53 protein-coding genes and 1 pseudogene (2 of these 54 only partly in view) are annotated in these 56,147 nt (G+C 63.4%); 44 read left to right on the forward strand and 10 right to left on the reverse strand.

Annotation, left to right across the window (positions count from 1 at the left end):
• Positions 1–513 carry the 5' portion of a sigma-70 family RNA polymerase sigma factor gene (locus F8237_RS24585; protein ID WP_151648709.1) on the reverse strand. 138 nt of this gene lie to the left of the window's left edge, so only the first 513 of its 651 coding nucleotides appear in the window; its start codon is at positions 511–513; the stop codon falls past the left edge of the window.
• 224 nt (positions 514–737) lie between these two features.
• On the opposite strand from F8237_RS24585, the gene F8237_RS24590 reads away from it, so the two are divergent.
• On the forward strand, positions 738–1,175 hold the full coding sequence (locus F8237_RS24590; protein ID WP_151648712.1) for a hypothetical protein: 438 nt from the start codon (positions 738–740) through the stop codon (positions 1,173–1,175).
• 22 nt (positions 1,176–1,197) lie between these two features.
• Here F8237_RS24590 and F8237_RS24595 read toward each other — a convergent pair whose 3' ends face one another.
• The 3 genes from F8237_RS24595 to F8237_RS24605 are packed head-to-tail and all read right to left on the reverse strand — an operon-like array spanning position 1,198 to position 4,561.
• Positions 1,198–1,695 carry a DUF427 domain-containing protein gene (locus F8237_RS24595; protein WP_151648714.1) on the reverse strand — a complete coding sequence of 166 codons (498 nt, stop codon included), beginning with the start codon at positions 1,693–1,695 and terminating at the stop codon, positions 1,198–1,200.
• A 38-nt stretch (positions 1,696–1,733) separates the two neighbouring features.
• Positions 1,734–3,245, reverse strand: coding sequence for an alpha/beta hydrolase (locus tag F8237_RS24600; RefSeq protein WP_151648716.1), 1,512 nt, complete (start codon positions 3,243–3,245; stop codon positions 1,734–1,736).
• Entirely contained in the window at positions 3,242–4,561 is a 1,320-nt protein-coding gene (locus tag F8237_RS24605; protein ID WP_151650649.1) for a DUF3422 family protein, read from the reverse strand. Before F8237_RS24605 ends, F8237_RS24600 begins: the two co-directional genes overlap by 4 nt.
• A 275-nt stretch (positions 4,562–4,836) precedes the next feature.
• Here F8237_RS24605 and hemC point away from each other — a divergent pair, with 275 nt between their 5' ends.
• From hemC to F8237_RS24620, 3 genes are read left to right on the forward strand one after another with little or no spacing between them, the layout of a single operon-like run.
• Positions 4,837–5,826 carry a hydroxymethylbilane synthase gene (hemC, locus tag F8237_RS24610; RefSeq protein WP_151650650.1) on the forward strand — a complete coding sequence of 330 codons (990 nt, stop codon included), beginning with the start codon at positions 4,837–4,839 and terminating at the stop codon, positions 5,824–5,826.
• A gap of 9 nt (positions 5,827–5,835) precedes the next feature.
• Positions 5,836–6,858 carry a magnesium chelatase ATPase subunit I gene (bchI, locus tag F8237_RS24615; protein ID WP_151648717.1) on the forward strand — a complete coding sequence of 341 codons (1,023 nt, stop codon included), beginning with the start codon at positions 5,836–5,838 and terminating at the stop codon, positions 6,856–6,858.
• Positions 6,855–8,612: a magnesium chelatase subunit D gene (locus tag F8237_RS24620; protein WP_151648719.1), complete on the forward strand. Its 1,758-nt coding sequence runs from the start codon at positions 6,855–6,857 to the stop codon at positions 8,610–8,612. Before bchI ends, F8237_RS24620 begins: the two co-directional genes overlap by 4 nt.
• On the opposite strand, the gene hemE is transcribed toward F8237_RS24620, so the two are convergent.
• A complete protein-coding gene (gene hemE, locus F8237_RS24625; RefSeq protein ID WP_151650651.1) occupies positions 8,609–9,700 on the reverse strand; it encodes a uroporphyrinogen decarboxylase in 1,092 nt (363 codons plus the stop codon). The genes F8237_RS24620 and hemE overlap by 4 nt on opposite strands.
• A gap of 69 nt (positions 9,701–9,769) precedes the next feature.
• Between hemE and F8237_RS24630 the strand changes: the two genes are divergently transcribed.
• From F8237_RS24630 to F8237_RS36450, 6 genes are all read left to right on the forward strand, one after another.
• Positions 9,770–10,729 carry an alpha/beta fold hydrolase gene (locus F8237_RS24630; RefSeq protein ID WP_151648721.1) on the forward strand — a complete coding sequence of 320 codons (960 nt, stop codon included), beginning with the start codon at positions 9,770–9,772 and terminating at the stop codon, positions 10,727–10,729.
• Positions 10,730–10,738: 9 nt separating this feature from the next.
• Positions 10,739–11,635, forward strand: a complete 897-nt coding sequence (bchO, locus tag F8237_RS24635; protein WP_151648724.1) for an alpha/beta fold hydrolase BchO — start codon at positions 10,739–10,741, stop codon at positions 11,633–11,635.
• 56 nt (positions 11,636–11,691) lie between these two features.
• Entirely contained in the window at positions 11,692–13,236 is a 1,545-nt protein-coding gene (locus F8237_RS24640; protein ID WP_151648726.1) for a phytoene desaturase, read from the forward strand.
• Positions 13,233–14,291 (forward strand): phytoene/squalene synthase family protein, encoded by a 1,059-nt coding sequence (locus F8237_RS24645; protein WP_151648728.1) that lies wholly within the window; start codon positions 13,233–13,235, stop codon positions 14,289–14,291. Before F8237_RS24640 ends, F8237_RS24645 begins: the two co-directional genes overlap by 4 nt.
• 10 nt (positions 14,292–14,301) lie before the next feature.
• The gene (gene hemF, locus F8237_RS24650; RefSeq protein WP_151648730.1) at positions 14,302–15,204 is read left to right on the forward strand and encodes an oxygen-dependent coproporphyrinogen oxidase; all 903 of its coding nucleotides are present in this window, start codon (positions 14,302–14,304) and stop codon (positions 15,202–15,204) included.
• A 63-nt stretch (positions 15,205–15,267) separates the two neighbouring features.
• Complete coding sequence (locus tag F8237_RS36450) at positions 15,268–15,414, forward strand: hypothetical protein (RefSeq protein WP_167527486.1); 147 nt, start codon at positions 15,268–15,270, stop codon at positions 15,412–15,414.
• Between the two features lie 12 nt (positions 15,415–15,426).
• On the opposite strand, the gene F8237_RS24655 is transcribed toward F8237_RS36450, so the two are convergent.
• Complete coding sequence (locus tag F8237_RS24655) at positions 15,427–16,239, reverse strand: hydratase (RefSeq protein WP_338025203.1); 813 nt, start codon at positions 16,237–16,239, stop codon at positions 15,427–15,429.
• 47 nt (positions 16,240–16,286) lie between these two features.
• A complete protein-coding gene (gene crtD, locus F8237_RS24660) occupies positions 16,287–17,822 on the reverse strand; it encodes a 1-hydroxycarotenoid 3,4-desaturase CrtD (protein ID WP_151648732.1) in 1,536 nt (511 codons plus the stop codon).
• A gap of 103 nt (positions 17,823–17,925) precedes the next feature.
• Here crtD and F8237_RS24665 point away from each other — a divergent pair, with 103 nt between their 5' ends.
• From F8237_RS24665 to F8237_RS24745, 17 genes are all read left to right on the forward strand, one after another.
• The gene (locus tag F8237_RS24665; RefSeq protein ID WP_151648734.1) at positions 17,926–18,792 is read left to right on the forward strand and encodes a polyprenyl synthetase family protein; all 867 of its coding nucleotides are present in this window, start codon (positions 17,926–17,928) and stop codon (positions 18,790–18,792) included.
• Between the two features lie 5 nt (positions 18,793–18,797).
• Positions 18,798–20,006, forward strand: coding sequence for a methyltransferase (locus F8237_RS24670; protein WP_420837970.1), 1,209 nt, complete (start codon positions 18,798–18,800; stop codon positions 20,004–20,006).
• Positions 20,007–20,093: 87 nt separating this feature from the next.
• Positions 20,094–21,035, forward strand: coding sequence for a chlorophyll synthesis pathway protein BchC (gene bchC / locus F8237_RS24675; protein ID WP_151648736.1), 942 nt, complete (start codon positions 20,094–20,096; stop codon positions 21,033–21,035).
• Positions 21,032–22,027 (forward strand): chlorophyllide a reductase iron protein subunit X, encoded by a 996-nt coding sequence (locus F8237_RS24680; protein WP_151648738.1) that lies wholly within the window; start codon positions 21,032–21,034, stop codon positions 22,025–22,027. Before bchC ends, F8237_RS24680 begins: the two co-directional genes overlap by 4 nt.
• 24 nt (positions 22,028–22,051) lie before the next feature.
• Positions 22,052–23,659 (forward strand): chlorophyllide a reductase subunit Y, encoded by a 1,608-nt coding sequence (gene bchY / locus F8237_RS24685; RefSeq protein ID WP_151648740.1) that lies wholly within the window; start codon positions 22,052–22,054, stop codon positions 23,657–23,659.
• Positions 23,659–25,110 (forward strand): chlorophyllide a reductase subunit Z, encoded by a 1,452-nt coding sequence (gene bchZ / locus F8237_RS24690; protein ID WP_151648742.1) that lies wholly within the window; start codon positions 23,659–23,661, stop codon positions 25,108–25,110. Before bchY ends, bchZ begins: the two co-directional genes overlap by 1 nt.
• Positions 25,107–25,421 (forward strand): hypothetical protein, encoded by a 315-nt coding sequence (locus tag F8237_RS24695; protein WP_244625958.1) that lies wholly within the window; start codon positions 25,107–25,109, stop codon positions 25,419–25,421. The genes bchZ and F8237_RS24695 overlap by 4 nt, the downstream gene beginning before the upstream one ends.
• A 119-nt stretch (positions 25,422–25,540) precedes the next feature.
• Entirely contained in the window at positions 25,541–25,759 is a 219-nt protein-coding gene (pufB, locus tag F8237_RS24700) for a light-harvesting antenna LH1, beta subunit (RefSeq protein ID WP_021076708.1), read from the forward strand.
• 12 nt (positions 25,760–25,771) lie between these two features.
• On the forward strand, positions 25,772–25,963 hold the full coding sequence (gene pufA / locus F8237_RS24705) for a light-harvesting antenna LH1, alpha subunit (protein WP_015684467.1): 192 nt from the start codon (positions 25,772–25,774) through the stop codon (positions 25,961–25,963).
• A 121-nt stretch (positions 25,964–26,084) separates the two neighbouring features.
• A complete protein-coding gene (gene pufL, locus F8237_RS24710; protein WP_151648744.1) occupies positions 26,085–26,921 on the forward strand; it encodes a photosynthetic reaction center subunit L in 837 nt (278 codons plus the stop codon).
• Between the two features lie 28 nt (positions 26,922–26,949).
• On the forward strand, positions 26,950–27,873 hold the full coding sequence (gene pufM / locus F8237_RS24715) for a photosynthetic reaction center subunit M (protein ID WP_151648746.1): 924 nt from the start codon (positions 26,950–26,952) through the stop codon (positions 27,871–27,873).
• Between the two features lie 224 nt (positions 27,874–28,097).
• Positions 28,098–29,525 carry a transcriptional regulator PpsR gene (ppsR, locus tag F8237_RS24720; RefSeq protein WP_201280146.1) on the forward strand — a complete coding sequence of 476 codons (1,428 nt, stop codon included), beginning with the start codon at positions 28,098–28,100 and terminating at the stop codon, positions 29,523–29,525.
• Entirely contained in the window at positions 29,518–30,411 is an 894-nt protein-coding gene (chlG, locus tag F8237_RS24725) for a chlorophyll synthase ChlG (RefSeq protein WP_151648750.1), read from the forward strand. The genes ppsR (F8237_RS24720) and chlG overlap by 8 nt, the downstream gene beginning before the upstream one ends.
• 2 nt (positions 30,412–30,413) lie before the next feature.
• Positions 30,414–31,769 carry a BCD family MFS transporter gene (locus F8237_RS24730; RefSeq protein ID WP_151648752.1) on the forward strand — a complete coding sequence of 452 codons (1,356 nt, stop codon included), beginning with the start codon at positions 30,414–30,416 and terminating at the stop codon, positions 31,767–31,769.
• Positions 31,766–32,962: a geranylgeranyl diphosphate reductase gene (locus tag F8237_RS24735; RefSeq protein WP_151648754.1), complete on the forward strand. Its 1,197-nt coding sequence runs from the start codon at positions 31,766–31,768 to the stop codon at positions 32,960–32,962. The genes F8237_RS24730 and F8237_RS24735 overlap by 4 nt, the downstream gene beginning before the upstream one ends.
• Positions 32,962–33,450 (forward strand): TspO/MBR family protein, encoded by a 489-nt coding sequence (locus tag F8237_RS24740; RefSeq protein WP_151648757.1) that lies wholly within the window; start codon positions 32,962–32,964, stop codon positions 33,448–33,450. Before F8237_RS24735 ends, F8237_RS24740 begins: the two co-directional genes overlap by 1 nt.
• Positions 33,451–33,491: 41 nt before the next feature.
• Positions 33,492–33,758, forward strand: a complete 267-nt coding sequence (locus F8237_RS24745) for a hypothetical protein (RefSeq protein ID WP_151648759.1) — start codon at positions 33,492–33,494, stop codon at positions 33,756–33,758.
• Positions 33,759–33,786: 28 nt separating this feature from the next.
• Here the strand turns inward: F8237_RS24745 and F8237_RS24750 are convergent, their stop codons facing one another.
• The gene (locus F8237_RS24750) at positions 33,787–34,221 is read right to left on the reverse strand and encodes a c-type cytochrome (protein WP_151648761.1); all 435 of its coding nucleotides are present in this window, start codon (positions 34,219–34,221) and stop codon (positions 33,787–33,789) included.
• Positions 34,222–34,592: 371 nt separating this feature from the next.
• Between F8237_RS24750 and ppsR (F8237_RS24755) the strand changes: the two genes are divergently transcribed.
• Together ppsR (F8237_RS24755) and F8237_RS24760 are read left to right on the forward strand one after the other, a co-directional pair.
• Positions 34,593–35,966 (forward strand): transcriptional regulator PpsR, encoded by a 1,374-nt coding sequence (gene ppsR, locus F8237_RS24755; RefSeq protein WP_151648763.1) that lies wholly within the window; start codon positions 34,593–34,595, stop codon positions 35,964–35,966.
• A gap of 1 nt (position 35,967) precedes the next feature.
• Entirely contained in the window at positions 35,968–38,148 is a 2,181-nt protein-coding gene (locus F8237_RS24760) for a GAF domain-containing protein (protein ID WP_151648765.1), read from the forward strand.
• 19 nt (positions 38,149–38,167) lie between these two features.
• Here F8237_RS24760 and F8237_RS24765 read toward each other — a convergent pair whose 3' ends face one another.
• Positions 38,168–38,932, reverse strand: coding sequence for a biliverdin-producing heme oxygenase (locus tag F8237_RS24765; RefSeq protein WP_151648767.1), 765 nt, complete (start codon positions 38,930–38,932; stop codon positions 38,168–38,170).
• Entirely contained in the window at positions 38,929–39,822 is an 894-nt protein-coding gene (locus tag F8237_RS24770; protein WP_151648769.1) for a cobalamin B12-binding domain-containing protein, read from the reverse strand. The genes F8237_RS24765 and F8237_RS24770 overlap by 4 nt, the downstream gene beginning before the upstream one ends.
• A 293-nt stretch (positions 39,823–40,115) precedes the next feature.
• Here F8237_RS24770 and bchF point away from each other — a divergent pair, with 293 nt between their 5' ends.
• The 15 genes and pseudogenes from bchF to F8237_RS24845 form a co-directional block, all read left to right on the forward strand.
• Complete coding sequence (gene bchF, locus F8237_RS24775; RefSeq protein WP_201280224.1) at positions 40,116–40,658, forward strand: 2-vinyl bacteriochlorophyllide hydratase; 543 nt, start codon at positions 40,116–40,118, stop codon at positions 40,656–40,658.
• Positions 40,655–41,938 (forward strand): ferredoxin:protochlorophyllide reductase (ATP-dependent) subunit N, encoded by a 1,284-nt coding sequence (locus F8237_RS24780; protein WP_151648771.1) that lies wholly within the window; start codon positions 40,655–40,657, stop codon positions 41,936–41,938. The genes bchF and F8237_RS24780 overlap by 4 nt, the downstream gene beginning before the upstream one ends.
• A gap of 2 nt (positions 41,939–41,940) precedes the next feature.
• Complete coding sequence (bchB, locus tag F8237_RS24785) at positions 41,941–43,506, forward strand: ferredoxin:protochlorophyllide reductase (ATP-dependent) subunit B (RefSeq protein ID WP_151648773.1); 1,566 nt, start codon at positions 41,941–41,943, stop codon at positions 43,504–43,506.
• Positions 43,481–47,208 (forward strand): annotated as a pseudogene (locus tag F8237_RS24790) (magnesium chelatase subunit H). Before bchB ends, F8237_RS24790 begins: the two are co-directional and overlap by 26 nt.
• Entirely contained in the window at positions 47,205–48,116 is a 912-nt protein-coding gene (gene bchL, locus F8237_RS24795) for a ferredoxin:protochlorophyllide reductase (ATP-dependent) iron-sulfur ATP-binding protein (RefSeq protein ID WP_151648775.1), read from the forward strand. Before F8237_RS24790 ends, bchL begins: the two are co-directional and overlap by 4 nt.
• A complete protein-coding gene (gene bchM, locus F8237_RS24800; RefSeq protein ID WP_151648777.1) occupies positions 48,116–48,817 on the forward strand; it encodes a magnesium protoporphyrin IX methyltransferase in 702 nt (233 codons plus the stop codon). The genes bchL and bchM overlap by 1 nt, the downstream gene beginning before the upstream one ends.
• Positions 48,814–50,247, forward strand: coding sequence for an MFS transporter (locus F8237_RS24805; RefSeq protein ID WP_151648779.1), 1,434 nt, complete (start codon positions 48,814–48,816; stop codon positions 50,245–50,247). Before bchM ends, F8237_RS24805 begins: the two co-directional genes overlap by 4 nt.
• A 21-nt stretch (positions 50,248–50,268) precedes the next feature.
• The gene (gene puhA, locus F8237_RS24810; protein WP_151648781.1) at positions 50,269–51,036 is read left to right on the forward strand and encodes a photosynthetic reaction center subunit H; all 768 of its coding nucleotides are present in this window, start codon (positions 50,269–50,271) and stop codon (positions 51,034–51,036) included.
• Positions 51,033–51,710 (forward strand): photosynthetic complex putative assembly protein PuhB, encoded by a 678-nt coding sequence (gene puhB / locus F8237_RS24815; protein ID WP_151648783.1) that lies wholly within the window; start codon positions 51,033–51,035, stop codon positions 51,708–51,710. The genes puhA and puhB overlap by 4 nt, the downstream gene beginning before the upstream one ends.
• Before the next feature lie 13 nt (positions 51,711–51,723).
• Complete coding sequence (gene puhC / locus F8237_RS24820) at positions 51,724–52,182, forward strand: photosynthetic complex assembly protein PuhC (protein WP_151648785.1); 459 nt, start codon at positions 51,724–51,726, stop codon at positions 52,180–52,182.
• Positions 52,179–52,484, forward strand: coding sequence for a hypothetical protein (locus F8237_RS24825; RefSeq protein WP_151648787.1), 306 nt, complete (start codon positions 52,179–52,181; stop codon positions 52,482–52,484). Before puhC ends, F8237_RS24825 begins: the two co-directional genes overlap by 4 nt.
• Positions 52,481–53,578: a magnesium-protoporphyrin IX monomethyl ester (oxidative) cyclase gene (gene acsF / locus F8237_RS24830; RefSeq protein WP_151648789.1), complete on the forward strand. Its 1,098-nt coding sequence runs from the start codon at positions 52,481–52,483 to the stop codon at positions 53,576–53,578. The genes F8237_RS24825 and acsF overlap by 4 nt, the downstream gene beginning before the upstream one ends.
• 10 nt (positions 53,579–53,588) lie before the next feature.
• A complete protein-coding gene (puhE, locus tag F8237_RS24835; protein WP_151648791.1) occupies positions 53,589–54,602 on the forward strand; it encodes a putative photosynthetic complex assembly protein PuhE in 1,014 nt (337 codons plus the stop codon).
• A complete protein-coding gene (hemA, locus tag F8237_RS24840) occupies positions 54,599–55,810 on the forward strand; it encodes a 5-aminolevulinate synthase (RefSeq protein ID WP_151648793.1) in 1,212 nt (403 codons plus the stop codon). The genes puhE and hemA overlap by 4 nt, the downstream gene beginning before the upstream one ends.
• Positions 55,811–55,895: 85 nt before the next feature.
• On the forward strand, positions 55,896–56,147 hold the 5' portion of the coding sequence (locus F8237_RS24845; protein ID WP_151648795.1) for a hypothetical protein. Its footprint extends 228 nt past the window's final position; 252 of the gene's 480 nt are visible here — the first part of the coding sequence; it begins with the start codon at positions 55,896–55,898; its stop codon lies off the right edge, out of view.

Here is a 56,147-nt window from a genome sequence, read left to right on the forward strand (position 1 = left end):
CAGCCGGTGCCGGCTTTCACCGTAGAGATAGGCCGCGATCACCAGATGACGCCGTGTCGGGTCGAGCGTCTGCAGGGCGGACAACATGCTCTGCTGGAGCCTGAAGGTGTCGCTTTCGTTTTCCCTGCTCTCCATGCTTTCCAGCGCCGTGGGCGCGTCGGCAGGAAAGTCAAGCAAGGCCGACTGGTCGCGGTAGATCTCTCGCGATGGCCTTCGCGCGGCATCGATCGCGAGATTCTTGGCGATCGTGATCATCCACATCATGGGCGAGCCCAGCGCAGGGCGATACGCGGCCGCGTTCAGCCAGATGCGAACATAGGCCTCCTGCACGATCTCCTCTGCGAGATGCCGGCGCCTGACGACCAGTAGCGCGGTCGAGAACAGCTTGCGCCGCGTGGCTGCGTGCAGCTCTTCGAAGGCCGGCTCATCGCCTCCCGCCATGCGCAGCAGGAGCTGCTCGAGCTCGGTCGGACCGGACCGTTCAGTGCGGATGCCGCTCATCATGGGCGCCATGTCATCCCCCCGGGACTGCCCCGCAATTTGGTCAGGCCAAGCTCTCCGATGTCGATGAAAGTGTCAATCAGAGTTTACATATAAACCTGACAATGTGGTGCGAAATCCGAGATAAGCTCTTTTTATTCAATCGGTTGTTCAATCCGGATCTGGCCGGGCGTCGTCCCTAGGAACCAAGTGCAATCGCTCCCATTGTCATCTTAATCATACAATGGAGGCTTCCCGTGCAAGGCGACAACCCCATCAGCTGGCTGATGTTCTTCACTCTCGCGGCAACGACATTCATCATTGCCGGCGGTTTCATCTATTTCCTGCGATCCCGCACCAATCGCGAAATCGCGGCAGACGCGCTTGAAGGCGACGGCAACAGCCGAGGCATGGCGCCGAGCGGGGCCGGACCCGAATTGATTGGGTTCGCCGTTCTTGCCTTCGCCGTGATGGGCCTGCTCACGGTCGGCTACAACGGCAAATCCCGGGTGGAAACGGCTCAGACCACCACGCCGGTCGGCGGCGCAACGACAGGCATGGCGCAGCCAGTCGGCACGCCTGAGCAGCCGAAGCGCTATCAGCCGGTCAATCCCGCACCGGACACCCGCGCCGCCCCGACATCGTCGGACACCGGCATCGGCTCCGAGAACGGTTCGACCGGACAGCCGAAGTAAGGACGACCAGGGGACTCGCGCTCTACCATCCGCGAGTCCCTGCGCCGCCCTTGAACGGTCCAACGATGCGCGAGGTGATCCAGCCGCCGTAGAAATCGCCGTCCTGCGGCTGCACGCGTTCGTCATCCACCCAGCATTCGTCGACGCGCGAGGCATAGAAAGCCAGATAACCGGCGATGTCGGAGAATTGCGGCGTCGGTGCAGGGTAGCTCCAGGCCGCTTGCTCCGACGTCTGTCCGTCGACCATGAGTGACCAGTATTTTGCGTGCCCCTTGAATTCGCACCAGGAGCCGCCCGGCGCGTCCAGCAGATAGTGTCGTACGATATCATCGGGCGGAATATAGTAGACCGGCGGGTGACTGGTCTCGAGCACGCGATAGGCCGCCGTCGTATCGGCAATCGTGTGCGCGTTGAAAATGACGCGCAATCGCGCTCCGATTTTTTCCAGCCGCGGCGGACGGGGATAATCCCAGACGGACTCTTGTCCGGGCAAGGGTTCGATGCGTTTCGGTGGCCACATGTCTCATCAACTCCAGCAGGAGATCGTGCCGCCAATACTCAGCGCACGATCATCGGAAAGGTCACCGCGATTGCCCAGGCGAATATCGCACCGTTGGCGAGCGCACCCGGAAGCGGATGCCCTGTCGCCGCGTAACTCCAGCGGCTGATCAGCCCAAAGGCCACGAACAGCAACAGGATCGCAGGCACGATGATGATCAGGAAGAACAGTTTCATCGGGTTGAGCGCCACGGCAATGCCGAGCGAGAGCAGGAAGCAGAACTTGGTGAGAACGCAAGCACCGCGCCGGGCACCCGGACCGCGCGTCAACCATTCATCGGCGATGAAATAGGGCAGCGTCCCGCAGGCGATTGCTGCGATCAGCGGCAGTCGCGCCGGGATTGGCAGGAACGAGAACACGTAGGCGTCGATGGGAAGTCCGAAGGCCAGGATGTTGTAGGCAGAGACAGCAGCTGCCGCGATCGCGACCCGTGTCCAAGCGACATTCGTGGCGGTCGGCGGTTGACCCTTGCGTAAGTACACGAGGACCGCGGTCGTCAGAGCACCATAGAGCAGAAAATGCAGTGTCAGATAATCGCCGAGCAGGATCGGCAGAAAGTCGGTCGGCATCTTCCATAGCAACAGCGGGGTCACGATCGCCGGCAGGAGCGCTGCCGTCATCAGCGCCTTCCAGCCAAGGCTTGCGCCGGCCGGACTCGGGCTCACCTCCGGCAACAATGCCGACAACGGCCAGGCCAGTGCGACAATGCCGGCAAACACCAGCGCCAGCCAGCGCCCGCGGCTGTCGACCTCTTCATGAGGCCGGTCGCCGAAGGCCGCATTCATCCAGCGCACCGTCTCGACCATGCTGTCATGACTGTAGAGCACGCCGATATGTTCGACGCCGCGCGCCAACACCAGCTTGCGCGCGGTGCCGCCGGAGAAATGTCCGTAAGTCTCGCCGGGGATAGCTGTCCCGCCGGCAGTGAGATTGACGATGCGAAGGCCCTCGTTCCTGAGCATCGCGGGCTCCAGCACGCCGACGATGACCAGCAGATTGCGCGGACTGGCCGGTGTCACAACGGGCGAGAACACGGATACCGCGACGGTCGCCTCGACGTCCGGGTGGGCTTGCGCGTACCGCACCACGATGTCGGATGCCATCGAATGTCCGAGCACCGCGAGCCGGCCATCGCTCCCGGGCAGCTTGCCTGCCGAGGCGGCAATGTCAGTCAATTGCTCCAGCAAGGCGGCGGTGATCGTCAAGCCCTCGGTGATATCGCCATGCATGGGAACGGGGTTACGGCCATGGCCGAGGAAATCGAAGGTCACGGCAACATAGCCGTTGCGGGCAAGCGTCTCGGCGAACGGCTGCATCAGTTGTTGAGAACCGGCAAAGCCGTGTGCGATCACGACGACCGGCGTGGGCGCGGCGGATTGCGGCCTGAAGATCGTCACCGGCGTTTCGCCGACGACGGTCCGCGTGACATTCAGGTTCCGGCTGCCTTCATGCAATTCAAACAGCCCGAACAGGATCGCGAAGGTCGCGATTAATCCAACCAGAAGCTTCATCGATCTTCGCCGGCCATGTGCCTCTTGCGGATCGTTCGCACCGTCCACCAGATCGCAAAGCCTGCAACCGGAACGAAGGCGGCCGTCGCGACGCTAGGCTCGACATGGAGAGTGCCGCCGTCGTGTGCCGCCTTGGCGATGTATCCGAACAGGCTCACCACGTAATAGGTGATCGCCGCGACCGACAGGCCTTCGACCGTGGCCTGCAGCCGCAGTTGCAGCCGCGTCCGCGCGTTCATCGACTTCAGAAGCTCCTGGTTCTGTTGCTCGAGCTCGACATCGACGCGGGTGCGCAGCAGGTTTGCGGCGCGTGCGAGCTTCAACGACAGGCTGGATTGGCGCGCCTCGGTGGTAACGCATGTGCGCATTGCCGGCTTCATCCGGCGTGCCAGAAACGACGACCACGTCGGGAGGCCGCCGACCTTGCGTTCGCCGATGGTCTGCAAGCGTTGCTCGACGATCTCTTCATAGGCGCGGCTGGCGCCGAAGCGAAACACGCTCGCAGCCGCCCCGGCTTCGACTTCGGCTGCCAGAGCCGTCAGCTCGTCGAGCAGCTTGTGGTTGGCGGCGAGGTCACCGGCCTGGCGCATCTGGTCGGTGACTTCGACGAGGCGGCGCTCGGCGGCTGCGATGGACGGTGACAGCCGTTGTGTTTCCGGCAGGCCGAGCAGGGCCAGCGTGCGATAGGTCTCGAGCTCGATCACGCGCTGAACCAGCGCTCCAGCGCGTTCCGGCGACATCGTGCGGTTGGCAACGAGGATGCGGACAAAGCCCGAAGGGCCCGGCTGGAAGTCGGTCGCGTAGAGCGCGGCGCCGTCGGAGTTCTCGGCGACGGCCAGACTGGCGTTGTCGAACAGTCGTTCCGGCGCGGTGCGCTGCAGATCCTCCGTCAGAAGATGCAGGTCGACTGCCACCAGCAGCGGGCCGGGCTGTGGCACCAACCGCATCGGCAGCGCCAGTGAGGCCGCGTCCGGATGGAACGGTGCGGCAGCCGGATCGGCCGGCATTTCCCAGGTGTAGGTGGTGAATTCGGAGTGCTGTTCCCATCGCAGCACGGTGGTGCCGAACGGGGCGCGATGATGCTTTTCGGCAGGTGACGGCGGTTGCAGCCCGCGCGATGTGCAGAACGCGATCAAGTTGGCGCGGTCGGCCTGTGCGCGTGGCCCCGACGTATCGAAGGCAAAATGCACGATGCGCGACGGCACCGAAATCGGGGTGAATGGGCGGGCATGAACCTCGCCGAGCACAGCTGCTCGTAGTGGATGAGGTGTCAGCCGCACCGCCTCGCCGTCGCCTATCAGGACATCCGCGCTCATCGCCATCTCGCTCGGCTGGTTGCACAGGTGGGCCGCTGCGCTACGAGTAACACTCCGTCGTGCCGGGCAGAAGCCGGAAGACGTCCGGTTCGCCTTGGCAAAAAAAATACAGCGCGCCGTGAAACGCCGGATGATTGGCTCGTATATCTGCTGCGGTACTTTGTCCGGATCGTCGGGTGTGCACCGCACGCTGGCATTGGTTTGCATTCCGGCAACGGCTGGCCTTAATCTCTGCCCGCGCCGCGGAGCGTCGCGCGGCTGCGGGTTGGAGCGTGATGGTGGCAGTCTCGATGCGGATAGGCACGCGCAAGAGCGTCATGGCGTTGGCCCAGACCGAGGATATCGCGCTGCGGCTGTCCAATGCCGCGCCCGAATTGGAAGTCGAGATCGTCAGGTTCGAGACCACCGGAGATAGCGATCAGACCAGCAAGCTCCTGGTCCATGGCGGCAAGGGCGGCGCGTTCGTGGCCGAAATCCGCGCCGCGGTGACGTCGGGCCGGCTTCACGCCGCGATGCATTCGCTCAAGGACATGCCCGGCAATGAGGATACGCCCGGGCTCGTGATCGGCGCGACACTGCCACGCGATCCGCCGACCGACGCGTTGGTGTTGCGGCCCGGTGTCTCTATCGAGGACATCAGGCGTTCGCGCGGCAAGGGCTACCGGATCGGCACCAACGCCGTGCGGCGCGCCGCCTATGCGCGGAGGTTGTTTCCGGACATCGAGGTGATCCATTTTCGCGGTGCGGCCGACACCAGAGTTCGCAAGCTGGACAATCGGGAGATGCAACGCCTGCCCGGAGGCGGTGAGGTGGGGCCGGCTGACGCTTTGATCATGGCGCGCTCTGGGCTCGAACGGGTCGGACTAGGCCATCGCATGGCTTGCGAGCTGTCGCCTTCGGAAATGTTGCCGGCGGTGGGGCAGGGGATCGTCGCGGTCGAGTGCGCAGTCAACGATTGGCCCACGCGGAGATATCTCGCCTTGATCGACGATCCAGCGGCGCATCTGAGTTGCGAGGCGGAACGGGAGGTGCTGTGGGTTCTCAACGGTCACTGCAATTCGCCGATCGCTGGATATTCGACGATCGACGGTTCACGGATGAGGCTCACTGCCTCGGTACTGGACGAAGCGCGTGGAGGTCAATTCATCGAGGTAACCCGTATTGGGGCTGCAGACCGTCCGCGCGAACTCGGGCGCGCGGTCGGCCTCGAGCTGCTTCACAAGGGGGCGGCCGATATCATCGCGCGAACGCGTCCGGCGCATTGAAGGCATAGCATGGCAACAGCGTTTCCATTCTCCGCGATTGTCGGGCAGGACGAGATGAAGCTCGCGCTGCTGATTGTCGCGGTCGATCCCAAGGTCGGCGGCGTGCTGGCCTTTGGCGATCGCGGCTCCGGCAAGTCCACGGCGGTCCGCGCGCTTGCGGCGTTGCTGCCGAAGATGAAGGTCGTTGTCGGCTGCCGCTATAATTGCGATCCGGACCGGCCGGCGGAATTTTGCGAGGAGTGTCGTGTTCGCGCAGCTAGCGGCGCGCTGAAATCTGCGCAAGTGCCTGTTCCGGTAGTCGATCTGCCGCTGGGCGCGACAGAGGATCGCGTCGTCGGTGCGCTCGATCTCGAACGGGCGTTGGCGCGCGGAGAGAAAGCGTTCGAGCCGGGACTGCTGGCCCGCGCGCATCGCGGGTTCCTGTACATCGACGAAGCCAATCTGCTGGAGGATCACCTCGTCGACCTCCTGCTCGATGTCGCCGCCTCCGGTGAAAATGTCGTCGAGCGAGAGGGCTTGAGCATACGCCATCCGGCGCGGTTCGTGCTGGTCGGGACGGGAAACCCCGAGGAAGGCGAGTTGCGCCCGCAATTGCTGGATCGCTTCGGCATGTCGGTGGAGGTGAAGACACCCGACAATCTCGCGGACCGGATCGAGGTCGTGCGGCGCCGGGACGCCTTTGAGACCGATAGCGCGGCCTTTGTCACGAAATGGGCCAAGGATGAGGCCAGGCTTCGCAAGAAGATCATCGGAGCGCGGGAGAAATTCTCCTCAGTCTCGGTGCCCGATGTGACGCTCGAGCGCGCCGCAAAGCTCTGCATGGCGCTCGGCACCGACGGCTTGCGCGGCGAACTGACCTTGATGCGCGCGGCCCGTGCGCTCGCGGCACTCGACTCCGCCAAGACCGTGACCGACGATCACCTGCGCCGGATCGCGCCTTCGGCCCTGCGGCATCGTTTGCGGCGCAATCCGCTCGATGATGCCGGCTCCTCGGTACGGGTCGATCGCGCGATATCGGAGGTGTTGGGATGACCGGCGCCGCCGTCTGGTCCGACGCGGTGACCGCGGCGCGTTTGTTCGCCGTGGACCCGCCGGGGACCGGCGGCGTGTTGTTGAGATCCCGCGCGAGCCCGGTGCGTGATCGTTGGCTCGCTGTGCTTCGTGCGGCACTGCCGCGATCCGAAAATGTGAAGCAGGTGCCGCTGAATATCGCCGAAGGCCGGCTGCTCGGTGGGCTGGACCTCAACGCGACGCTGCTGGCGGGTCGGCCCGTTGCCGAACGCGGCCTTCTGGCGGAATCCGACGGCGGCGTGATCATGCTGGCTATGGCCGAACGGCTGTCCGCAGCAATGACGGTGCATGTCACGGCCGCGATGGACGCCGGGGAGACGATTGTCGAGCGCGACGGCCTGTCGCTTCGGATGCCTGCGCGTTTCGGTGTCATCGCCATCGACGAAGGCCTCGAGGATGAATTCGCGCCGGCGTCGCTGTGCGATCGTCTGGCGCTTCACCTCGATCTCAATGCAATCGGCATCCGTGACGCCGAGGAATTCGCTCCTTATGCCGGAGAAACAGCGGCGGCACGCGCGAAGCTGCCATCCCTCAAGGCCACGGCGGCCCAGATCGAGGCACTCTGTGCCGCGGCCATAGCGCTTGGGATCACCTCGTTGCGTGCGCCAATGCTGGCGCTGCGTATCGCCTGCGCAAGTGCCGCGCTCGCGCGTCATTCCAGAGTCGAACAGGAGGATCTCACTCTGGCTGCGCGGTTGGTGCTGGCGCCCCGCGCGCTGGTGTTTCCGCCAGCGGGTGAAGAGGCCCAACCGGAGCAGCCACCGCCGCCGATCGAAGACGAGGCTGATGAGTCCGGTGGCGAAGATCAAACCTCCGACATCGATCGCGCGCTCGACGAGGTCATTCTTGCCGCAGTGCAGGCGGCAATCCCACCGGATGTGCTGGCAACGCTTCGTGCGGGGGCTGCGGGACGATCGCGCAGTCGTTCCTCCGGCAAGGCCGGCGCATTGCAAAAATCCGGCAAGCGTGGCCGGCCGGCCGGTGTGCTGCGCGGCGCGTTGCGTGCCGGCGCCAGGCTCAACGTGATCGAAACCCTGCGCGCGGCGGCGCCATGGCAACCTTTGCGGCACCGTGAGGCAGCGGGATCGGCTGCGGAATCCCGGCCCCGCATTCTGATCCGCAAGGATGACTTCCGCATCTCGCGGTTCAAGCAGCGCACGGAAACGGTCACGATCTTCGTGGTCGATGCGTCGGGGTCTGCGGCATTGCATCGGCTGGCGGAAGCCAAGGGTGCGGTCGAATTGCTGCTGGCGGATTGCTATATCCGGCGCGACCAGGTGGCGTTGATTGCGTTTCGCGGGAGTACCGCGGAAATGCTGCTGCCGCCGACCCGTTCGTTGGCGCGCGCCAAGCGCAGCCTTGCAGGATTGCCGGGCGGTGGCGGCACGCCGCTGGCCGCAGGACTCGATGCGGCTTTCATGCTGTCGGATTCGATCCGCCGCAAGGGACAGACGCCTACAGTGATCGTCCTGACCGACGGCCGCGCCAACATTGCGCGCGATGGCGGACAGGGGCGTCCGCGTGCCGAGGACGACGCGATGAACGCGGCGCGGCAGTTGCGCGGCGCCGGTATTGCAGTTGTCCTGGTCGATACGTCGCCGCGTCCCGGCATTTCAGGAGAGGCTATCGCCAAGGAGATGGGCGCGCGCTATCTGCCGCTGCCGCACGCGGACGCCGCGACCTTGTCAAAGGCCGTGCTCGCGAGCGTCGGCTAAAGCGATGCCTTATAGGCCCGGACCCGCTTCACCATCTGCTCGACATGCGCGATCGGGGTTTCCGGCTGGATGCCGTGGCCAAGGTTGAAGATCAGCCGGCCCCCCGCGAAATTCACGAGCACATCATCAACTCCGCGATCCAGCGCGTCACCGCCCGTGATCAGGACCAGTGGATCAAGATTGCCCTGCACCGCGACGCGGCTCTGAACCTTTTCACGGATCAGCGACGGTTCCGCCGTCCAGTCGATGCTGACCGCGTCGACGCCGGTTGCCTCGACATAGCCAGGCAGCAACGCGCCAGCGCCGCGTGGAAAGCCGATGATCTTTGCGTCCGGCACCTGCCTGCGGACACCCTGGACGATGCGCCTGGTCGGCTCAACCGACCAGCGCTGGAATTCACACGGCGGAAGCACACCGGCCCAGGTGTCGAAGATCTGCAGCACGTCGGCGCCTGCCGCGAGCTGTCCGAGCAGGTAGTGAATAGAGTTACCGACGATTGTGTCGATGATCTGCGCAAACGCTTCGGGATGGCGATAGGCCATCATCCGCGCTGGCGCCTGATCTGGCGTGCCGTGTCCCGCGACCATGTAGGTCGCGACCGTCCACGGTGCGCCGCAAAATCCGATCAGCGCGATCTTGGGATCGAGCTCGTGGCGCACACGACGGAGCGCTTCGAACACCGGCTCGAGTTTTGTGAAATCACCGGTCGAGGCCAGTGTGCCGACCTTGTCCGGTGTGTCCAGGGGATCGAGCCGCGGTCCTTCGCCGACTTCGAACCTGACATCGCGCCCGAGCGCATAGGGGACAACGAGAATATCCGAGAAGATGATCGCGGCATCGAAGTTGAAGCGGCGTATCGGCTGCAGCGTCACTTCGGCGGCGAGCTCAGGCGTGAAGCAGAGATCGAGGAAGCCGCCGGCCTTGGCGCGAACCTCGCGGTATTCCGGCAGATAGCGGCCGGCCTGTCGCATCATCCAGAGCGGTGGAACTGGCTGCCGCCGGCCGGAAAGCACTTCGAGAAAGGGTTTGACGGGCGGGGTCTGTGTCAAGCGGCGTTTCCGATATTGATCGACAACTATGATTGTCATTTCTGATACACTGCTGTTACGGTCTTGGCCACGGCGAGATGCGATCCGCTTTGAAGAAGGAGACTTGCGATGAGCGCAGCCGCCCCGGCGATGAATCGCGCCGCGTCGCGTGGCGCGGGCGAATTGCCCGCGCCGGTCTCCGGCCAGCGTCACGAGATCGGCAGTTCGGTTGGGAGGCTGACCTACTATTCGGCCAGTCCGGAAACTCCTGGCAAATTCCCACCGCTCTTGCTCATTCACAGCATCAATGCCGCGGGCTCTGCCTATGAGATCAAGCCGCTCTACGAACACTACCGCAGAAGCCGGACGGTCTACGCTCTGGAGCTCCCGGGCTTCGGTCATTCGGACCGGGGGAAACGCGAATACACCGTCCGCATGATGACGGACGCGATTCTGATCGCGGTGCGAGAAATCCAGAGCGATCACGGCCGCGACCCGATTGATGCATTGGCGGTGTCGCTGTCGTCGGAATTTCTCGCCCGTGCCGTAACCGAGGAGCCGCTGGCGTTTCGCAGCGCAGCCCTGGTCAGTCCCACCGGCTTCAGGAGCAGCGACAAGAGCACGAAATGGCGCGACGGTACGCGCGGCAAGCCTTGGCTGCATGCGCTGTTCGAGTTTCCCTTGTGGAGCGAAGGTTTCTTCAGGCTGCTGACCAGCCGGACCGGAATTCGCTACTTCCTGAACAAGACCTGGGGCTCGCGCGATATCGACGAGGGCTTGCTGGAATACGACTATCTGACGACACGCCAGCCCGGCGCACAGCATGCGCCCTACTATTTCGTGTCGGGATTCCTGTTCAGCGAGGACATCACCCGCATCTATCACTCGCTGACCCTGCCGGTCTGGATGAGCCACGGCGTGCGCGGCGATTTCGTCGACTATGCCAACAAGACGCAGGTCGAAGGTCGTCCGAACTGGACTATCCAGGTTTTTCAGACCGGTGCGATGCCGCACTTCGAAGCCGAGGCCGAGTTCATTGCGGCCTACGATGCGTTCCTTGCTGGCGTGCCGTCGGCATCGCGCGCATAGGGGTCTGTCGTGTCCGGTCTCGTGTGGAGCCGCGATGGTACGGACTGGCCCAATCGGAATGCCAGTGTGTTCGTCGAAGCGGCCGGGATCCGCTGGCATGTGCAGCGAATGGGCGAGGGGCCATCGCTGCTCCTGATCCACGGCACCGGGGCCGCAACGCATTCCTGGCGCGAATTGTTGCCGCTGCTGGCCGAGCATTTCTCGGTGGTCGCCCCGGATTTGCCGGGACACGGATTTACGCAACCGCCGCCGTCACACCGGTTGTCGCTGCCGGGCATGGCGGCGGATCTCGGCGCGCTGTTGCGCAAGCTGGAGGTCAAGCCGGAGATCACGGTCGGTCATTCCGCAGGGGCGGCGATCGCGGCGCGCATGTGTCTTGCCGGCCTCATGGCGCCGCGCCTGCTGATCGCCCTGAACGGCGCCTTCATGCCGTTCGGCGGCATCGCCAACCATCTGTTCTCGCCCCTGGCGAATCTGCTGGTGATGAATCCGCTGGTGCCGCGCGTGTTCGCCTGGCAGGCCTCCCATGCCGGCGCGGTCGAGCGGTTGATTGCCAACACCGGTTCGACAATCGATCAGGATGGTATTGCGCTCTATCGCAAGCTGGTGCGGAACCCCGCGCATGTCGCGGCCGCACTGCGGATGATGGCGAACTGGAAACTCGAACCGCTGCTGCACGATCTGCCACGCCTGAAGACGGCGTTGGTGTTGGTGGCCGCCACCAATGATCGATCGATATCGCCGGAGGTCGCGCGACAGGTTCGCGAGATTCTTCCAAACGCCGTGATCGAGCGACTGCCCAGCCTCGGCCATCTCGCGCACGAGGAGCAGCCGCAACTGATCGCGCAGCTCATCTTGAAATATGCGCAAGCTAACGCGGCCGGCAAAGCGGCTCAAGAAATGTAAATTAGAATATACACTTTCAGGCTAGGCAACTGTCAATAAATAATTACAGTAGCCTCATGCTGGATTCAACCTCCGTCCAACCGGCTCTGAGAACACCGCATCGCCAGCCGCATGCGGTGGTGATCGGCAGCGGCTTTGGCGGGTTGGCAGCCGCGATCCGGCTCGGCGCCAAGGGTTATCGCGTCACGGTTCTCGAAAAACTCGATGCGCCCGGCGGCCGCGCCTACGTCTACCGGCAGGACGGCTTCACCTTCGATGCTGGACCAACCATCGTCACAGCGCCGTTTCTGTTCGAGGAATTGTGGAAGCTGTGCGGACGAAAGATGTCCGACGACGTGACGCTGGTGCCGGTGTCGCCCTTCTACCGGATCCGCTTCCAGGACGGATCGCATTTCGACTATTCCGGCGAAGCCGGTGCGATGCGTGGCGAGATCGCGCGATTTTCGCCAGGTGATGTCGATGGCTACGACGCCTACATGAAAGCCAGCGAAGAGATCTTCAAGGTCGGCTTCGAGCGGCTCGGCGACGTGCCATTCAGCAAATGGACGGATATGGCGAAGATCGCGCCTGAGATGCTGCGGCTGTCGAGCTATCGTAGTGTCTACTCGCTGGTTTCGAAATTCTTCCGCGACCCGCGCCTGCGTGTCGTGTTCAGCTTTCATCCGTTGTTGATCGGCGGCAACCCCCTCACGGCGAGCTCGATCTATTGCCTGATCGCATTTCTGGAGCGGCGCTGGGGCGTGCATTTTGCGCTTGGGGGCACCGGGCGGCTGGTCGATGGCCTGGTCAGGCTGATCGAGGGGCAGGGTGGCAGTCTCCGCTGCAACCAGGAGGTCAGCGAGATCGTTGTGAACAACGGCGTTGCGCGCGGCGTACAGCTGGCTTCGGGCGGGACCATTGCCGCCGATGTTGTGGTGTCAAACGCCGATTCCGCATGGACTTACCGGCATCTGGTGCCTGCATCGGCGCGATCGCGCTGGACCGACAGGCGCATCGAACGCGCGCGTTATTCGATGAGCCTGTTCGTCTGGTACTTCGGCACACGCCGCAGATACGATGAGGTGCCGCACCACACGATCCTGCTGGGGCCGCGTTACAAGCGATTGCTGACCGACATCTTCGAACGCAAGGTTCTTGCCGACGATTTCAGCCTGTATCTGCATCGCCCGACAGCGACGGATACCTCCCTCGCGCCCGACGGCTGCGACGCGTTCTACGTGCTCTCACCCGTCCCGCATCTGCAAAGCGGGACCGACTGGAGCGTGGTGTCCGAAGATTATCGCCAGGCGATTGCTGGCGAGCTTTCGAGGACCATGCTGCCCGGTCTCGAGAATGAGATCGTCAGTTCGCGGATGCTGACGCCGCAGGATTTTCAGGACCGGCTCTCCTCGTTTCGCGGCGCGGCCTTCGGGCTGGAGCCGATCTTGACGCAAAGCGCGTGGTTTCGTCCGCACAACAAGAGCGAAGATATCGAAAATTTGTATCTGGTGGGCGCCGGCACGCATCCCGGAGCGGGCCTGCCCGGCGTGCTCTCCTCGGCGCGCGTTCTGGATTCCCTGGTGCCCGATGCCTCACACCTTGCAAGCCTGGTGACCGCATGACGATACGACTCGATCCCGTCGATATGGCTGCCTGCCGCGCACTGCTCAGAGGTGGCTCGCGGACCTTCAATGCCGCCTCGAAGGTGCTGCCGCGCCGGGTCGCCGATCCCGCCATCGCGCTCTACGCTTTCTGTCGCTTGGCCGATGATGCTGTCGATCTCGGCAACGACCGCGCCGCGGCAGTGGCGCGGCTGCGGGAGCGGTTGGATCGGGCCTATCGACACCAGCCGATGGACCTTGCTGCGGATCGCCTGTTCGCCGATGTCGTCACCAAGTTCTGTATTCCCCGCGAACTGCCGGAAGCCCTGCTCGAAGGGCTGGCTTGGGATGCGGAGGTTCGCCGCTATGAGACGTTGCAGGATCTCACGGCCTACGCCGCACGGGTTGCGGGCGCCGTCGGAGCGATGATGACGCTGGTCATGGGGCAGCGTGCTCCCGAGATCGTTGCACGCGCCTGCGATCTCGGCGTCGCGATGCAGTTCACCAATATCGCCCGCGATGTCGGCGAAGATGCCCGTGCCGGCCGGCTCTATCTGCCGCAGTCGTGGCTTCGCGAGGGGGGAATCGATCCGGACACGTGGCTGCGAAATCCGTCCTTCACATCGGAGATCGCGGCCATCGTACGGCGCCTGCTGGATGCGGCTGACGCTTTCTATTCCCGCGCAACCCTCGGGATTGCCAATTTGCCGCTTAGCTGCCGCCCAGGCATTTACGCCGCCCGCGCGCTTTATGCGGAGATCGGCCGCGAAGTGGAGCGCGGTGGGTTGGATTCGGTGTCGCGGCGTGCGGTCGTTTCGACCAATCGCAAGCTCGCGGTTCTGGCGCGAACGCTGCTGTTACAGCAAACGGAATGGGCGCCTGCGCAAAATCCCGTTGTCCAAACCGCAACTGTTGAAGAGACCCGTTTCCTGGTCGAGGCCGTGGCGGCAACGCCGCTGCGCGAAAACGCACAGCCACGGCGGCGGCCGATCGAGGACCGCGTGGTCTGGGTGATCGACCTGTTCGAGCGGCTCGAACGCCGCGATCAGCTGCAACGTACGGCCTCCTACCGGTAGAGCAGACCAGATGCACGGGACCGAGCCCATCCGGGACGACGGCAACGGTCTCGCCGAACGGCAGCGGGCCGAAGCCAGAGTCTGGTTCGAATCGCTGCGCGACAAGATCTGTGCGGAGGTCGAGCTCCTGGAGCGCGAGGCGCCGGCCGAGCTGTTTCCGGGGGAGCCCGCCACCTTCACTTACAAGCCGTGGCAGCGCGCGACCGGCAGTGGCGGTGGCACCGGCGGCTTTCTCAGCGGCGGGAGACTGTTCGAGAAGATAGGTATTCATACCTCATCGGCCAACGGGACGCTCACGCCTGAGATGGCCAAAACGCTCCCGGGCGACGGCATTCAACTTGATTACGTCTCCACCAGCATCAGCTTGATCATGCACCCGCGCAGTCCGCGGGTGCCGACCGTGCACATGAACACGCGGTTTCTGTCGACAGCACAGGGCTGGTTTGGCGGTGGTGCGGATCTCACGCCGATGCTGCCGGAACAGCGAGCTCCGGACGCGCCGGACGCCGTGACGTTTCACGCCGCGATGAAGTGCGCCTGCGACACTCACGACCTCAGCTATTACGGCAAGTTCAAGCCGTGGGCTGATACCTACTTCTTCCTCCCGCACCGCGGTCAGGCGCGCGGCGTCGGCGGTATCTTCTACGATCATCTCAACACCGGCGACTTCGAGAAGGATTTTGCCTTCACGCGCGCCGTTGGACTTGCTTTGCTTGACGTCTATCCGCGGATCGTACGCCGGCGGATGATGGAGCCGTGGACGGAAGCCGAGCGGGCGCAGCAGCTCGCCTGCCGTGGACTCTATGTCGAGTTCAATCTGCTGTACGACCGTGGCACGATGTTCGGACTTCAAACCGGCGGTAACATCGAGACCATTTTGAGCTCGATGCCGCCGCTGGTGAGCTGGGCGTAGCCATCGACTGAGATCAATTCTGCGTTGGAGCAGCAGCTCCGAAGAGCTGCGCGTGGCGACATCATGGACAGCTATCTTGGTTTCATCGAGTTCTTCGTGGTGCTCATGTTCGCTTTGGCCTGGGGCATCCTCGAACTGGTTTGCCGACGGCTCGACAGACAGAAGGCAGCCGAACGCGCGAAGCAGCACAACGGGACGCAGTCGCCTTGACACGATCCCTTGCTACCGCAATGCGCGAGGCATACGGAATGGCAGCATGGCCTGCACGACCGGCATCTTGAAGCGATCGAGCGCGAGGCTTTCGTGCATCAAAGTCACGGGCTCGCCGAACAACTTTGCCGAGATTACCGAGCGGGCATAGAACGGAGCATCTTCCAGCGTTTTGACGAGCTTGGCGGCGCCATCGCTGTGGATGCTGCGGCGGACGCGCCAGCCCGTGCGTCTCAGGTCAACCGTCGGCGGCGGCTCGAAGGCCTGCATCCGACCATTGGGATCGAAGGTCATGGCGAGGTCGACCCTGCTGCCGTCGCGGCGCTTCGCTTCGTAAAGGATCGCCGTGCCGTCTTGCATCGTGCCACGCGACCATTGCCAGTCGGCAAAACCCTGCTCCAGCGGTGCGTCGCCATGGTTCATGTCGAAATAGCCGTCACCCTGCCAGCTCAGGCGCGGATGATCGAGTCGCACCTGGACGCGTGCGCATGGCGCTATCGGCCACCATTGATGATTGCCTTCCCCATTCAGCAAGAAGGCCTGCTGAGTGATCGCGGTTGGAACTAACCGGATGGTGCCGCGCAGGCGTCCGGGAATCGGAACCGAAATTTCGTTGACGTTGATCGTCAGCGATTTGCCGTCCCAGGACAGATGGCTTGGGCCCACTGTGAACGTGTCCGTCGTGCGGCTGACCGCCCCGCGCGGCCGCTCCGTCATAGCCCAACGATTGCCGCCGCTTCGATAGACCGCGATATTGACGGCGCAGTGATTGAGCGGATCGGCCGGTCCGTTGCGCCGTGCGAACGCGTAATACGGTGAAAACACGCTGCCGATGAAAGCGATGATGGTGATGCCGTTTTGTCCGTCGTCGCTCAGCGCGTCGACGTACCACCACGCATAGCCGTTTGGCGGAACGATCCGCGAGAAGTCAGGTCCGCGAGCAGGCTGGCTGCTGCCGATCGGCCCGACAAGGCCGCCATCGGCACGCCCGGGCCCGGATGCGTGCTGCCTCCCGCCAGGTACACGCCCGGAATTCTGGTTCGTGCACCCGGACGCTGGAAAGAGGCCGTCCATCCGTGCGAGCTGCGGCCGTAAAGCGCGCCGCCGGTGGCCGGAAACATCCGGTTGAAATCCGCTGGCGTCGTTACTTGCATCGCCTCCGCTTGCGGCTGGATTCGCAGACCGCGGCGCTCCAGCATGCCAAATGTCCGCTGCGCGCATTGTGCCACCTCCGTTGCCTCGTAGACATGCCGGTCGCCATTTGCGGGCGCATTGACCAGGACCAGAAATCGCTCGGGACCGGTCGGCGCGATATCGTTGCCGTCGCGGTCCTGGGCGCCGACATAGACCGTCGGCTCACGCGGCAGCCGGTCGTGGGCGAAAATGTCGTCGAACTCGGCTGCATAGGCGCTCGAGAAAAAGACGTTGTGCCGGTGCAGCGGGAAGCCATCCGGCTTTGCGATGACGCTCCATGTCATGGCTGACAGCGAGCGGGCGCGAAGCGGGATCGCCGCTGCAGCGCGACGGGCGGGCGCGCCGAACGCTCCGTCCGCGACGGCGCCGACATCTGCATTCACGATCACGGCGTCCGCCGCAATGTGCTCGCCGCTTGCGAGCCTGACGCCACTTGCGCGTCCACCGGAGATCAGAACTTCGCTGACGTCCTCACCGTAGCGGATCGCGGCGCCAAAGGAGCTTGCGCAATCCGCCAGCGTTTTCGCGAGCGCTTGCATGCCGCCGTCGATGGACCAAACGCCCTCGCGCTCGACATGCGCGACCAGCATCAGCGTCGCAGGCGCCAGATACGGCGACGATCCGCAATAGGTCGCGTACCGTCCGAACGATTGTCGCAGCCTTGGATCGGCGAAGTATCGCCCCAGCGCCGACCACATCGACGAGAACGGCTTGATCTGAGGCAGGCGTATCAGCCCGCGAAGGCCGTCGGCACCGATCAGTCCGCCCATGCTCGGCTGCGAAGCGCGCAGGAAAGGCTTTTCGAGAGTCTCGTAGATGCGCTTAGTATCTCGACAGAAGGCCCGATATCCCTCAGCTTCACTTGCGCCCGCAAAATCCCCGATCGCGTCGACCGTGCGTTCCTGATCGGCAAACAGATCGAGCCGGGCATGCTCCCAAGCGTGTCTTGCCAGAATATCCAGCGGGCGCAGGCGGACATGGTTCGCGAAATTGCGGCCGGCCGCCGCGAACAGTTCATCGAACACCCAGCGCATCGTGAAGACGGTCGGACCGCTGTCGATCAGCGAGGCGCCGATCGCGATCTGCCGCATCTTGCCGCCTGGCGTGGCGGCGCGTTCGAGAACAGTGACGTCCAGTCCGCGTGCCGCGAGCGCGAAGGCGGAAACCAGCCCCGCGACGCCGCTGCCGACGACGACAACACGATCTCTGGGCATATTGGCACCGCTCCCGGTTGTCGATTGACATGTGTCTATATTTATTTACACTCAGATAGACAAGTAAAATTGACATTCCTTGTGTCAAGCACGGGAGCCTGCCATGGACGTCACCAGCCGGATCGAACGGGCACTCAACGACGCGATTGGCCAGGCCGAGCTTCCCGGCTGTCCGCCCCGGCTGGCGGCGGCGATGCGCTACGCGGTGTTTCCCCGCGGTGCGCGCGTGCGGCCAAGGCTCTGCCACAGCGTTGCAGCGGCCTGCGGCGAGGACCATCCCGCCGCCACCGAGGCTGCCGGCGCAGCGCTCGAACTTCTGCATTGTGCCTCACTCGTTCACGATGACCTGCCGTGCTTCGACGCGGCGGAGACGCGGCGCGGCCGTTCCTCCGTGCACAAGGCGTTCGGCGAGCCGCTCGCGGTTCTCACTGGAGATGCGTTGATTGTGCTCGCATTCCAGACGCTGGCGCGTCTTCAATGCACGCCGGAGCGGCTGGCGACGCTCACCCTGACGGTGGCCAGATCTGTGGGCGTTCCCTCGGGCATCGTCGCGGGGCAAGCCTGGGAATGCGAAGACAAGATCGATCTTGTGCATTATCACCGCGCCAAGACTGGCGCATTGTTCGCCGCGGCAACGGTCGCAGGCGCCGCGTCGGCCGGCGCCGATTGCGAGCCGTGGCGGATGGTCGGGGAGAAGCTCGGCGAGGCCTATCAGGTCGCCGACGATATTCGTGACGCGGCCTCCGAGGAAGATGAGATCGGCAAGCCCGTCGGCCGCGATCTCGCGCTCGGGCGTCCGAGCGCGGTGATCGAGCTCGGCCTCGATGGCGCGCTCTACCGGTTGCATGACCTGGTGCGCGGCGCGATCGATGCGATCCCGCCGTGTCCCAACGGCGCCGAATTGCGTTCGCTCATGCTCTCGGAAGCCAGGCGCCTGGTGCCAGCCAAGCTTGCCCAGTTCGCTGCGTAGCCGCCATGGCCGCGATCACGCATCGTGATGGCGGCAGCGAGACACCCGAGGTGTCGCGCGCTGTGAATGTCGTAGTTCCGGGTCCCGGTGTGTCGCGACCGTCTTTGTATGATCGCCTGCTGGGCTGGCGGGATTCGATCCTCGCCAATCCGGGATTCCAGCGATTTGCAGGGAGTTTTGCTCTGACGCGGCCGATCGCGCGGCGTCGGGCAAGCGCGTTGTTCGATCTCTGTGCCGGCTTCGTCTATTCGCAGGTCTTGTTCGCGTGCGTCCGTTTGAAGCTGTTCGATCAACTGGCGGATGGCCCGCTGGATGCGGCAGAGTTGGCTCTGCTTGTGCCGTTGCCGGCCGATGCAATGTTGATGCTGCTCGATGCGGCGGCCTCGTTGCAATTGCTGCAGCGTCGCAGCGACGGCCGTTACGGTCTCGGGTCGCTCGGCGCAGCCCTGCGGGGCAATCCCGGCGTCGTCGCCATGATCGAGCATCATGCGATGTTGTACGACGACCTGAAGGATCCGATCGCGCTGCTGCGCGGCGACGTCGGGGCGGGGCAGCTCGCCGCTTACTGGCCTTATGCAAGCAATCGCAAGGCCGCCAATCTGTCGCGTGACGCGATCGCGCCATACACCGCATTGATGGCGACGTCGCAGCCGATGATCTCGCAGCAGGTGCTGTCGGCTTATTCCTTCCGCGGACATCGCTGCCTGCTCGACATAGGCGGCGGCGACGGCTCCTTCATCGTCGCCGTCGCGGCACAGGCACCAAAACTGCGCTGCGTGCTGTTGGATTTGCCCGCAGTGGCCGACCAGGCCAGCGAACGTTTTCGTGCGGAGGGGCTGTCATCACGCGCGGTCGCAATTGGCGGGAGCTTCCTTGCGAACCGTCTGCCCGAAGGCGCCGATATCGTTTCGCTGGTGCGGGTGATCCACGATCACGACGACGCCGACATCATGACCCTGCTGCGCGCGGTTCACTCTTCCCTGCCGATGGACGGCACGCTTCTGATCGCCGAGCCCATTTCCGGCGTCCGCGGCGCCGAGCCGATCGGGGACGCCTATTTCGCCTTCTATCTGCTGGCGATGGGCAGCGGCCGCCCCCGGACCTTCGTGCGGCTGCGCGACATGCTCACCGAGGCCGGCTTTATCGATATTGCGCTGCGGCCGGTCGCGATGCCGATGTTGGCGAGCGTGATCACCGCGAAAAAGCGAAATTGACGTTAATCAAACTTGACAGTCAAAAATGTAAGTCTAGCATGACAGTCACGGAGTCCTCTCGGCTTCCGCCAAGATCGGAGTGGGGCGATGGAGACCATCGCGGTAGTTCTCAAGCAGCCGGAGCAGATCGAGCTCAATCGGCTGGCTTTGACTCCTCCGACCGCCGACGACGTCGTCGTCGATGTCGACTGGAGCGGCGTCAGCACCGGCACAGAAAGGCTGCTCTGGTCGGGCCGGATGCCTTCGTTCCCGGGCATGGGATATCCGCTGGTGCCCGGCTACGAGTCGGTCGGGCATGTCGTCGAAGCGGGATCTGCCACGGACCTGCATCCTGGCCAGCGGGTCTTCGTTCCCGGCGCGAAATGTTTCGGCGAGGTCCGCGGCCTGTTCGGCGCCTCCGCTTCGCGACTGGTGGTGCCGGCGAAGCGTGCGGTCCCGCTCGATCAACATCTCGGCGAACGTGGAATCCTGCTGGCGCTGGCGGCGACGGCCTATCATGCCATCGCGGCGCGGGGAGCCTCGGCACCGGACTGCATCGTCGGTCACGGCGTGCTGGGGCGGCTGCTGGCGCGCATCTCACTTGCGGTTCGCAACGAGCCGCCGACCGTGTGGGAGAAAAATCCGGCGCGCGTCGGCGGTGCCGTCGACTACGGTGTGATCGATCCCGAGCATGATACGCGGCGCGACTACAAGAGCATCTATGATGTCAGCGGCGATGCCAGCCTGCTCGATTCCCTGATTGGCCGTATCGCGCCCGGCGGCGAGATCGTGCTGGCCGGATTCTACAGCGAGCGACTGTCCTTTGCGTTTCCGCCCGCATTCATGCGTGAGGCGCGGCTTCGCGTTGTCGCCGAGTGGCAGCCATCCGATCTCGTCGCGATCAAGACGCTGATCGAATCGGGGCGCCTCTCGCTCGACGGCCTGATCACCCACCACCACGACGCCCGGGATGCCTCGAACGCTTATCGCGTCGCGTTCGAGGATCCGGCGTGCCTGAAAATGGTCCTGAACTGGAGTTCGCTCTCATGAATGTCGTGCCAACCATCAACATGAAGGACGCTCTGCGGGCGGAGGCATCGATCGAGCCGGACGCGCCGGTGACGACGCCGGCGACCAAGGAAACCCAGATCATCGCGATCTATGGCAAGGGCGGGATCGGGAAGAGTTTTACGCTCGCCAATCTGTCTTACATGATGGCCCAGCAGGGCAAGAAAGTGCTGCTGATCGGCTGCGACCCGAAGAGCGACACCACCTCGCTGCTGTTCGGCGGCCGCGCCTGTCCGACCATCATCGAGACGTCGTCGAAGAAGAAACTCGCCGGCGAGGAAGTGAAGATTGGCGACGTCTGCTTCAAGCGCGACGGCGTGTTCGCGATGGAGCTCGGCGGCCCCGAAGTCGGCAGGGGCTGCGGCGGCCGCGGCATCATCCACGGCTTCGAATTGCTGGAGAAGCTCGGCTTCCACGAGTGGGGGTTCGACTACGTGCTGCTCGACTTCCTGGGCGACGTGGTCTGCGGCGGCTTCGGCCTGCCGATCGCGCGCGACATGTGCCAGAAAGTCATCGTCGTCGGCTCCAACGATTTGCAGTCGCTCTACGTCGCCAACAACGTCTGCTCGGCGGTCGAATATTTCCGCAAGCTCGGCGGCAATGTCGGCGTCGCTGGAATGGTCATCAACAAGGACGACGGCACCGGCGAGGCGGCCGCATTCGCCAAGACCGTCGGCATTCCCGTCCTTGCGGCGATCCCGGCCGACGACGACATCCGCAAGAAGAGCGCGAATTACGAGATCATCGGTCTGCCGGGAGGGCAATGGAGTTCTCTTTTCGAGCAGCTCGCCACCAATGTCGGCCTGGCGCCGCCGGTGCGCCCCGCGCCGCTGACACAGGATGGTCTGCTCGGCCTGTTCAAGGGCGAAGTCGTCGGCCGCGGCGTGGTGCTCGAGCCCGCGACCATGGAGGATATGTGCGGCAAGTCGGTCGTCGACAAGCCGTCCCTCGAAGTCGTCTACGACGCGGCATGATCGCAGCACGATGCGGAGCGCAACATGAACGTCATTCTGCCGCGATATGCCGGGGCGATAGCCGAATCCGTCGTGAACGAGCCGGTCGAACTCGACGCGGCCGCGACGGATGCTGTCGTTGCACCGCCCGCCGTCAACGCCGCGGCGACGAAGAGCGACGGCCTGGGCTGTCATGCCGGTGCTGCCGAACTCAAGGCGGCCGCCAGCGCTGCGGGAAAGAGTGATATCCTTGATCGCTATGCGACCGACTATCCCAAGGGCCCGCACGACCAGCCACAAAGCATGTGCCCTGCATTCGGTTCTCTCCGCGTCGGCCTGCGAATGCGGCGAACTGCGACGGTCCTGTCGGGCTCTGCCTGTTGCGTTTACGGCCTGACCTTCACCTCGCATTTCTACGGCGCGCGGCGCACGGTTGGCTACGTGCCCTTCAACTCCGAAACGCTGGTTACCGGCAAGCTGTTCGAGGACATTCGCGAAGCCGTCTTCAAGCTCGCTGACCCTGCGCTGTACGACACCATCATCATTACCAATCTCTGCGTGCCGACGGCGTCCGGCGTTCCCCTCGATCTGCTGCCGAACGAAATCAACGGCGTGCGCATCATCGGCATCGACGTGCCGGGCTTTGGTGTGCCGACCCATGCCGAGGCCAAGGACGTGCTGGCGGCGGCGATGCTGGAATATGCCCGCAAGGAAGTCGAGCAGGGGCCGGTTCAGGCGCCTCGCGGCGGCAAGAGCGAACGGCCGACAGTCACCCTGGTCGGCGAAATGTTTCCCGCCGATCCGGTCGGCATCGGCATGATGCTGGAGCCGCTTGGTCTCGCGGCCGGTCCGGTGGTGCCGACGCGGGAGTGGCGTGAACTCTATGCCGCGCTCGATGGCTCCGTCATCGCCGCGATCCATCCGTTCTACACGGCGAGCTTCCGCCAGTTCGAACTGGCCGGCCGCAAGATCGTCGGCTCCGCGCCGGTCGGTCACGATGGCACCGAGGCCTGGCTCGAATCCATTGGCGCTGCCTGCAACGTCGCGCGCGACAAGATCGACACCGCCAAGAACCGCTTCCTGCCGATGATCAAGGCTGCGCTGGCGGCGAAGCCGATCGACGCGCGTATTACTGTATCTGGCTACGAAGGTTCCGAACTGCTCGTCGCGAGGCTCCTCATCGAGAGCGGCGCGCGCGTGCCCTATGTCGGCACGGCCTGCCCGAAGACGCAATGGTCGGACGCTGATCGTGAGTGGCTGGAAGCCAGGGGCACGCGGGTTCAGTACCGCGCATCGCTGGAGATGGATCTGGCTGCTGTCGGTGAGTTCAAGCCCGATCTGGCCATCGGCACCACGCCGATCGTCCAGAAGGCAAAGCAGCTCGCGATCCCGGCGCTGTATTTCACCAATCTGATTTCGGCGCGTCCGTTGTTCGGCGTTGCTGGTGCCGGATCTCTCGCGCAGGTCGTCAACGCCGCGCTAGCCAACCAGAGCCGCTTCGACGAGATGAAAGAATTCTTCGGCGATGTCGGCGAAGGCCACGCCGCCGGCGTCTGGGAAGATACGCCGAAGGACAATGTAGCGTTTCGGGAGAAATACAAGAAGCAGATCGAAGCCCAGGCCAAGAAGCGCAAAGCCGAGGAGATGATCTGATGCTGGTCCTGGATCATGATCGCGCGGGTGGTTACTGGGGTGCTGTCTATGCCTTCACGGCGGTGAAGGGCATGCAGGTCATCATCGACGGACCTGTCGGCTGCGAGAATTTGCCGGTCACGTCTGTGCTGCACTATACCGACGCGCTTCCGCCGCACGAGTTGCCGATCGTGGTGACGGGGCTCGGCGAGGAAGAGCTCGGCCAGACCGGTACCGAAGGCGCTATGAAGCGCGCGCACCGGGTGCTCGATCCCTACCTGCCTGCTGTTGTGGTCACCGGCTCGATTGCCGAAATGATCGGCGGCGGCGTGACGCCGGAGGGAACCAACATCAAGCGCTTCCTGCCGCGCACTATCGACGAAGACCAGTGGCAGAGCGCTGACCGCGCCATCGTCTGGCTCTGGAAGGAATACGGCGTCAAGAAGATTCCCGAGCGTAAGCCGCGTGCCGAGGGTATCAAACCCCGGGTCAATATCATCGGGCCGATCTACGGCACCTTCAATATGCCCTCCGACCTCGCCGAGATCCGCCGGCTGATCGAAGGCATCGGCGCCGACGTCAACATGGTGTTCCCGCTCGGAAGCCACCTCGCCGACATTCCGAAGCTGATGAACGCCGACGTCAACGTCTGCATGTACCGGGAGTTTGGCCGCATGCTGTGCGAGGCGCTGGAGCGGCCGTATCTGCAGGCGCCGATCGGCCTTCACTCCACCACCAGATTCCTGCGCAAGCTTGGCGAAATGCTGGGCCTTGATCCCGAGCCATTCATCGCGCGGGAGAAGCACACCACCATCAAGCCGCTTTGGGATCTGTGGCGATCGGTGACCCAGGACTTTTTCGGCACGGCCAGCTTCGCCATCGTCGCCAATGAGACCTATGCACGCGGCGTCAGGAATTTCCTGGAAAGGGAGATGGGCCTGCCATGCACTTTCTCCTTCTCGCGGAAAGCGGGCGTCAAGCCGGACAACGATGCCGTACGATCTGCGGTGCGCGAGAAGCCGCCGCTGATCCTGTTCGGCAGCTACAACGAGCGCATGTACCTGGCCGAGGCCGGTGGCCGGGCGATCTATGTGCCGGCGTCCTTCCCGGGCGCGGTGATCCGCCGTCACACCGGCACGCCGTTCATGGGCTATTCGGGCGCGACCTATCTCGTTCAGGAAGTCTGCAACGCGCTGTTCGACGCGCTGTTTAATATCCTGCCGTTGGCGGCCGATCTCGATCGCGTCGAGCCGACGCCGGCCCGGCTGCACGAGGAAATTCTCTGGAGCGACGAGGCGAAGGCGCTGCTCGATGAGGTGCTTGAAGCCCATCCGGTGCTGGTGCGCATCTCAGCGGCCAAGCGCCTGCGCGATGCCGCCGAGAGCAGCGCGCGCCAGGCTGGCGAAGCGCGGGTCACCACGGATTTCGTGACCAGGGCCAGGGCGTCACTCATGAGTGGAGCGCCAGCATGAGAATGACCGAAGCCGGCTTGTTTTCGATGATTCCGTCTTTGCACCTGAAGGACGATAAGCGGGAGGTGATGTCGATGTCCGATTATGCCTATGGCGTTCGAACGAAAGCGCACGGCGAGAATAGGACCAGCGAATCCCAAGTGGTGTTTGGCGCCTGCTACGTGGCCTTTCTGTTGCGGGCTGCGCTCTCACGGCTGACACCCTGGCGTAAACGAGCGGCCTTCGACCATTCCAGGGATCGCGAGTCGATCTTCGCGGAGGCCCGCAGTGCCGCCGGCACGATCGTGACGTCATCGTTCATGGGGCTGTAACCGGGATCCCGTCCGGCTGGTTGCCGGACGGATAACTGCCGTATCGGTGGATTCGGCAATCGCTGTCGCCCACGCTCGGGCGGCGAACGGCCGCAAGGCCATCACTAGGAGGATACCAAATGAAGGACGGTTCCTTATCGGGGCTATCCGAAGCTGAAGCCAAGGAATTCCACTCGATTTTCATGACGAGCTTCCTGCTCTTCACGGCGGTCGCGGTGGTTGCCCATATCCTCGCCTGGATGTGGCGTCCCTGGTTGCCCGGCCCGGGCGGCTACAAGACGACGGCGCTGGACAGCATCCAGCACGTTGCCAGCGTCGCCCTTTCGTACCTGACATAGAGGGAGGCAATCATGTGGCGAATTTGGCTTCTGTTCGATCCGCGCCGTGCCTTGGTCGCGCTCTTCACGTTCCTGTTCGGACTGGCGATCGTGATCCACTTCATCCTGCTCTCGACCGACCGGTTCAACTGGTTGGACGGGCCCCGCAAGGCGAAGACGTCAGAGATCACTCTGCCGTACACACCACCAAGCATGCCGTCCTGATGGCATGACGAAATGCGTACCGGAACGGACGAGACAGGATCGAGCGGCCCGTCTCGTCCGCTTCCGGTAGCGACCCCGGAGATGATGGTTACGCTGATTTTCGCAGGTGGAGGAACGAACGATGGCAATGCTCAGCTTTGAAAGAAAATATCGCGTTCGCGGCGGAACGCTCATCGGCGGCGATCTGTTCGACTTCTGGGTCGGCCCGTTCTACGTCGGGTTCTTCGGCGTGACGACGGTGTTCTTCTCGTTCGTCGGCATTGCGATGATCCTCTGGAACACCGCGCTCGGTCCCACCTGGAATCTCTGGCAGATCAGCGTGAATCCGCCGGACGTCAAATACGGATTGTCTTTCGCCCCGCTGCAGGAAGGCGGCATCTGGCAAATCGTCACGATCTGCGCGCTCGGAGCCTTCGTCTCCTGGGCGTTGCGTGAGGTCGAGATCTGCCGGAAACTCGGGATCGGCTATCACGTGCCGTTCGCCTTCGGCTTTGCCATCTTCGCCTATTTCACCCTGGTGGTGATCCGGCCGGTTCTGATGGGCTCGTGGAGCTACGGCTTCCCCTATGGCATCATCACCCATCTCGATTGGGTTTCGAACACCGGATACCAATACGGCAACTTCCACTACAATCCCGCGCACATGATCGCCATCACGTTCTTCTTCACGACGTGCCTGGCTTTGGCGCTGCACGGCGGCCTGATCCTGTCATCGACCAATCCCGACAAGGGCGAATCGGTGAAAACGCCCGAGCACGAGAACACGATGTTCCGGGATCTGATCGGCTATTCGGTCGGTACCATCGGCATCCATCGCCTCGGACTTTTCATTGCGCTATCCGCGGTGTTCTTCAGCGCGGTATGCATCGTGATCAGCGGTCCGCTATGGGCGGAGGGTGACGCCTGGTCGGAGTGGTGGAACTGGTGGCGCAACCTTCCGATCTGGTCCTCCAACTAATTCCGGTCATCAGAGAGAGTCCTGAGCCATGGCCCAATATCAGAACTTCTTCACGCAGGTGCAGGTACGTAGCACCATCTACCCGGGAATTCCGATCCAGGCAGGAATATGGGTTCGTTCCAGCGAAGGCCGGTTCAACTATTGGCTCGGAAAGATCGGCGACGCCCAGGTCGGCCCGGTCTATCTCGGATTTCTCGGATTGGCCTCGATCGCCTGCGGCATCGTTGCGATCGAGATCATCGGCCTCAACATGCTGGCATCGGTGAACTGGAGCCCGATCGAATTCGTCAGGCAGCTGCCCTGGCTTTCGCTGGAGCCGCCGAAGCCCGAATACGGCATCAGCTTTCCGCCCTTGCAGGAGGGTGGATGGTGGCTGATGGCCGGCTTCTTCCTGACCACCTCGATTCTGCTGTGGTGGGGACGAACGTACCGGAGAGCGCGGGCGCTCGGCATGGGTACGCATGTATCATGGGCCTTCGCGTCCGCGATCTGGCTCTATCTGGTCCTCGGCTTCATCCGGCCGCTGCTGATGGGGCATTTCAGCGAAGCCGTTCCCTTTGGCATCTTCCCGCATCTAGACTGGACCAACAATTTCTCGATCACGCACGGTAACCTCTTCTACAATCCGTTCCACATGCTCTCGATCGCGTTCCTGTATGGCTCGGCCCTGCTGTTCGCCATGCACGGTGCGACGATCCTGGCGGTCAGCCGCTATGGCGGCGAGCGCGAGATCGAGCAGATCATCGACCGCGGCACGGCACTGGAGCGGGCAGCCCTGTTCTGGCGCTGGACCATGGGCTTCAACGCGACGGCGGAATCGATCCATCGCTGGGCCTGGTGGTTTGCCGTGCTCTGCCCGCTTTGTGGCGGCATCGGAATCCTTCTTTCCGGTACTGTTGTCGACAACTGGTTCGACTGGGGCGTCAAGCACGGTTTGGCGCTGCCGCGATAATTCATACGTGACGTTAGGCGCGCCGCGAATTGCAACATACCGCCGCGGCGCGCGTACGCTTCCATCGTCTTGTCGGCTCGGCAAACCCATCTATGTCCGGGACTAAGCGGCGGCGTGCGGCCCACTTTCCGGCTTCGTGCGACAAGCGTCCGCTAACAAAAACGGGTTCGAGGAACGCTAGGTGAGAGATCACGGGTTGTTGGAGGATATTTGCCCTGGTTCAGGTGTTCAAATCTCCGAAGGAGTCGCTGGGGAATCTCGGCGCATTGCCGGCCGCGAACCTGATCGCGGCAGCCAGCGACGTCGCCGTGATCGTCGACGGCGAGGGCGTCATTCGAGATGTCGCCTTCAACAAGGAAGACCTTTCGCTCGAGCTCGATGCCCACGGCCGCTGGCTCGGTTCGAAGTTCACCGACATCGTGACCTCCGAAACCAGTCCAAAAGTCAGGGAATTGCTCCAGGACGCGGTGAGCCGAAGACCATCGATCTGGCGTCAGGTCAATCATCCATCGCCCGGAGGCGCGGATATTCCGGTGCTGTATTCGGCCGTCAACATCGGACGCGACGATCGGTTTGTCGTGGTCGGTCGCGATCTGCGTCCGCTTGCAGCGATGCAACAACGGCTCGTCAATGCCCAGCAATCGATGGAGCGCGATTATGTCCGGCTGCGTCATGCCGAAACGCGCTATCGTTTGCTGTTCCAGGTGTCGTCGGAAGCGGTCATGATCGTTGATGCCTCCAACAATGCCATTCTCGAGATCAATCCGGCTGCGCTGGCGCTGCTAGACGAGAGCGCGCCCCAGGTTCTGAAATCGAATCTTTCCTCGTATTTCGATGCTGCGGATGCCGAACCGGTGCAAACCCTGCTGTCCACTGTTCGCGCCACGGGTCGGGATGGCAGCGTCCGTGCCCGGCTGGCGAAGGGGGACAGGGAGTGCTTCGTCGCCGTATCGCAGTTCCGGCAGGAGAATGCGACCTTGTTTCTGGTCCGCCTGTCGTCGCGGCAGGATCCTCCGCAAGCCGGCGCGTTGAAGGTGACATCGAGCTTGCTGGAGTATTTCGACGCCGCGCCCGACGCGTTGGTCATCACCGGGCATGACGGCCGCATCGTCAAGGCGAATGCGGCTTTCACCGAGATGGCGCAGCTCGGCAGCGCTGAGCAGTCGCGCGGCGAACCGCTGGACCGCTGGCTCGGCCGTGCCGGTGTCGACTTTGCCGTGGCGTTCGCCAATCTTCGCCAGACCGGCTCGATCAAGCTGTTCTCGACCTCCCTGCGCGGTGAACATGGCGCCACCACGGATGTCGAGGTCTCGGCAGCATCCCTCGTCCACGACGACCGCAAGCAGGGGTTCGGCTTCACAATCCGCAATGTCGAGAAGCGTCTTTCGGCATCGCCGTCTTCGGCCCGCGAACTCCCGCGCTCCGTTGCCCAACTCACCGAACGGATCGGTCGTGTTCCGCTGCGCGATCTTGTGCGCGAGGCGACCGATGTCATCGAGAAGCTGTCGATCGAGGCAGCACTGGAGTTGACCGGCGACAACCGCGCATCGGCCGCGGAGATGCTCGGACTCAGCCGTCAGAGCCTGTACGTCAAGCTCCGGCGCTTCGGGCTTGCCGAGCACGCGGGTGAAGGGGAGGCTGAAGATGACTAGTGCCGTTGTCAGTCACCCGGCGCCGTCGGTCGTTCTCGAACTGCTGAAGCCGATCACCTGGTTTCCGCCGATGTGGGCCCTGGGGTGCGGAATCGTGTCATCGGGCGTGTCGCCGGGGCAGCGCTGGCCGATGATCATCGCCGGGGTGCTGTTGGCCGGACCAATGGTCTGTGGCACCAGCCAGGCGGTGAACGACTGGTATGACCGGCACGTCGATGCCATCAACGAGCCCGGCCGGCCGATTCCGTCGGGACGAATACCCGGCCGCTGGGGTCTCTACATCGCAATCCTTTGGACGGCGCTGTCCCTGTTGCTTGCGACCGTGCTCGGCACCTGGGGCTTTGCCGCCGCAATCATCGGCCTGGTGCTGGCCTGGGCTTACAGCGCGCCGCCGATCCGCCTCAAGCAGAACGGCTGGTGGGGCAATGCGGCGTGTGGACTCTGCTATGAAGGCCTGCCTTGGTTCACGGGCGCCGCCGTGATGAGCGCATCTGCGCCCGATTGGCGCATCGTCGTGATCGCGCTGCTCTACAGCATCGGTGCTCACGGCATCATGACGCTCAACGATTTCAAGTCGGTCGAGGGCGACAAGCGGATGGGGATCGATTCGCTCCCTGTGCTGCTCGGCGTTGGCAATGCTGCACGCTTTGCCTGTGTTGTGATGGCAGTGCCCCAGGTGGCTGTCGTGACACTTCTGTCGACATGGCAGCGTCCGCTTTATGCGGCGGCAGTCGGTGCGTTACTTTTTACGCAGTTGTTCCTGATGGCCCATTTCCTCGGGAGTCCTCGCGAGCGAGCCCCCTGGTACAGCGGAACCGGGATCAGCTGCTATGTCGTCGGCATGCTCATCACCGCCTTTGCGTTGGCGGCACTGAAAGTGAGTTGACCATGAACAACCCCGTGCTCTCATGGTTGGGCATCATCAGGCTGGGCCTCGTTCAGACCGGCCTCGGCGCGATCGTGGTCTTGACGACATCGACGCTGAACAGGGTCATGGTGGTCGAGCTGGCGATGCCGGCGATGCTGCCGGGCGCTCTCGTTGCCATTCACTATGCGCTTCAGATCTTCCGGCCGGCCTGGGGCCATGGCTCGGATCTCGGCGCCCGCCGAACGCCGTGGATCATCGGCGGAATGGCCTTGCTCGCAACCGGCGGACTGATGGCCGCAGTGGCGACGGCCTGGATGACGACGCAGCCGCTGTTCGGTATCGCGCTTGCTGTCATCGCCTTCTCCCTGATCGGCGTGGGCGTTGGCGCCGCTGGTACGTCGCTGCTAGTGCTGCTTGCGAAGCGCACCGACGACAATCGCCGCGCTGCAGCAGCGACCATCGTTTGGGTGATGATGATCGCGGGCTTTATCGTGACCACGGGTATGGCGGGCCATTTGCTCGATCCGTTTTCCCCGGCGAGACTGATCGTCGTATCGGGATCGGTATCTGTGGCGGCGATGGTCCTGACCATCATCGGCGTATGGGGCGTCGAAGGAGGGCAGGCTACCGGCGTACAACCCGTTTCGGAGCGGCCACAGCGCCGGGCATCGTTCCGCGAGGCCTTCCTGGAAGTCTGGACGGAGCCAAGATCGCGGCGGTTCGCGATCTTCGTCTTTGTCTCGATGCTTGCCTATAGCGCGCAGGACCTGATAATCGAACCGTTTGCCGGCGCGGTGTTCGGCTTCACGCCGGGCGAGACGACGAAGCTTTCGGGCGTCCAGCATGCTGGCACGTTGATTGGCATGGCAATGGTGCCGTTGATCGGCGCACTCTATCCGCGATCACGCGGCAATCTTCAGATATGGACCATCGGTGGGTGCCTCGCTTCGGCGATCGCGCTGTTGTGTTTAGCGGCAGCGGCTATCGTTGGACCGTCCTGGCCATTGCGCGAGACCGTGTTCATGCTCGGTGTCACCAATGGGGCTTATGCCGTGGCGGCGATCGGCTCGATGATGGCGCTGGTCGGCGCGGGCGGCCAGAAGCGTGAAGGCGTGCGCATGGGTCTGTGGGGCGCGGCACAGGCGTTCGCATTTGGAACTGGTGGATTCCTGGGAACGCTGGCCAGCGACATTGCGCACTATATCCTGACATCGGCGGCGTTGTCTTATTCCGCGGTGTTTGCATCCGAGGCAGGATTGTTCGTCGTTTCCGCCGTGATGGCCGTTTGGGTTCATCGCGCCCCGGCAACGGACGCGATGCAGCAGCGCTTTTTCGATTCGCCGGTTGCTGCTATCGCAGAAGGAGCGCGGTCATGACCAGTTCTGAGATTTTCGATGTCGTGGTGGTTGGCGGAGGGCCGTCCGGCGCGACGGCCGCGCACGATCTTGCAAGGCTCGGGCGAAGCGTGTTGTTGCTCGACCGTGCCGGGCGCATCAAGCCGTGCGGCGGCGCGATCCCGCCGCGGCTGATCCGCGACTTCGACATTCCCGATCATCTGCTGGTCGCGCACGTCAACTCCGCGCGGATGGTATCGCCATCGGACAAGCAGGTTGACATGCCCATCGACGGCGGCTTTGTCGGCATGGTCGACCGCGATGTGTTCGACGAATGGTTACGGACCCGCGCCGCCGAGGCCGGTGCGCGGCGGCGGACCGGCCTGTTCAAGCGTTTCGAACGCGACGAAACAGGCGCCACCGTCGTCCATTATGAGGAACGCTCGGCCGATGGGACTTCGATGGAAAGCACGGTTCGAGCCCGCGCGCTGATCGGCGCCGATGGCGCCTTGTCGGCCGTGGCGCGGCAGTGCCTGCCCGGTGCGGACCGGCTGCCTTACGTGTTCGCCTACCATGAGATCGTTCGCGCTCCGCCGGCGGCGTCCAGCTTCGACGACACGCGTTGCGACGTCTATTACCGCGGCAGCGTGTCTCCCGATTTCTATGGCTGGGTCTTCCCGCATGGCGACACCGTCAGCGTCGGAACGGGCTCCGCCCGCAAGGGATTTTCATTGCGGGAGTCCGTCGGCGGTCTGCGTGACGCCGCGGGGCTTGCAACATCCGAGACGATTCGCCGTGAAGGCGCCCCGATCCCGTTGCACCCGCTGCCGCGGTGGGATGATGGGCACAATGTGCTGCTCGCCGGCGACGCGGCGGGCGTCGTTGCTCCCGCGTCGGGCGAGGGCATTTACTACGCGATGATCGGCGGACGCTTGTCGGCGGAAGCCGTCGACGAGTTCCTGGAGACCGGGGACGCCAAGGCCCTGCGCAACGCGCGTAAGCGCTTCATGCGGCTGCACGGTGTCGTGTTCTGGATTCTCGGCGTGATGCAGTGGTACTGGTACTCCAACGATCGCCGCCGCGAGCGCTTCGTCAGCATCTGCCGCGACCGCGACGTCCAGAAGCTGACGTGGGATGCCTACATGAACAAGGAACTTGTTCGCGCCAAGCCGGTCGCCCATGTGCGCATCTTCTTCAAGAACCTTGCGCACATGGCGGGGTTGGCATCGGCGTAATGGCCCCGCGCGGCAGTTTCTGGAAGCCCGTGCTGATCGCGGCTTCCGTTGCGATCTTCATTGCGGTGCTCGGCGGCACGCTGACCGACACCGGGGTCTGGTATCAAGGCCTGCAAAAGCCCTCATGGCAGCCGCCGGACTGGCTGTTCGGTCCGGCCTGGACCTTGATCTTTGCGCTGGCGACGGCCTCGGCGGTCGATGCCTGGCGCAACGCCGGGAGCCGCGCGCAACGGGAATGGGTGATCGCATTGTTTGCCCTGAACGGATTTCTCAACGTGTTGTGGAGCACGCTGTTTTTCGCGCTGAAACGTCCGGATTGGGCGCTGATCGAGGTGGTGTTTCTGTGGCTCTCGATCCTGCTACCGATCATCGTGTTCTGGTCCTTCGTCAGGCGCGCGAGCCTCTATCTGGTGCCTTATCTGTTGTGGGTGTCGTTTGCCGCATTTCTCAACCTGACGGTCGTCCGCCTCAATGGCCCGTTTGCGTGACGAATGGTTGCCTGGATCGGCGGTCCATGTGATCCTTCGGCATGGCTGATCTGTTCGCGAGTGGACGTCTCGTCGATTTCATTCTCGTCGTGGTCGTTCTTGAGGCTGCGGCCTTGCTGATATACTGGTCGCGCGCCCGGCGAGGCGTCGCGCCGCTGGATTTGTTACCCAATCTATGCGCCGGCGCATGCCTTCTGCTTGCTTTGCGCGCGACCCTCGCCGGCAGCGGCTGGATGTTGGCAAGTCTCTTTCTCGCGGCCGCCGGTCTTGCGCATCTGACGGACGTCACCCGGCGGTGGCGCAACTAGCCATCGCGCCGGATCTTGCGCCGGTCGGCTATTTCTTCTCCGAGAATTTATTGATGTAGGCGATGACGTCCTTGCGTTGCTGCTCGTCGGTGAGCTTGAACGCCATCTTGGTCGACCCGGTCGCCAGATCCGCCTTGCCCTTGTCGGTGAGGAATTTCTTCAAGAACGCGTTCGGATCGGGCAGGTACTGGAAAATCAGGTCGTCGGACCAGACCAGTCCGTTCTCACCCGCGGCCTTGTTCAGCGCCGAATAGGCGAAGCCTGGCGCCGTTCCCGATTGCCGGCCGATGACGCCGGTCAGGACCGGCCCGACCAGGTTCTTGGCATCCGGCCCGATGCGGTGGCAGGTCATGCACTGCTTGAAAATCTGCTCACCCTTGGCCGCGTCCTGCGCCAGGGCCGCGCTGCTCGAAATGACAATGGCTGCTGCGACACAAGCAAAAACTGCAGATTTCACCGGCACGTTGCTCTCCCTGAGTCTGTTTTGGCTTCGCTCTGAGTGTTAGGATATATTGACAGTTATAAATATCAATCGGCGTTGTCGGTTCTCGACGTTGTTTTGAGCGGCGTCAAACCAATTCCTCGGGGAATGTGGTAGCTGGACGTTCCCATGGGCGGCGACCGGTCGCTTGTGTAAGGCAAATGTGACAACTAAAACCTTCAAAACAAAGGTGTTTCTTGACTTCACGCCGGATTCTGCGCATTCCTACCAAGCAGGGCCTCAGTTTCCGGGTAGCGAGTGTCAGGTAACATTGGCACGTCCCGTGCATCGGTCCGACTGCCGTTGTTTTGACAGCTTCACGCGTCCGCAGAGAATGATCGGCAGATAGCAGAATGGCCGCCTTACCGACCGTACAGCCCGACATCACACTCTTACTGGACATGGAGGGTGTGATCCGCGAGGCGACGTTGTCTCCGTCGATGAGCGGCGAGAGCGTCGATGGATGGCTTGGCCGCCCGTGGGTCGAAGTTGCCGGCGAAATGGGCGGAGAGAAGGTCAAGCGCATGGTCGATGACGCACGCGTCACCGGCATTTCGGCGTTCCGCCAGATCAACCAGCGCTTTCCGAGCGGTCTCGAAATTCCGATGGAATACACCACGGTGCTGCTGGGCGGTCGTGCCGGGATGCTCGCGATCGGCAAGAACCTGCAGGCTGTCGCCGAGCTTCAGTCGCGCCTGATCGCGGCCCAGCAGACGATGGAACGCGACTATTGGAAACTGCGCGAAATCGAGACCCGCTACCGTCTGGTCTTCGACGCATCCAACGAAGCCGTCCTGATTGTGTCGGCCGCCAATCTGCGCATCCTGGAAGCCAACCGTACTGCGATTGAAGCGCTGAATTCGCCGCGTCGCCGCAACGAGGACATTGCGGGACGCGAGCTGCTGCATGACATCGCCGCCGAAGACCGCGACGCGGTTCGCGAAGTGCTGGCGCGCATCCGCGAGCGCGGCAAGGCGTTGAGCATCCTTGTGCATCTTGGCCCTGAAGCGAGGCCCTGGATGCTGCGGGGGTCGCTCATGACGGCGGAGCCCGGCCACGTGTTTTTGCTGCAATTCACCGCAGCAACCGACCTTTCGGCTCCGAAGGAAAAGGGCGAGCCTTCGACCATCGAGGAGTTAATCGAGCATTTGCCGGACGGCTTCGTGGCGCTCGATGAAACCGGCATCATTCGCCATGCCAATCAGGCCTTCCTCGATCTGGTTCAGCTCGGCTCGAAGGCGTCCGCAATCGGTGAATCGCTCGGCCGGTGGCTCTGGCAGCCGGGTGCAGATCTCAATGCACTGCTTTCGAACATCCAGCGACACAAGACCGTGCGACTGTTCACGACGTCGATTCGCGGTGAGCTCGGAACCGAGACCGAGGTCGAGATTTCGGCCGGGACCGGGGAGGGCGAGCCCGGTCAGATCGGCGTGCTGCTGCGCAATGTGGCCCGTCGCCTGCCGTCGGGCACCGAGAGTGATTTTCTGCGCACTGCGCTCGGCTCGATGAGCGAGCAGATCGGGAAATCGTCACTGCGCCAGCTCGTCAAGAATACGGTTGGCGTCGTCGAACAGCACTACGTGAAGCAGGCGCTCGAGCTGGCGGGTGGCAACCGCACGGCGACGGCTGAACTTCTGGGATTGAGCCGACAGAGCCTTTATGCAAAGCTCAATCGTTACGGCCTGGACGACAAGGAGCCGGACGCCGAGGAAACCCCAGAGGACTGAGTTGGCGCTGCATTCGCTCGCTACACCAGCATTCGGAAAAGCCGACCTTTCGAACTGCGAACGGGAAGAGATCCACCTCGCGGGCTCGATACAGCCCCACGGCGCCCTGTTGGTCGTCAGCGAGCCCGATCACCGCGTTGTTCAGGCCAGCGCCAATGCCGCGGCCTTTCTCAATCTGAAGCAGGTCGACGGCATGGCGCTCGCCGATCTCGACGGCGACCTGCTGGTCCGAATTCTTCCGCACCTCGACCCGACTGCCCAGGGAATGCCGATCGCGGTGCGCTGCAGGATCGGAAGCCCCGGTGCCGACTATGACGGGCTTTTGCATCGTCCGCCCGAAGGAGGGCTCGTCATCGAGCTGGAGCGGGCCGGACCGTCGGTCGATTTCACCAGGCACATCGCCAAGGCGCTCGAGAAGATTCGTACCGCATCCTCAATTCGCGCTTTGTGCGAAGAAGCTGCCACCTTGTTTCAGGATCGCACCGGATATGACCGGGTGATGGTCTACCGTTTCGATGACGAGGGGCACGGCGAAGTCTTTTCGGAGCGCCGCAAGCCGGAGCTCGAGGCGTATCTGGGCAATCGCTACCCTGCGACCGATATCCCGCAGATGGCGCGGCGGCTCTATGAGCGCACACGAGTCCGCGTGCTTGTGGATGTGAACTATGAGCCCGTCCCGTTGCAGCCCCGGCTCTCACCGATCACCGGACGGGATCTCGACATGTCCCTCTGCTTCCTGCGCAGCATGTCGCCGATCCATCTTCAGTACCTGAAGAACATGGGTGTGGGCGCGACCCTGGTGATCTCGCTGGTGGTCGGCGGAAAGCTGTGGGGCCTCGTTGCCTGTCATCATTACGAGCCGCGCTTCATCCATTTTGAATTGCGGGCCGTTTGCGAACTGCTTGCCGAGGCGATCGCGACACGCATCGCGGCGCTCGAGAGCTTTGCGCAAAGCCAGTCAGAGATCTTCGTGCAGCGGCTCGAGCAGCGAATGATCGAGGCGATGTCGCGCGAAGGCGACTGGCGAGGCGCGATCTTCGACAGCTCGCAATCGATCCTTCAGCCGCTGGGGGCGAGCGGAAGCGCACTGATCTATGAAGGGCAGATCATTTCAACCGGCGAGGTTCCGGGAACCCAGGAAATCAGGGAGATCGGCCTGTGGCTTGATACACATCGCGATCGGTCGGTGATGGCGACGGCCTCGCTCGGGCTGGATCTTCCCCAATTCGCAGGGATCACAAAGGTTGCGAGCGGCATCGCGGTGACGCCGATCTCCAGCAATCCCGGCGAGTACCTGATCTGGTTCCGGCCGGAGCGCATTCGCACGGTGACCTGGGGCGGCGATCCGTTGAAGCCGTTCGTGATCGGCAATAGCCCCACGGATTTATCGCCGCGTCGTTCGTTCGCGCAGTGGCATCAGCAGGTGGAGGGAACGTCCGACCCTTGGACGCCTGCCGATATTGCCGCCGCCCGCCTGATCGGCCAGTCGGTGGCGGATATCGTGCTGCAATTCCGTGCTGTGCGAACGCTCATCGCCCAGGACCAACTCGAACAGTTCAGCCGCCACGTGCGCGTTTCCGAGCAGCCGGTAATCATCGCCGACATCGACGGCAAGATCCTGCTGGTGAACGAGGCCTTCAAGACGTTGTTGCCGAAGGATCACACTGCGTTCGATAGGCTGGATGAGCTGGCCGGGGCATTTCAACAATCCGACCGTTTCCTTCGCGATGTTGCGGACCTTATCCGTCACCATCGTGCGTGGCGCGGCGAGTTGTTGTTGCGCAGCGAGAGCAACCGGGAAAAGCCGTTGATGATCAGGGCCGATCCCGTGCAGCCGTCGCGGGACCGCGTGCTCGGCTTCGTGTTGATCTTCTCCGATATCACTGACCGAAGGGCCGCCGAGATCGCGCGTAGCCGTTTCCAGGAAGGCATCGTTCAGAGCAATCGGATCAGAAGCGTCCGTCTCGATTCCAAGACCGATCTCGTCTACCAGAACCTGCTGTCGTCGGTGATCGAGAATGCCCAGCTCGCCGCGCTCGAAATCACCTATGGTGTGGAAACCGGCCGGATCGCCGAGATGCTCGAGAGCGTCCGCAATTCGACGCTGCGCACCGCCGAAGTGCTGGAGCATCTGATCTGGCATGCGTCGCGCACGTCGGGTAGCGGCAAGCCGAACGCTTGAAACGGCACGCGCGGCCGATCTATTCCACGGCCGCGACCGTGGCCGACCCATGCAGCACCGCAGCCTCGACGGCGCAGGAGAGGTCGATATTCATGGAAAAGGCGATTGCGCCTTCCTCCACCACGGACTGCGGATCTGGCGCAAGTTCAGCGGCCTCGTCGAGTGCCTTGCGATAGTCGGCCTTCAGCACGTCCAGATCCGAAAAGTGCGGAAAATCGTAGAAGGTCAGCTCCGAAGGGAGTAGCTCCAGCGAGCGCGCCAGCAATCGTTGCAGGATCTGGCCGCCGCTGAGATCCCCGAGATAGCGGGTATAGGTATGTGCGATCAGTCGCATGCCGTCGCCATCGGCCGCATGTGCAACCCGCTTGGCGTAGATCTCGCCGGCGGCAAGCAACGGAATCTCCTCGCTCCATCGCTCGCCGCACAGCGCAGCAAGGTCGGATTCGATCGCGAGCGTGCGCTCAAGCCGGTAGCGGGAGAGCAATGCGATGCCGGGTGACTCGCGATGGCGCTCGAGTCCATGCTCCATCGCCCGATAGGCGGGGAGCAGATTGCGCAACAACAGGATGTAGCCTGCCCGGCTTGCTTCACCCCACAGCAGACTGCGAATGATGCCGGTCCGTTCGGCCTCCGCATGCAGGGCCTTGGTACGAAGATAAAGCGCAGTCACGACGCTGGGCGGGGAGGAGACATCCGCCGTCGCAACCGTCGCGTCCGCAATGGGGGTGGAAGGTAAGCTTCGTCGCGTCAATCTGCGCCGTCCCTGTGCGCCGAGGCCGGTCACGTCCGCCCCTTCATCTGCTCGATCAGACCGTGCGCCTGTTGCGGTGCGCTGATCGCATCTGCCGACATCATATCGGCTCCCATCGACGCCACAAGGTCGGGCTGAGCGATTATCATCGGGCCGCCCAGAATGATGCCGACCTGTCGGTTGCGTGAGTCGCGCCTGATGTCGTGGATGTCCTTCTTCAGTTCGTCGAGCCGCCGATCGCTGCTGACGGAGAAGCCGACGATATCGAACCAGTGATTATGCACCAGGGATGTCAGCTCCTGGTGTGACGAAAACGGTCCAGTGCAGAGATTCCATCCGGCGCGGCGGAAGAACTCGGCCACCATCGATAGCCCGAAACTGTGCTGGTCACCCGGAATGATCGTCAGCAGTGCCGATTCGCCGCTGTGGCCGTCGCTCGCCTCCTGGACGAAGCTGTCGCCCAGGCGGTGCATGATGAACTGCAATCGACCGACGGCGAGCGTGACGCTGGCAAAATCGGTCGTGTCCGATTCCCACTGTGCTCCGAGCTGCCGTGCTGCAGGCGCCAGCAGATCGAGAAAAATCGTTTCGACCGAAACCCCTTTCGCCTGGAGATCCACGACATAGGCGAATGCCGCGCCGTCATCGGCGCCGAGCGCCAAGGCTGCAAACATCTCGATCTCGGTCGGCGCGGCTTGTTCGGTGTTTGCCGCAGGCTTTGCAATGGGCGTGCTGCGTAACGCCAGCACGATCTTGGGAATGATCTGGGTCTTGATGGTTCTGACGACGGCGACGGGCTGCAGCGACGGCCGAAAGCGCCAGATCGGCGTCGGGAGTCGTTGTCGAAGCGATTTGGGACGACGCGGCGAAGCGGTGTCGGTGGCGCTGCCGGCTGAGAAGGATTGCTCGTTCACATCGGTCATTCTTCACTCCCCCCAACATTAAGTCCCCGAGTCAAAAAACCGTCAAGTTGAATTTACGTATGGTTTAGTTGACAGTTCTCGAGGCGAGGTTTAGCCTTCTTCCATCAAGCCCGCACATAGGGAGTGGCGCGGTGCAGTTTCGAGCAGCTAAAAGCGGCCAGTTTCCCAAACGCGGCGACACTTCGCCGGCATCTGCTCGATTTCCCCAAGCGATATCGCATCACCGCGACGCAGGGCTGTCAAACAATCTTTACAGTTCAGCAGGTGAATACATCGCTGCGGCTGCGAATGGAATTTCGCAGAATGGCGACGTCACATCGCGAGCCCGTTCGACAGCCCAATCACTTAGGCCGCTATACACGCCCGAACAGCGCCTTCGCCGCGATGCAACAAGGTGGACCCTGGTGCAGGGCATTCTTGCGCCGGTCCAGTTCGCGGTTTTCCTGATCAGCCTGGCGCTGGTGCTTCGTTATCTCTTCACGGGCGAAGGCTTTGCAGTGGCGACGGCGTCGATCGTCGTCAAGACGATCGTGCTCTACGCGATCATGATCACCGGCTCGATCTGGGAACGTGAAGTCTTCGGCTGCTATCTGTTTGCGCCGGCCTTCTTCTGGGAAGACGTCTTCAGCTTCCTCGTACTGGCGCTGCACACCGCCTACCTGGTCGCGCTGTTCGCAGGGCTCGGCGATCCGCGCCAGCAGATGCTGCTCGCGCTGGCTGCCTATGCCTCCTACTTCGTCAACGCCACGCAGTTCGTTCTCAAGCTGCGCGCGGCGCGGCGCGACGAGCGGTTGGCACTTTCGGCGGCTTCCTCGATTCCCGGGAGCCGCGCATGAACGTGCATGTGCAGGGTTGTCCGGTTGCGGCAGATGTCGCGCCCAAGCCGGTTCGCCGCGAGAGCGGCCAGCGCGAAGTATTCTGCGGGTTGACCGGAATCGTCTGGCTGCACCGGAAGATCCAGGACGCCTTCTTCCTGGTGGTGGGCTCCCGCACCTGCGCGCATCTGATTCAGTCCGCCGCCGGCGTCATGATCTTCGCCGAGCCCAGATTTGCGACTGCGATCATGGAGGAAAAGGATCTCGCCGGGCTCACCGACGCCAACGACGAGCTCGATCGCATCGTGGCTCAGCTGATCGCGCGGCGGCCGGAGATCCGGCTGTTGTTCCTGGTCGGCTCCTGTCCGTCCGAAGTCATCAAGCTCGATCTGTCGCGCGCCGCATTGCGGCTGTCCCAGAAGTTTTCGCCTGCGGTCCGCATTCTCAATTACTCGGGCAGCGGAATCGAGACAACATTCACGCAAGGCGAGGATGCCTGTCTCGCCTCGCTCGTCCCCGCGGCCCCCCCGACCCGGAGGAGTGAGGACCAATTGCTGATCGTCGGCTCGCTGGCCGACGTGGTCGAGGACCAGTTCATCCGGCTGTTCGACGCGCTGGGCATTGGGCGCGTGCAATTCCTGCCGCCGCGCAAGGCGAGTGCGCTTCCAGCGATCGGACCAAACACCCGATTTCTCCTGGCCCAACCCTTCCTCGCTGACACGGCGCGCGCGCTGGAAGATCGCGGCGCCGTCCGTTTGGCCGCGCCGTTCCCGCTGGGCGTCGAGGGCACGACGGCATGGTTGCGTGCAGCGGCCGATGCGTTCGGTGTCGCGCCCTCGCTGTTCGAGGCGGTCACCCAACCCCATCGCATCAGGGCGGAGCGGGCGCTGGTTCGCTATCGCGATCAGCTCAGCGGCCGCCGCATCTTTCTGTTCCCGGATTCCCAGCTCGAAATTCCACTGGCGCGGTTCCTGTCGCGCGAATTGTCGATGCAACTGGTCGAGGTCGGAACACCCTATCTACACCGCGAGCATCTCGCCGAAGAGCTCAGGCTGCTGCCGGATGATGTCGTGCTGTCGGAAGGGCAGGACGTCGATTTGCAGCTCGATCGCTGTCGCGCCGCGCGTCCGGACCTCGTGGTTTGTGGGCTTGGGCTCGCCAATCCGCTGGAGGCCGAGGGCATGGCCACCAAATGGTCGATCGAGCTCGTGTTCACGCCGATCCAGGGCTACGAGCAGGCGGCCGATCTGGCCGAACTGTTTGCGCGCCCCCTGGTGCGTCGCGCAAGACTGGTGGCCTGATCATGCAGCTCACGGTGTGGACATATGAAGGACCTCCCCATGTCGGCGCAATGCGCGTCGCCACCGGGATGGAAGGCTTGCATTACGTCCTTCATGCTCCGCAGGGGGATACCTACGCGGATCTGCTGTTCACGATGATCGAACGCCGCGACCGGCGCCCGCCCGTGACCTACACCACGTTCTCCGCGCGGGATCTCGGCGGCGATACCGCCGAACTCTTCAAGACCGCGGCCCAGAATGCCTATGATCGTTTCCAGCCGCAGGCGATGCTCGTCGGCGCGTCCTGCACCGGTTCGCTGATCCAGGACGACCCCGGTGGTCTGGCGCGTGCGCTCGATCTCCCGATACCTGTCGTGGCCGTCGATTTGCCGGCCTATCAGCGCAAGGAAAACTGGGGCGCGGCCGAAACCTTCTATCAGCTGGTGCGCGCGCTCGCCGGGCCGTCGGCGCCGGCGTCCGGGACACCGCGTCCCGATCGCGCGGCCGGCGTGCGTGCCCGCTGCAATCTGCTTGGCCCGACCGCGCTCGGCTTCCGGCATCGCGACGATATTGTCGAGATCACATCGCTGCTGACAAAGCTCGGCATCGACGTCAATGTCACGGCGCCGATGGGAGCTAGCCCGGCCGATATCGCAAGACTGGGCGAGGCCGATTTCAACGTCGTGCTGTATCCCGAAGTCGCGGGTCAGGCTGCGTCCTGGCTGCAACGGACGTTCGGACAACCCTTCACCAAGACCGTTCCAATCGGCGTATCGGCCACCCGCGAATTCGTCGCAGAGGTCGCGACGCTCGCCGGTGTCGATGCGTCGGCGACGCTGGCTTCGGCCTCTAGCCGGCTGCCGTGGTACTCGCGTTCGGTCGACTCGACCTATCTGACCGGCAAGCGCGTCTTCATCTTTGGTGATGCCACCCATGCCGTTGCTGCAGCACGCATCGCATCCGACGAACTCGGCTTCAAGGTCGTAGGTCTCGGCACCTACAGCCGTGAGTTCGGCCGCGAAATCCGCGACGCGGCAAAACGCCATGACGCAGAACCGCTGATCACCGACGACTATCTGGAGGTCGAAGCGAAGGTCGCGGAACTGCAGCCCGAGCTGGTGCTGGGGACGCAGATGGAGCGGCATATCGCCAAGCGTCTCGGCGTTCCCTGCGCGGTGATCTCGGCGCCGGTGCATGTGCAGGATTTTCCGGCACGCTATGCGCCGCAGATGGGGTTTGAGGGCGCCAACGTCATCTTCGATACCTGGGTGCACCCGCTGATGATGGGCCTCGAAGAGCATCTGCTAGCGATGTTCAAGGATGATTTCGAGTTCAAGGATGGCGCTGTGCCGTCGCATCTGGGCGCCGGTCATTCAACGCCTGTTGCCGATGGGCCGGTTCAGGCAGCTTCGAATGCCTCGAATATCGCGGTCGTCTGGGCCGTCGATGCCGAGAAGGAGCTGTACAAAATTCCATTCTTCGTTCGCGGCAAGGCGCGCCGCAACACCGAACGTTTCGCCAATGAAAACGGCGTAGCCACCATAACCATCGAGACCCTCTACGATGCCAAAGCGCATTACGCCCGCTGACGCGACGCCTCTCCGGGTGGTCGTCGTGACCATGGACAGTCATCTGTCCGGCGCGGCTGCGCGTGCGCAGGTGCTGTTGAGGAGTAACTTCCCGGGGCTATCGCTCACGGTGCATTCCGCGGACGAATGGGGCACTGACGACGCAGCGCTCGATCGCTGCAAGGCCGATATTGTCCGCGGCGACATCGTGATCGCCACCATGCTGTTCCTCGACGATCACGTTCGCGCCGTGATGCCGGCACTCGTTGCCCGGCGCAGCCATTGCGACGCGATGATCTGTTGCATGTCGGCGGCCGAAATCGTCAAGCTGACACGCGTCGGCAAGTTCGACATGAGCGGCGAGGCGCTCGGCGCCATCGCGTGGCTGAAGAAGCTGCGCGGCAATCGCAAGGGCAGCCCCGGCGGCAAGGGTGAGATGAAGATGCTGCGGCAACTGCCGAAGTTGCTGCGCTTCATCCCCGGCACCGCTCAGGACATGCGCGCCTATTTCCTGACGCTGCAATACTGGCTCGCCGGCTCCGAGCAGAACATCGCGAACATGATCCGCCTGCTGGTCGACCGTTACGCTGAAGGTCCGCGCCGCAGCCTGCGCGGCATCGCCAAGGCGGAGGCGCCGGTCGACTATGCCGATATCGGCGTCTACCATCCGCGCCTCAAGGGGCGCATCGCCGATACCGCAGATCGACTGCCCGTCCTGGCCGGCGAGCGCGGCACCGTCGGCCTCCTGTTGCTGCGCTCCTATCTGCTTGCCGGAAATGCCGGTCACTATGACGGTGTGATCGCGGCGTTCGAGGCGAGGGGGCTGCGCGTGATCCCCGCCTTTGCCAGTGGCCTCGACCAGCGGCCGGCGATCGAACGCTTTTTCATGAAGGACGGAAGCAGCGTGGTCGATGCGGTGGTGTCGCTCACCGGTTTCTCGCTGGTGGGCGGTCCCGCCTACAATGATTCCCGGGCCGCCGAGGACATTTTGGCTCAACTCGACGTGCCCTATCTGTCGGCGCATCCCGTTGAATTCCAGACGCTGGAGCAATGGGGGGCCTCGGATCGTGGCCTGATGCCGGTGGAGAGCACCATCATGGTGGCGATCCCCGAGCTGGACGGTGCGGCGGGACCGATGGTCTATGGCGGTCGCTCCGACGGGGCTGGCGCTCCCTGCACCGGCTGCGAGCGTGCCTGCATTTTTGCGATGGCCGAGACTGGCGGCAAGATGCACGTGTGCAGCGAACGCGCCGACATGTTGGCGGCGCGGACGGCGCGTCTGGTCGCGACGCGTCGATCGGAACGGCGGGATCGCAAGGTCGCGATTGTCTTGTTCAACTTCCCGCCGAATGCCGGCAATACGGGTACCGCAGCGTTTCTGTCGGTGTTCGAATCCCTGCATCGCACGCTTTCTGCCATGAAGCGCGAGGGCTATCAGGTCGAGGTGCCCGAAAGCGCTGACGCCTTGCGCGATCGTATCGTGGTTGGCAATGCCGCCCGGTTCGGCGCCGATGCCAATGTCCACGCCAGAATTCCGGCTGATGATCACGTTCGGAGCGAAAAATGGCTGCGCCAGATCGAGGCGCAATGGGGCCCGGCGCCCGGCAAGCAGCAGAGCGACGGCAGCTCGATCTTCGTGCTGGGCGAGCGCTTCGGCAACGTCTTCGTCGGGATCCAGCCTGCGTTCGGATATGAAGGCGATCCGATGCGGTTGTTGTTCGAGAAAGGATTTGCGCCGACGCATGCCTTCTCGGCTTTCTATCGCTGGCTGCGCGAGGATTTCGGCGCCGGCGCCGTCCTGCATTTCGGAACCCACGGCGCGCTTGAATTCATGCCGGGCAAACAGGCGGGGCTTTCCGGCGCATGCTGGCCGGACCGGATGATCGGCGACCTGCCGAACCTCTATCTCTATGCCTCGAATAACCCGTCCGAAGGCACGATCGCCAAGCGTCGTACGGCCGCAACTCTGATCAGCTATCTGACGCCGCCGGTCGCGCATGCTAGACTCTACAAGGGCCTGGTTGAGCTGAAGGCCTCGATCGAGCGCTGGCGTGGACTTGCTCCGGACGAGGATGCGGAGCGCTGCGATCTCGCGACATTGATTCAGGCTCAGGCCAGTGCACTGGAACTAACCGAGGCGGCCCCCGCCTGGATGGATCAGGCCACGGCGATCGGAAAATTGTCGGAAGCCGTGCTCGAGCTCGAATACACCCTGATCCCGCATGGTCTGCATGTCGTTGGTGAAACGCCGTCGGTCGACCAGCGGGTCGAAATGCTCCAGGCGGTGGCGGATGCCTCGCATGGCGCGCGTCCCGACAAATCGATCCTCGAAGCGCTGGTGAAGGGCGAGGCGCCCGAAGCATTGGCCGCGAGGGATGATGCCGCGCTCACGCTCTACATGGAACTGGCCGGCATCGATCGCATCCTCCAGCAGGATCATGAACTGCCTGCAATCCTTCGTGCCCTGGATGGCAAGTTCACTCGTCCTGCGCCGGGGGCGATCTCCTGCGCACGCCGGCCATCCTGCCGACCGGCCGCAATCTCCACGGCTTCGATCCGTTCCGTATTCCCAGCGCCTTTGCCGTGCAAGACGGCGCGAGCCAAGCACAGCGGCTGATCGACAAACACGTCGGCGAAGGACACGGCATCCCCGAATCCGTAGCGATCGTGCTGTGGGGCACCGATAATCTCAAGAACGAGGGCGCGCCGATCGGGCAGGCGCTGGCCTTGCTTGGAGCAAAGCCGCGCTTCGATGGCTATGGCCGCCTGACTGGCGCGGAATTGATCCCGCTTGCTGAGCTTAGCCGGCCGCGGATCGACGTCATCATCACCATGTCCGGGATCTTCCGCGATCTGTTGCCACTGCAGATCAAGCTGCTGGCCGAAGCCTGCTTCCTCGCCGCATCCGCCGATGAGTCGATCGAACATAATTTCGTTCGCAAGCACGCACTGGCCTACCAAGCCGCAAATCACTGCGATCTCGAGACCGCATCGTTGCGCGTATTCGGCAATGCCGACGGTGCCTATGGCTCCAACGTCAACCATCTGGTCGAAAACGGCCGCTGGGAGGACGAGGACGAACTCGCCGAGACCTATACCCGACGCAAGAGTTTTGCCTACGGCCTCAAGGGTCAGCCGGTACAGCAGACGGCGTTGTTGAAGAACGCGCTCGCCACTGTCGATCTCGCCTATCAGAACCTCGACTCGGTCGAGCTCGGCGTGACCACCGTGGATCATTACTTCGACACGCTCGGCGGCATCAGCCGCGCCGTGCGAATGGCAAAGGGCGGCCAGTCGGCGCCGGTCTATATCGGCGACCAGACCCGCGGTGCGGGCACGGTCCGGACCCTGTCGGAGCAGGTCGCGTTGGAAACCCGCACCCGGATGCTCAATCCGAAATGGTACGAGGGCATGCTCAAGCACGGTTATGAGGGCGTTCGCCAGATCGAAGAGCACGTCACCAACACGATGGGCTGGTCGGCGACGACGGGCGAGGTGGCGCCCTGGGTCTACCGGCAGCTCACCGAGACATTCATGCTCGATCCCGAAATGCGCGAGCGCCTGGCCTCGCTCAATCCCGTGGCCTCCGCGAAGGTCGCCAACCGGCTGATCGAAGCGCACGAACGCAAATACTGGTCGCCCGATCCGGAGATGCTCGATGTCCTGCGCAGGGCAGGCGAAGAGCTCGAAGACCGCCTCGAAGGCGTGGGAGTTGCCGCATGAACATCCAGACCAAGCCATCGTCGCTCAAGAGCCCGTCCTGCTGCGGCGACGGCGAGGGCAGCGTGCAGGTCCAGCTCGATCCCAAGCTCAAGATCGGCACAGCAAAGGTGTTCTCGGTCTACGGCAAGGGCGGCATCGGCAAGAGCACGACGTCGTCGAACCTGTCGGTCGCATTCTCCAAGCTCGGCAAGCGCGTGCTGCAGATCGGCTGCGATCCCAAGCACGACTCGACCTTCACGCTGACCAAGCGGCTGGTCCCGACGGTGATCGACGTGCTCGAATCCGTGAACTTCCACGCCGAGGAATTGCGTCCCGAGGATTTCGTGTTCGAAGGCTACAACGGCGTGATGTGTCTCGAGGCGGGCGGCCCGCCGGCCGGCACCGGCTGCGGCGGTTACGTCGTCGGCCAGACCGTGAAGCTTCTCAAAGAGCACCATCTGCTCGAAGACACCGATGTGGTGATCTTCGACGTGCTCGGCGATGTCGTCTGTGGTGGCTTTGCCGCGCCGCTGCAACATTCCGACCGTGCGTTGATCGTCGCCGCCAATGATTTCGACTCGATCTTCGCGATGAACCGCATCGTGGCCGCGATCGAAGCCAAATCGAAGAATTACGGCGTCCGGCTCGGCGGCGTGATCGCCAACCGCAGCAGGGATACCGACCAGATCGACAGATATGCCGAACAGGCCGGATTGAAGCGCGTGGCGCATTTCCCGGATCTCGACGTCATCCGCAAGAGCCGCCTGAAGAAATCGACGCTGTTCGAAATGGACGAGACGCCGGAATTGAAGGCCGTCACCGACGAATACATGCGGCTTGCCGCCGAGCTCTGGGCCGGCACGATCGAGCCCTTGCCGGGCAAGTCACTCAAGGACCGTGAAATCTTCGATCTGCTGGGGTTCGACTGATGTCGATTGCAACCTATATCGAACGGCGCGGCGAGCTTGAGACCTATTTCGACCGGACTGCGGTCGATGCATGGGCCAAACTGACGTCGGATGCGCCGGTCGGCCGTATCCGGGCGACCGTGCGCGCGGGGCGCGATGAGATGCGCAACACGCTGCTATCCTGGCTGCCGCAGAACATGAGCGGGGCGCGATTGCTCGATGCCGGCTGTGGCACGGGTGCGTTGTCGATCGAGGCGGCGCGGCGCGGCGCTCGCGTGGTCGCGATCGATCTGTCGCCGACGCTGGTGTCGGTGGCGCGCGAACGGCTGCCGTCGGATCTCGATTCCGCGACCATCGAATTTCGGTCCGGCGACATGCTCGACCCCAAGCTGGGCAGGTTCGACTTCGTCGTCGCGATGGATTCGCTGATCCATTATCGCCCGACGGACACCTGCCGGATCATGGCCGGTCTGGCGGAGCGGACCGCCGAGGCCCTGTTGGTGACGTTCGCTCCGAAGACGCCTGCCCTTGCCGTGATGCATGCCGTCGGTCGGCTCTTCCCACGCGGCGATCGCGCACCAGCGATCGAACCGGTGGGCGAGCAGAAGTTGCGGCGGCTGTTGACGGCAGATGAGGGGCTTGAGCGCTGGCAGCTCGGCCGCAGCCATCGCGTCGCCAGCGGATTCTACAAGTCGCAGGCCTTGGAGATGATTCCCAGATGACCCGGATTTCGTCGACATTGGCGAAAGGCTGGATGCGGCTGGGGACCCGCTTCCTTCCCTTTGCCGACGCGGCAACGACGGAGCTTCCGCTCGGGCGGCTGCTGCGTCTGTCGCTGTTCCAGGTGTCGACCGGCATCTCGATTGTGCTGCTGAACGGCACGCTCAACCGCGTGATGATCGTCGAACTCGGTGTTTCGACGCTGCTGGTCTCGTTGATGGTGTCGATTCCGCTGGTGTTCGCACCATTCCGCGTCCTGATCGGCTTCAAATCCGACAATCATCGCTCGGTGCTAGGCTGGCGCCGGGTGCCCTATATCTGGATGGGAACGCTGATCCAGTTCGGTGGCTTCGCTATCCTGCCGTTTGCTCTGCTGGTGCTGTCAGGCACGGGCGAATATCCTGCGGTCTACGGACAATTCGGCGCGGCGCTCGCCTTCCTGCTGGTCGGCGCCGGCATGCATACGGCCCAGACCGCAGGTCTCGCGCTCGCCACCGATCTCGCGCCTGAAGACGCGCGGCCGCGCGTGGTGGCCTTCCTCTATGTGATGCTGCTGTTCGGGATGGCCGGCAGTGCGCTGATCTTCAGCGAGCTGTTGCGCAACTTCAACGAGATCCGCCTGATCCAGGTGATCCAGGGCGTTGCGGTCACGCAGTTGCTGCTCAACATCGCCGCGCTGTGGAAGCAGGAAGCGCGCAATCCCGCGCTGACATCGGCTGCGCGCGAGCGGCCTGAATTCCAACACTCCTGGGCCAGGTTCCGCAATGCCGGCGGTTCGATCCGCGTCCTCGTCGCGGTGGCGCTCGGCACCTCGGCATTCTCGATGCAGGATATTCTGCTTGAGCCCTACGGCGCCGAAATTCTCAAGCTGACCGTAGGCCAGACCACGGCGCTCACGGCGTTCTTCGCGCTCGGCACGCTGGCCGGATTTGGGCTTGCCGCAAGGACGCTGGGACGCAACGCCGATCCCTACCGCATCGCCGGCTTTGGCGCGGTGGCAGGGGTGTTCGCGTTCGCCGCGGTAATCTTCGCCGCGCCCCTGAGCTCGGTGCTCTTGTTTCGGATCGGCACCGCGCTGATCGGTTTCGGTGGCGGGCTGTTTGCTGCGGGAACGCTGACCGCGGCGATGGCGCTGGCGCGTGACGGTGAAAGTGGATTGGCGCTGGGCACCTGGGGTGCGGTGCAGGCGACCGCGGCCGGCGGCGGGATCGCGCTCGGCGGCGGCATTCGCGATGCGGTGACGTCGCTGGCATCGAACGGCGCGCTTGGCCGCGCGCTGACGGATCCGTCGACGGGATACAGCGTCGTCTACCACATCGAAATTGCCTTGTTGTTCGCCACTCTGGTTGCGATCGGTCCGCTCGTGCGCACAGCACGCGCGAGCTTTCCGCAGCCATCCACGAAGTTCGGCCTGGCGGAATTTCCAGGCTAGTCAACGAAGGGGAGGTCGCCCATGCAGCCCGACTCATATTTGGACCTGGCACAGGTCACGCTTTACGTCTTCTGGATCTTCTTTGCCTGCCTGATCTTCTATCTTCGCCGTGAAGACAAGCGCGAAGGTTATCCGCTCGAATCGACGGGGATCAACGGCGGGGTTTCCTACGGCTTTCCGCGCATGCCCGATTCCAAGACCTATCTCTTGCGGGACGGACACACCGCCACGCTGCCGAACCACAAGAACGATCGCCCCGACGTCGCGTTGGCGCCGATCGCGGTGTGGCCGGGCGCTCCGGCTGAGCCGACCGGCAATCCGATGCTCGATGGCGTCGGGCCCGGATCCTACGCCAACCGCGAAGACGTTCCCGAACTGACGATGGAGAACATTCCGTGCATCGTTCCGTTGCGGGTTGCCGAGGGCACCTATCTGGAGTCCCGCGACCCCGATCCGCGCGGAATGCGGGTGAACGGGGCGGACAGCGAACCCGGCGGTATCGTTACCGACGTCTGGGTCGATCGCGCCGAGGCCCTGATCCGCTATCTCGAAGTCGAGGTGCCGATCATCGGCGGCGTCAAGCGCGTGCTGCTGCCGGTGCCTTTCGCCAAGATTGATGGTCGCCGCCGCCGGGTTTGGGTCGATGCGATCCTCGGCAGCCAGTTCGCCGAAGTCCCGACGACGAAGAGCCCGGATCAGGTGACCAAGCTCGAGGAAGATCGCATCGTCGGATATTACGGCGCGGGCACGCTCTACGCCACGCCGGCGCGTCAGGAGCCGCTGCTGTGAAACAGGATCATCAGCAGTTCAAGAATGTGCCGCTCAACGATCTGCCGGCGCCGCTACCGGTCGGCGAGCGTGTGATCTGGCAGGGTAAGCCGAGCTTCAAGGGACTGGCGCTGCGGTCGTTCCACATCCGCGAGGTCGCGATCTATTTCGGCATCCTGCTGGCGTGGCGGCTGTGGTCCAACTGGTCGCACGGCATGCAGGCAAGCGATGCCGTCATTTCGGCGCTGTGGCTGATCGCTCCGGCGCTCAGCGCCATCGTCGTGCTGGCCGGCCTCGCGTGGTTGTTCCGCCGCGCCGCCTGCTACACGCTGACCAGCAAGCGGGTCCTGTTCCAGTTCGGCGTCGCGCTGCCGATGACCATGAATATCCCGCTGAGCAAGATCACCAACGCCGCCCTGAAGATCCATCGCGATGGCTCGGGTGACATTCCGCTGGGCGTGTCGGACGGCAAACGGGTGTCGTACTTGCTGCTTTGGCCGCACATCCGGCCCTGGCGGCTGCGCGTGCCGGAGCCGATGCTGTGCGCATTGCCGGACGCCGCGATCGTCGCTGCGAAACTCTCGGACGCATTGGGCGGGCAGCCCGCCCCGACGGCGGTCGCACTTTCGGCCTCCGCCAATCGCAATCTGGTCTCGGACGTCGCGGCCAACTCGCCGTCGACCGCGGCTGCCTGAACGGAGGACACTCATGAGCCATGCCATCCAGGAACCCGTGGTCCCCAAAGGCGGCATCATCGCGGCCGCGGCCCTTGTCCTATTTTCTCTCGCGACGGTGACAACGGCGCGACTGACGGGGACGGGCGGCGTCCGCATGATGCTGCCGGCCGCCGTCGAAAGCCGCGACTTCCAGTTCGAGGACGGTCAGAATGGTGCGGTGCTGGTGTACGACGCTCGCGATCGTCAACTCGTGGACACGCTGGCGCCCGGCAGCAATGGATTCATTCGCGTCGTGCTGCGTGGGCTCGCGCGGGAACGCAAGCTCGGCGATATCGGCCGACAGCCGCCATTTCGCCTCACCCGGTTCGTCAACGGCCAGATCACGCTGACGGACACATCGACCGGCAAGCAGATCGATCTCGATGCTTTCGGCTCGGCCAATACCCTGGCCTTTGCGCGGCTGTTGAAGTTGAAGGGCGGTGCGTCATGAGGATGCTCTGGACGACGTCACGCAAGACGTTCGACGTGCCCTGTACGATCGAGATCGAGCAGACCTCGGAGACGCTGCACGCCCATGTGGTGCTCGACGGCGACATCGCAATTCAGCCCGGCGACGAGGTCAGGGTCCACGACGCGCCGACCGGAGTCGCCTTCGGTGAGCGTCTGGTCGTGCGCCGAACCGCGACGGTGGTCCGCGCCGGTCCGCTCGACCGCCTGCTGGCGCGAATCGAAGGCTACCTGGAATTGACTGAACTTTACGAAGTCAGCTTCTCGGACGGGAGGGCATTATGATCAACATGGAAGGCGGCACCCACGGCAGTCTGCAAGCACGGCCCGCGATCAAGGGCAGCAGCGAAAGTCTCGACAAGGCGCGCGAAGACACCATCCTCAGCCCGCGTTTCTACACCACGGACTACGAGGCGATGGATCGCCTCGATGTCAGCTTGGTGCGCTCCGAATGGAATGCGGTCATCAAGGAGCTGCGCGCCGATCACAACAAGGCGCATTTCGTCAAGACCGACGAATTCAAGAACGACCTGCAATCGTTGCCGCCCGAGTTGCGCAAGGAGTTCAAGGATTTCCTGGTCTCATCGCTCACCGCCGAATTCTCCGGCTGCGTGCTCTACGCGGAGATCAAGAAGCGGATCAAGAACAGGGATATCCAGGAGCTGTTCAGCTTCATGAGCCGGGACGAGGCTCGCCACGCCGGCTTCATCAACGAGATCCTGAAGGATCACGGCATCGGGGTCGATCTGAGCTTCCTCACCAAGGTGAAGAAGTACACCTACTTCCGGCCCAAATTCATCTTCTACGCGACCTATCTGTCCGAGAAGATCGGCTACGCCCGCTACATCACGATCTACCGGCAGATGGAGCGGCATCCCGAACGCCAATTCCATCCAATCTTCCGCTGGTTCGAATTGTGGTGCAACGACGAGTTTCGCCACGGCGAGGCGTTTGCGCTGCTGATGCGCGCCGATCCCTCGCTGCTGCGCGGCGTCAACAAGCTCTGGATCAGGTTCTTCCTGCTCGCCGTGTTCGCCACCATGTATGTGCGCGATCACATGCGCCCCGCTTTCCACGAGGCGCTTGGCATGGATCCCACCGAATACGACATGCGGGTGTTCCGCATCACCTCGGAGATTTCCAGGCAGGTGTTTCCGGTCACGCTGGATATCGAAAACCCGCGCTTCCTTGCCGGTCTCGAGCGCTTGCGCATGATTTCGGAAGGGATCGCGGATGCGCGCGAGAAGGGTGGCTTGCTATCGAGAGTGAAGCGCGCAGGTCTTGCGGCCCAGGCAGCGCTGACATTTGCACGGCTGTTCCTGCTGCCAGTGAAGCCGAACACGTTACCGCGCGAAATCTGCCTGCAACCGGCTTGGTGAGGAGAGGGCGTTGGTATCCGCATACACGGTCCCCCCTATCTACGCTGCCTTCGTGTGGTGGTTCAGCACCGGGGCCGTGCTGTTGCTGGTGGGACGTTCGGGACGCTTTGAAGTGTCGCGGGCGTTTCTGGCCGGTGTGCTGCTCGCCGGATCGCTCGGGGGGCTCGCGCTGACGGCTGGCGATATCAGTGTCGGTGGTGCGTATACGGCCTTCACATGCACCATCCTGCTATGGGGCGCACAGGAGATCGCCTTTCTCGCGGGCTGGTTGACGGGGCCACGACCGCAGCCTTGTCCGGTCGGCGCGATCGGCCCGAAACGCTTTGGGCTCGCCTTGCAGGCCATTCTCTATCATGAGTTCGCGCTGCTGGCCTGCGGCGCTGCGGTCGCTGCGCTGACCTGGGGCGGCGCCAACCAGATCGGTCTATGGACATTTGCCGCCCTTTGGGTGCTGCGGCAGAGCGCAAAGATCAACCTGTTCCTCGGCGTTCCCGTCACCAACGACGAATTAATGCCGGAGGCGGTGCAATTCTTGAAGACGTTCTTCGCGCGCAAACCGGTTAGCGCCTTCTTTCCGCTATCCGTCACGCTTGCGACCGCGGTCCTCGTCATCATGATCCAGCGGATCGTCGAAGTCGCGATCACGCCCTTCGACATCGTCGGCCTGACGCTGGTCTCGACGCTGTTTGCGCTCGGCGTGGTCGAGCATTGGTTCATGCTGCTTCCGCTGCCGGCGATCACGCTGTGGGGCTGGGGTATGCGCTCGGGTTTCCCGCCGGAGGACACCACCATGGAACAGGAACAAGACGTCAAGACCGCGATGGCGCCGCCCAATCTCGTCGTGCTGGCGAATGTGCGCTCCGATGCCGCGCCTCCGAAGCTGTCACCAGGAGCCTGCGCGCGACAGCGGCTCGAAGACCAGTTTCGCCAGAGTTATCGCGAGCAGCAGGCAAGAGAAGGCCTGACGGCGGCTCACACGATCTGTCCCGAGCCGGCGGCAACGATCAAGGGGAGGACGTCATGAACTACGAAGCCTATTTTCGCCGGCAACTCGAAGGTCTTCATCGCGAAGGCCGCTATCGCGTATTTGCCGACCTCGAACGCAAGGCAGGCGCGTTTCCTCGAGCCAAACATCATCATCCGGGCGGCGCCGGCGAAGTCACCGTCTGGTGCTCCAACGACTACCTCGGCATGGGCCAGCACCCCGCGGTGCTGAAGGCGATGCACGAGGCGCTCGACAGTTGCGGTGCCGGCGCCGGCGGCACCCGCAACATCGCGGGGACCAATCACTATCACGTGCTGCTGGAGAGAGAGCTGGCCGATCTGCACGGCAAGGAGTCAGCGCTCCTGTTCACGTCGGGCTATGTTTCCAACATGGCGTCGCTCAGCACGCTGGCGTCACGGATGCCCGGCTGTACGATCCTGTCGGACGAGCTCAACCACGCCTCGATGATCGAGGGCATCAGGCACAGCCGCAGCGACACGCGCATCTTCGCCCACAACGATCCGCGCGATCTCGAGCGTAAGCTCAGCGATCTCGATCCGCATGCGCCGAAGCTGGTGGCCTTCGAGTCGGTCTATTCCATGGATGGCGATATCGCGCCGATTGCCGAGCTCTGCGACGTCGCGGACGCCCACAATGCAATGACCTATCTCGACGAGGTTCACGGCGTCGGCCTTTACGGACCGAAGGGTGGCGGCATCGCCGACCGCGAGGGTGTGAGCCACCGCCTGACCGTGATCGAAGGCACCCTGGCAAAGGCCTTCGGCGTCATCGGCGGCTACGTTGCGGCGTCGGCCACGATCTGCGATTTCATTCGCAGTTTCGCTTCCGGCTTCATCTTCACCACGTCGCTGCCGCCCACGGTGGCCGCCGGCGCGCTCACCAGTATTCGCCATCTGAAATCGAGCGCGGCGGAACGCGAGCGGCATCAGGATCGCGTCGCGCGGCTGCGCAGGCGCCTCGACGAGGCGGGAGTTGCTCATCTGGACAATCCCAGCCACATCGTGCCGGTCATGGTCTGCGACCCCGTTTTGTGCAAGCAGATCAGCGACGTGCTGATCGACCGCTACGGCATCTATGTACAGCCGATCAACTACCCGACCGTGCCGCGCGGCACCGAGCGACTGCGCATCACGCCGTCGCCGCATCACACCGATGCTGATATCGAGCATCTGGTAAATGCGCTCGCACAGATCTGGGCGGAGGTCGGGCTCGCCAAGGCAGCTTGATCTGCTGATGCTTGACGACTGATCTGGGTGCTTGGAGTTGGTCAATGGCCCGATAGGCCAGGTCTTTTGCGAACCGCGGTCGATCATGCGGAAGTTGATGAAGTTCCTTCACACGCTTGGAGCGATCGGCCTTGTCGGCGCGGTCGCATGCTTTCTTGTCATGACCGGCCACGCGCCCGCGCCAAGCGCGATCGCGCAATACGCGCCGCTCAGCATCGCGACAGGAGCAGTGGCGACCTGGATCTTTATGCCGTCTCTCGGGCTTACCCTGATAGCCGGTCTGTTGGCCATGGCCCTGAATAGAGCCTTTCACAACGCCGGCTGGGCATGGGCAAAG

This window comes from Bradyrhizobium betae (assembly GCF_008932115.1).
In the GTDB taxonomy this organism is placed as follows: Bacteria; Pseudomonadota; Alphaproteobacteria; order Rhizobiales; family Xanthobacteraceae; genus Bradyrhizobium; species Bradyrhizobium betae.

What these genes read in the sequence shown, in the direction of transcription:
- F8237_RS24640 (WP_151648726.1), top strand. Translation starts at nt 11,692, where the DNA reads ATGCTGGATTCAACCTCCGTCCAACCGGCTCTGAGAACACCGCATCGC.
- F8237_RS24740 (WP_151648757.1), top strand. Translation starts at nt 32,962, where the DNA reads ATGGCCCCGCGCGGCAGTTTCTGGAAGCCCGTGCTGATCGCGGCTTCC.
- acsF (WP_151648789.1), top strand. Translation starts at nt 52,481, where the DNA reads ATGATCAACATGGAAGGCGGCACCCACGGCAGTCTGCAAGCACGGCCC.
- chlG (WP_151648750.1), top strand. Translation starts at nt 29,518, where the DNA reads ATGACTAGTGCCGTTGTCAGTCACCCGGCGCCGTCGGTCGTTCTCGAA.
- F8237_RS24730 (WP_151648752.1), top strand. Translation starts at nt 30,414, where the DNA reads ATGAACAACCCCGTGCTCTCATGGTTGGGCATCATCAGGCTGGGCCTC.
- bchC (WP_151648736.1), top strand. Translation starts at nt 20,094, where the DNA reads ATGGAGACCATCGCGGTAGTTCTCAAGCAGCCGGAGCAGATCGAGCTC.
- pufB (WP_021076708.1), top strand. Translation starts at nt 25,541, where the DNA reads ATGAAGGACGGTTCCTTATCGGGGCTATCCGAAGCTGAAGCCAAGGAA.
- bchI (WP_151648717.1), top strand. Translation starts at nt 5,836, where the DNA reads ATGGCAACAGCGTTTCCATTCTCCGCGATTGTCGGGCAGGACGAGATG.
- F8237_RS24695 (WP_244625958.1), top strand. Translation starts at nt 25,107, where the DNA reads ATGAGAATGACCGAAGCCGGCTTGTTTTCGATGATTCCGTCTTTGCAC.
- bchY (WP_151648740.1), top strand. Translation starts at nt 22,052, where the DNA reads ATGAACGTCATTCTGCCGCGATATGCCGGGGCGATAGCCGAATCCGTC.
- F8237_RS24680 (WP_151648738.1), top strand. Translation starts at nt 21,032, where the DNA reads ATGAATGTCGTGCCAACCATCAACATGAAGGACGCTCTGCGGGCGGAG.
- bchL (WP_151648775.1), top strand. Translation starts at nt 47,205, where the DNA reads ATGAACATCCAGACCAAGCCATCGTCGCTCAAGAGCCCGTCCTGCTGC.
- pufL (WP_151648744.1), top strand. Translation starts at nt 26,085, where the DNA reads ATGGCAATGCTCAGCTTTGAAAGAAAATATCGCGTTCGCGGCGGAACG.
- hemC (WP_151650650.1), top strand. Translation starts at nt 4,837, where the DNA reads ATGGTGGCAGTCTCGATGCGGATAGGCACGCGCAAGAGCGTCATGGCG.
- pufA (WP_015684467.1), top strand. Translation starts at nt 25,772, where the DNA reads ATGTGGCGAATTTGGCTTCTGTTCGATCCGCGCCGTGCCTTGGTCGCG.
- F8237_RS24620 (WP_151648719.1), top strand. Translation starts at nt 6,855, where the DNA reads ATGACCGGCGCCGCCGTCTGGTCCGACGCGGTGACCGCGGCGCGTTTG.
- hemE (WP_151650651.1), bottom strand. Translation starts at nt 9,700, where the DNA reads ATGACAATCATAGTTGTCGATCAATATCGGAAACGCCGCTTGACACAG.
- F8237_RS24605 (WP_151650649.1), bottom strand. Translation starts at nt 4,561, where the DNA reads ATGAGCGCGGATGTCCTGATAGGCGACGGCGAGGCGGTGCGGCTGACA.
- F8237_RS24600 (WP_151648716.1), bottom strand. Translation starts at nt 3,245, where the DNA reads ATGAAGCTTCTGGTTGGATTAATCGCGACCTTCGCGATCCTGTTCGGG.
- hemF (WP_151648730.1), top strand. Translation starts at nt 14,302, where the DNA reads ATGCACGGGACCGAGCCCATCCGGGACGACGGCAACGGTCTCGCCGAA.
- puhC (WP_151648785.1), top strand. Translation starts at nt 51,724, where the DNA reads ATGAGCCATGCCATCCAGGAACCCGTGGTCCCCAAAGGCGGCATCATC.
- bchB (WP_151648773.1), top strand. Translation starts at nt 41,941, where the DNA reads ATGCAGCTCACGGTGTGGACATATGAAGGACCTCCCCATGTCGGCGCA.
- bchZ (WP_151648742.1), top strand. Translation starts at nt 23,659, where the DNA reads ATGCTGGTCCTGGATCATGATCGCGCGGGTGGTTACTGGGGTGCTGTC.
- pufM (WP_151648746.1), top strand. Translation starts at nt 26,950, where the DNA reads ATGGCCCAATATCAGAACTTCTTCACGCAGGTGCAGGTACGTAGCACC.
- F8237_RS24770 (WP_151648769.1), bottom strand. Translation starts at nt 39,822, where the DNA reads ATGACCGATGTGAACGAGCAATCCTTCTCAGCCGGCAGCGCCACCGAC.
- hemA (WP_151648793.1), top strand. Translation starts at nt 54,599, where the DNA reads ATGAACTACGAAGCCTATTTTCGCCGGCAACTCGAAGGTCTTCATCGC.
- F8237_RS24670 (WP_420837970.1), top strand. Translation starts at nt 18,798, where the DNA reads ATGGCCGCGATCACGCATCGTGATGGCGGCAGCGAGACACCCGAGGTG.
- F8237_RS24645 (WP_151648728.1), top strand. Translation starts at nt 13,233, where the DNA reads ATGACGATACGACTCGATCCCGTCGATATGGCTGCCTGCCGCGCACTG.
- F8237_RS24745 (WP_151648759.1), top strand. Translation starts at nt 33,492, where the DNA reads ATGGCTGATCTGTTCGCGAGTGGACGTCTCGTCGATTTCATTCTCGTC.
- F8237_RS24780 (WP_151648771.1), top strand. Translation starts at nt 40,655, where the DNA reads ATGAACGTGCATGTGCAGGGTTGTCCGGTTGCGGCAGATGTCGCGCCC.
- crtD (WP_151648732.1), bottom strand. Translation starts at nt 17,822, where the DNA reads ATGCCCAGAGATCGTGTTGTCGTCGTCGGCAGCGGCGTCGCGGGGCTG.
- puhA (WP_151648781.1), top strand. Translation starts at nt 50,269, where the DNA reads ATGCAGCCCGACTCATATTTGGACCTGGCACAGGTCACGCTTTACGTC.
- F8237_RS24735 (WP_151648754.1), top strand. Translation starts at nt 31,766, where the DNA reads ATGACCAGTTCTGAGATTTTCGATGTCGTGGTGGTTGGCGGAGGGCCG.
- bchM (WP_151648777.1), top strand. Translation starts at nt 48,116, where the DNA reads ATGTCGATTGCAACCTATATCGAACGGCGCGGCGAGCTTGAGACCTAT.
- F8237_RS24595 (WP_151648714.1), bottom strand. Translation starts at nt 1,695, where the DNA reads ATGTGGCCACCGAAACGCATCGAACCCTTGCCCGGACAAGAGTCCGTC.
- F8237_RS36450 (WP_167527486.1), top strand. Translation starts at nt 15,268, where the DNA reads ATGGACAGCTATCTTGGTTTCATCGAGTTCTTCGTGGTGCTCATGTTC.
- F8237_RS24630 (WP_151648721.1), top strand. Translation starts at nt 9,770, where the DNA reads ATGAGCGCAGCCGCCCCGGCGATGAATCGCGCCGCGTCGCGTGGCGCG.
- F8237_RS24825 (WP_151648787.1), top strand. Translation starts at nt 52,179, where the DNA reads ATGAGGATGCTCTGGACGACGTCACGCAAGACGTTCGACGTGCCCTGT.
- ppsR (WP_151648763.1), top strand. Translation starts at nt 34,593, where the DNA reads ATGGCCGCCTTACCGACCGTACAGCCCGACATCACACTCTTACTGGAC.
- F8237_RS24665 (WP_151648734.1), top strand. Translation starts at nt 17,926, where the DNA reads ATGGACGTCACCAGCCGGATCGAACGGGCACTCAACGACGCGATTGGC.
- F8237_RS24805 (WP_151648779.1), top strand. Translation starts at nt 48,814, where the DNA reads ATGACCCGGATTTCGTCGACATTGGCGAAAGGCTGGATGCGGCTGGGG.